The organism is Acinetobacter sp. ACIN00229 (assembly GCF_016106645.1).
Lineage (GTDB): Bacteria > Pseudomonadota > Gammaproteobacteria > Pseudomonadales > Moraxellaceae > Acinetobacter > Acinetobacter oleivorans.
In genome coordinates, this window is sequence record NZ_JADWOM010000019.1 from 1 (window position 1) to 57,671 (window position 57,671).

The 57,671-nt window shown below is 37.0% G+C and carries 45 protein-coding genes and 1 tRNA gene (1 of these 46 running past the window's edge); 12 read left to right on the forward strand and 34 right to left on the reverse strand.

Annotation, left to right across the window (positions count from 1 at the left end):
* Window positions 1-605: 605 nt before the first annotated feature.
* The 8 genes from I7H67_RS16100 to I7H67_RS16135 all read right to left on the reverse strand — a co-directional run bounded on the left by I7H67_RS16100 (window position 606) and on the right by I7H67_RS16135 (window position 5,192).
* Window positions 606-1,655 (reverse strand): DUF932 domain-containing protein, encoded by a 1,050-nt coding sequence (locus I7H67_RS16100; protein ID WP_198308301.1) that lies wholly within the window; start codon window positions 1,653-1,655, stop codon window positions 606-608.
* A gap of 53 nt (window positions 1,656-1,708) precedes the next feature.
* The gene (locus I7H67_RS16105; RefSeq protein WP_198308302.1) at window positions 1,709-2,002 is read right to left on the reverse strand and encodes a hypothetical protein; all 294 of its coding nucleotides are present in this window, start codon (window positions 2,000-2,002) and stop codon (window positions 1,709-1,711) included.
* A gap of 82 nt (window positions 2,003-2,084) precedes the next feature.
* Window positions 2,085-2,498: a hypothetical protein gene (locus I7H67_RS16110; protein ID WP_198308303.1), complete on the reverse strand. Its 414-nt coding sequence runs from the start codon at window positions 2,496-2,498 to the stop codon at window positions 2,085-2,087.
* A 27-nt stretch (window positions 2,499-2,525) separates the two neighbouring features.
* On the reverse strand, window positions 2,526-3,245 hold the full coding sequence (locus I7H67_RS16115) for a hypothetical protein (protein ID WP_392388340.1): 720 nt from the start codon (window positions 3,243-3,245) through the stop codon (window positions 2,526-2,528).
* Between the two features lie 90 nt (window positions 3,246-3,335).
* A complete protein-coding gene (locus tag I7H67_RS16120; RefSeq protein WP_198308304.1) occupies window positions 3,336-3,584 on the reverse strand; it encodes a hypothetical protein in 249 nt (82 codons plus the stop codon).
* 3 nt (window positions 3,585-3,587) lie between these two features.
* Entirely contained in the window at window positions 3,588-4,661 is a 1,074-nt protein-coding gene (locus I7H67_RS16125; protein WP_198308339.1) for a J domain-containing protein, read from the reverse strand.
* A gap of 14 nt (window positions 4,662-4,675) precedes the next feature.
* Window positions 4,676-4,825, reverse strand: a complete 150-nt coding sequence (locus I7H67_RS16130; RefSeq protein ID WP_002017940.1) for a hypothetical protein — start codon at window positions 4,823-4,825, stop codon at window positions 4,676-4,678.
* 106 nt (window positions 4,826-4,931) lie between these two features.
* Window positions 4,932-5,192 (reverse strand): hypothetical protein, encoded by a 261-nt coding sequence (locus I7H67_RS16135; protein ID WP_198308340.1) that lies wholly within the window; start codon window positions 5,190-5,192, stop codon window positions 4,932-4,934.
* Between the two features lie 842 nt (window positions 5,193-6,034).
* On the opposite strand from I7H67_RS16135, the gene I7H67_RS16140 reads away from it, so the two are divergent.
* The 4 genes from I7H67_RS16140 to I7H67_RS16155 all read left to right on the forward strand — a co-directional run bounded on the left by I7H67_RS16140 (window position 6,035) and on the right by I7H67_RS16155 (window position 10,129).
* Window positions 6,035-7,084, forward strand: coding sequence for a hypothetical protein (locus I7H67_RS16140; protein ID WP_198308305.1), 1,050 nt, complete (start codon window positions 6,035-6,037; stop codon window positions 7,082-7,084).
* Between the two features lie 144 nt (window positions 7,085-7,228).
* Window positions 7,229-7,462 carry a helix-turn-helix transcriptional regulator gene (locus I7H67_RS16145; RefSeq protein ID WP_198308306.1) on the forward strand — a complete coding sequence of 78 codons (234 nt, stop codon included), beginning with the start codon at window positions 7,229-7,231 and terminating at the stop codon, window positions 7,460-7,462.
* Between the two features lie 405 nt (window positions 7,463-7,867).
* Window positions 7,868-9,037 carry an inovirus-type Gp2 protein gene (locus I7H67_RS16150; RefSeq protein ID WP_198308307.1) on the forward strand — a complete coding sequence of 390 codons (1,170 nt, stop codon included), beginning with the start codon at window positions 7,868-7,870 and terminating at the stop codon, window positions 9,035-9,037.
* Between the two features lie 39 nt (window positions 9,038-9,076).
* Entirely contained in the window at window positions 9,077-10,129 is a 1,053-nt protein-coding gene (locus I7H67_RS16155; RefSeq protein WP_227602594.1) for a hypothetical protein, read from the forward strand.
* Between the two features lie 136 nt (window positions 10,130-10,265).
* On the opposite strand, the gene I7H67_RS16160 is transcribed toward I7H67_RS16155, so the two are convergent.
* From I7H67_RS16160 to yfcF, 10 genes are read right to left on the reverse strand one after another with little or no spacing between them, the layout of a single operon-like run.
* Window positions 10,266-11,387 carry an NAD(P)/FAD-dependent oxidoreductase gene (locus I7H67_RS16160; RefSeq protein ID WP_174741924.1) on the reverse strand — a complete coding sequence of 374 codons (1,122 nt, stop codon included), beginning with the start codon at window positions 11,385-11,387 and terminating at the stop codon, window positions 10,266-10,268.
* Between the two features lie 46 nt (window positions 11,388-11,433).
* Window positions 11,434-12,291, reverse strand: a complete 858-nt coding sequence (locus I7H67_RS16165) for an N-acyl homoserine lactonase family protein (protein ID WP_227602595.1) — start codon at window positions 12,289-12,291, stop codon at window positions 11,434-11,436.
* Between the two features lie 2 nt (window positions 12,292-12,293).
* Complete coding sequence (locus I7H67_RS16170) at window positions 12,294-13,241, reverse strand: diiron oxygenase (protein WP_198308309.1); 948 nt, start codon at window positions 13,239-13,241, stop codon at window positions 12,294-12,296.
* Window positions 13,241-14,017 (reverse strand): TauD/TfdA family dioxygenase, encoded by a 777-nt coding sequence (locus tag I7H67_RS16175; protein ID WP_198308310.1) that lies wholly within the window; start codon window positions 14,015-14,017, stop codon window positions 13,241-13,243. The genes I7H67_RS16170 and I7H67_RS16175 overlap by 1 nt, the downstream gene beginning before the upstream one ends.
* Window positions 14,010-14,906, reverse strand: a complete 897-nt coding sequence (locus tag I7H67_RS16180; RefSeq protein ID WP_198308311.1) for a branched-chain amino acid aminotransferase — start codon at window positions 14,904-14,906, stop codon at window positions 14,010-14,012. Before I7H67_RS16180 ends, I7H67_RS16175 begins: the two co-directional genes overlap by 8 nt.
* The gene (locus I7H67_RS16185) at window positions 14,903-15,970 is read right to left on the reverse strand and encodes an Ldh family oxidoreductase (RefSeq protein ID WP_198308312.1); all 1,068 of its coding nucleotides are present in this window, start codon (window positions 15,968-15,970) and stop codon (window positions 14,903-14,905) included. The genes I7H67_RS16180 and I7H67_RS16185 overlap by 4 nt, the downstream gene beginning before the upstream one ends.
* Window positions 15,957-17,357, reverse strand: a complete 1,401-nt coding sequence (locus tag I7H67_RS16190; RefSeq protein ID WP_262438627.1) for a KamA family radical SAM protein — start codon at window positions 17,355-17,357, stop codon at window positions 15,957-15,959. The genes I7H67_RS16185 and I7H67_RS16190 overlap by 14 nt, the downstream gene beginning before the upstream one ends.
* 41 nt (window positions 17,358-17,398) lie before the next feature.
* Window positions 17,399-18,562 (reverse strand): MFS transporter, encoded by a 1,164-nt coding sequence (locus I7H67_RS16195; RefSeq protein WP_198308314.1) that lies wholly within the window; start codon window positions 18,560-18,562, stop codon window positions 17,399-17,401.
* A gap of 58 nt (window positions 18,563-18,620) precedes the next feature.
* Window positions 18,621-19,145: a cupin domain-containing protein gene (locus I7H67_RS16200; protein ID WP_198308315.1), complete on the reverse strand. Its 525-nt coding sequence runs from the start codon at window positions 19,143-19,145 to the stop codon at window positions 18,621-18,623.
* A gap of 19 nt (window positions 19,146-19,164) precedes the next feature.
* A complete protein-coding gene (gene yfcF / locus I7H67_RS16205; protein ID WP_198308316.1) occupies window positions 19,165-19,839 on the reverse strand; it encodes a glutathione transferase in 675 nt (224 codons plus the stop codon).
* Window positions 19,840-20,100: 261 nt separating this feature from the next.
* Between yfcF and I7H67_RS16210 the strand changes: the two genes are divergently transcribed.
* On the forward strand, window positions 20,101-21,534 hold the full coding sequence (locus tag I7H67_RS16210; protein ID WP_198308317.1) for a PLP-dependent aminotransferase family protein: 1,434 nt from the start codon (window positions 20,101-20,103) through the stop codon (window positions 21,532-21,534).
* 40 nt (window positions 21,535-21,574) lie between these two features.
* A complete protein-coding gene (locus I7H67_RS16215; RefSeq protein ID WP_198308318.1) occupies window positions 21,575-22,789 on the forward strand; it encodes an aminotransferase class I/II-fold pyridoxal phosphate-dependent enzyme in 1,215 nt (404 codons plus the stop codon).
* Window positions 22,790-23,173: 384 nt separating this feature from the next.
* Here I7H67_RS16215 and I7H67_RS16220 read toward each other — a convergent pair whose 3' ends face one another.
* The 4 genes from I7H67_RS16220 to greB form a co-directional block, all read right to left on the reverse strand.
* A complete protein-coding gene (locus I7H67_RS16220; RefSeq protein WP_198308319.1) occupies window positions 23,174-25,336 on the reverse strand; it encodes a P-loop NTPase fold protein in 2,163 nt (720 codons plus the stop codon).
* A 239-nt stretch (window positions 25,337-25,575) separates the two neighbouring features.
* Window positions 25,576-25,749 carry a hypothetical protein gene (locus tag I7H67_RS16225; RefSeq protein ID WP_174731340.1) on the reverse strand — a complete coding sequence of 58 codons (174 nt, stop codon included), beginning with the start codon at window positions 25,747-25,749 and terminating at the stop codon, window positions 25,576-25,578.
* Between the two features lie 380 nt (window positions 25,750-26,129).
* Window positions 26,130-26,219, reverse strand: a tRNA-Ser gene (locus tag I7H67_RS16230).
* Window positions 26,220-26,308: 89 nt separating this feature from the next.
* A complete protein-coding gene (gene greB / locus I7H67_RS16235; RefSeq protein WP_004790517.1) occupies window positions 26,309-26,803 on the reverse strand; it encodes a transcription elongation factor GreB in 495 nt (164 codons plus the stop codon).
* A gap of 372 nt (window positions 26,804-27,175) precedes the next feature.
* Here greB and I7H67_RS16240 point away from each other — a divergent pair, with 372 nt between their 5' ends.
* Window positions 27,176-28,288: a transglycosylase SLT domain-containing protein gene (locus I7H67_RS16240; RefSeq protein WP_192833995.1), complete on the forward strand. Its 1,113-nt coding sequence runs from the start codon at window positions 27,176-27,178 to the stop codon at window positions 28,286-28,288.
* 90 nt (window positions 28,289-28,378) lie between these two features.
* On the opposite strand, the gene I7H67_RS16245 is transcribed toward I7H67_RS16240, so the two are convergent.
* Both I7H67_RS16245 and ttcA read right to left on the reverse strand, forming a co-directional pair.
* On the reverse strand, window positions 28,379-28,762 hold the full coding sequence (locus I7H67_RS16245; RefSeq protein ID WP_002118641.1) for an SCP2 sterol-binding domain-containing protein: 384 nt from the start codon (window positions 28,760-28,762) through the stop codon (window positions 28,379-28,381).
* Window positions 28,763-28,967: 205 nt separating this feature from the next.
* Window positions 28,968-29,873, reverse strand: a complete 906-nt coding sequence (gene ttcA, locus I7H67_RS16250; protein WP_005307874.1) for a tRNA 2-thiocytidine(32) synthetase TtcA — start codon at window positions 29,871-29,873, stop codon at window positions 28,968-28,970.
* Between the two features lie 505 nt (window positions 29,874-30,378).
* Between ttcA and I7H67_RS16255 the strand changes: the two genes are divergently transcribed.
* Both I7H67_RS16255 and htpX read left to right on the forward strand, forming a co-directional pair.
* Window positions 30,379-31,239 carry a lytic transglycosylase domain-containing protein gene (locus tag I7H67_RS16255; protein WP_198308320.1) on the forward strand — a complete coding sequence of 287 codons (861 nt, stop codon included), beginning with the start codon at window positions 30,379-30,381 and terminating at the stop codon, window positions 31,237-31,239.
* Between the two features lie 246 nt (window positions 31,240-31,485).
* The gene (gene htpX, locus I7H67_RS16260; RefSeq protein ID WP_005307880.1) at window positions 31,486-32,391 is read left to right on the forward strand and encodes a protease HtpX; all 906 of its coding nucleotides are present in this window, start codon (window positions 31,486-31,488) and stop codon (window positions 32,389-32,391) included.
* A gap of 49 nt (window positions 32,392-32,440) precedes the next feature.
* Here htpX and I7H67_RS16265 read toward each other — a convergent pair whose 3' ends face one another.
* Entirely contained in the window at window positions 32,441-33,016 is a 576-nt protein-coding gene (locus tag I7H67_RS16265; protein WP_013197011.1) for a DUF4112 domain-containing protein, read from the reverse strand.
* A gap of 72 nt (window positions 33,017-33,088) precedes the next feature.
* Window positions 33,089-36,184: a multidrug efflux RND transporter permease subunit gene (locus tag I7H67_RS16270; RefSeq protein WP_198308321.1), complete on the reverse strand. Its 3,096-nt coding sequence runs from the start codon at window positions 36,182-36,184 to the stop codon at window positions 33,089-33,091.
* 263 nt (window positions 36,185-36,447) lie between these two features.
* On the opposite strand from I7H67_RS16270, the gene I7H67_RS16275 reads away from it, so the two are divergent.
* Window positions 36,448-37,590, forward strand: coding sequence for a glycerophosphodiester phosphodiesterase (locus I7H67_RS16275; RefSeq protein ID WP_198308322.1), 1,143 nt, complete (start codon window positions 36,448-36,450; stop codon window positions 37,588-37,590).
* Between the two features lie 45 nt (window positions 37,591-37,635).
* Here I7H67_RS16275 and I7H67_RS16280 read toward each other — a convergent pair whose 3' ends face one another.
* Window positions 37,636-38,598 carry an MBL fold metallo-hydrolase gene (locus I7H67_RS16280; RefSeq protein ID WP_198308323.1) on the reverse strand — a complete coding sequence of 321 codons (963 nt, stop codon included), beginning with the start codon at window positions 38,596-38,598 and terminating at the stop codon, window positions 37,636-37,638.
* Window positions 38,599-38,704: 106 nt separating this feature from the next.
* Here I7H67_RS16280 and I7H67_RS16285 point away from each other — a divergent pair, with 106 nt between their 5' ends.
* Window positions 38,705-39,079 carry a diacylglycerol kinase gene (locus I7H67_RS16285; protein ID WP_016137277.1) on the forward strand — a complete coding sequence of 125 codons (375 nt, stop codon included), beginning with the start codon at window positions 38,705-38,707 and terminating at the stop codon, window positions 39,077-39,079.
* A gap of 170 nt (window positions 39,080-39,249) precedes the next feature.
* Here the strand turns inward: I7H67_RS16285 and groL are convergent, their stop codons facing one another.
* The 5 genes from groL to I7H67_RS16310 all read right to left on the reverse strand — a co-directional run bounded on the left by groL (window position 39,250) and on the right by I7H67_RS16310 (window position 53,353).
* Window positions 39,250-40,884 (reverse strand): chaperonin GroEL, encoded by a 1,635-nt coding sequence (gene groL / locus I7H67_RS16290; RefSeq protein ID WP_049837303.1) that lies wholly within the window; start codon window positions 40,882-40,884, stop codon window positions 39,250-39,252.
* 58 nt (window positions 40,885-40,942) lie between these two features.
* A complete protein-coding gene (gene groES, locus I7H67_RS16295; RefSeq protein WP_002120604.1) occupies window positions 40,943-41,233 on the reverse strand; it encodes a co-chaperone GroES in 291 nt (96 codons plus the stop codon).
* A gap of 240 nt (window positions 41,234-41,473) precedes the next feature.
* The gene (gene blp1 / locus I7H67_RS16300) at window positions 41,474-51,373 is read right to left on the reverse strand and encodes a biofilm-associated Ig-like repeat protein Blp1 (protein WP_198308324.1); all 9,900 of its coding nucleotides are present in this window, start codon (window positions 51,371-51,373) and stop codon (window positions 41,474-41,476) included.
* A gap of 302 nt (window positions 51,374-51,675) precedes the next feature.
* Window positions 51,676-52,434, reverse strand: a complete 759-nt coding sequence (locus I7H67_RS16305; RefSeq protein WP_198308325.1) for a metallophosphoesterase family protein — start codon at window positions 52,432-52,434, stop codon at window positions 51,676-51,678.
* The gene (locus I7H67_RS16310) at window positions 52,415-53,353 is read right to left on the reverse strand and encodes a diacylglycerol/lipid kinase family protein (RefSeq protein ID WP_198308326.1); all 939 of its coding nucleotides are present in this window, start codon (window positions 53,351-53,353) and stop codon (window positions 52,415-52,417) included. The genes I7H67_RS16305 and I7H67_RS16310 overlap by 20 nt, the downstream gene beginning before the upstream one ends.
* 389 nt (window positions 53,354-53,742) lie before the next feature.
* Between I7H67_RS16310 and I7H67_RS16315 the strand changes: the two genes are divergently transcribed.
* Window positions 53,743-55,575, forward strand: a complete 1,833-nt coding sequence (locus I7H67_RS16315; protein ID WP_005307903.1) for a phosphoenolpyruvate carboxykinase (GTP) — start codon at window positions 53,743-53,745, stop codon at window positions 55,573-55,575.
* A 41-nt stretch (window positions 55,576-55,616) separates the two neighbouring features.
* Here the strand turns inward: I7H67_RS16315 and glpD are convergent, their stop codons facing one another.
* Together glpD and glpK are read right to left on the reverse strand one after the other, a co-directional pair.
* Window positions 55,617-57,134, reverse strand: a complete 1,518-nt coding sequence (gene glpD / locus I7H67_RS16320) for a glycerol-3-phosphate dehydrogenase (RefSeq protein ID WP_198308327.1) — start codon at window positions 57,132-57,134, stop codon at window positions 55,617-55,619.
* A gap of 153 nt (window positions 57,135-57,287) precedes the next feature.
* A protein-coding gene (gene glpK / locus I7H67_RS16325) for a glycerol kinase GlpK (protein ID WP_198308328.1) crosses the window boundary here: on the reverse strand, window positions 57,288-57,671 show its end. 1,125 nt of this gene lie beyond the right edge of the window; only the last 384 of its 1,509 coding nucleotides appear in the window; its start codon lies off the right edge, out of view; the stop codon is at window positions 57,288-57,290.

Below are 57,671 nucleotides of genomic sequence, written 5' to 3' on the forward strand. Positions count from 1 at the left end.
ATTTAAAAATAACTATGACTCATATATTAAAATCACTCAAGATGTTTTTAATTCCATTAAAATAAAAACCATGTTAAAAACATTAAAATACTTATTATTTACTTTGAAATTTATTATACCGCCTATAAGAGACAGTTTTCGTACCAACTTTAATAATTTGCTTTTAAAATTAATATGTTGAATTTAGATAGTAAAATTTATTAATATTTCACTCATTCATCAAAACAAGCTAGAAATTAAAATTTCTGATCAGTTTGATTCAGTTTCAGTAACCAAGAAAGCTCATATACACTTCAATGACGCTTCGTGTTAGCCGTATAATCACTTTGACGGAAGCAAAAAAATAATAGTTGTCATTCTTCCAATAGAGCATGTTCTTTGTTTCAAGACACACTCTATCAGAACGGATTGAAATTATTTTTGGTGAATATAAGGTTTAGGCTGGGAATAATTCAGATATGCGAACTTATTATTCAGGTGAGTCCTTCTCGACTTCGGCAAATAATCAATTTAGAATAATTTTAAATTTTACAAGTTATAAAGGTGTAGAAGAGCTTAGGTTTAGCTGTACCTTAAAAGATACAGCTTAGGCTGATTAATCAAATCTACCCAACCATTCTTAATGCCTGTTCCAACCCACGTTGTTTAATGTTGGCTCCCGCACCAAACCATGCCGAATCCATTCGGTGATCCGTTGAAATAGCTCTTCGCTCGTGATCAATAAATTCCGTGATACTACAAAGCAGTCCATAAGCGGTATCTTTAGCTGAAGAGAGGCTTGCTCCACGCCCCTGTCCGTTAAACATGGTCATCACCTTAGACATAGCACGTCCATTCGGTTCAGTTTTATTGTCGGCTTTGGATGAATGAGTGCGTTGAGGTTTTGCTACATTACGATAGAACTGAATGATACTTTCATCCTGTTCGGCAATGCTCAGATTAGTGTTATTAAACACAGTATCAAAGTAGGCTGCTGCTTCCTGTTGGGTGACTTTACGCTGACTAATTTGCTTCATCTCATACATGTGTTCATCCCATGCACGCACTGAAATACCCAATTGCTGCTTAATCTTTTCTGCATCGAACTTGGTACTGTGTGGAACTTTCACCACACCAGCACTATTATTCTGTCCACGTAAGGCAATTGCCAGAGTGTTATTACACACCACGCGAATACTAGTAAACTGTGCCGTGGTTGCCAATGTACCATCACATGCGGTTACTAATAAAATGTAGCCGTTACTCACATCTTTGCCTTTCAGTGCTGTCGATTGACCTGTTCTTGCCAATGCCCAGAACTTGCGTCCACCTTTGAGTACACCCGCCGTTTCCAGTTCAAAACCTGATTGCTCGGTAAGGTCACGGTAAAATTCTAAAATCTCTTTGGGCTGAACTTCTTGATAACGCTGACTTACCACCGATAACGGTGCATGAGTATCTGAACGATAAAGCACTCGCTGTTCCTCATAAGGCAGAATGATATTTTGCCCTCGTTCATTCTTTGCCATATAACTGACATTGGATGACTCAATTCGCCAGTCCATACCTGCCTGCTGTGCCCAGATTTCTATCGGCTGATTTTGAGGGAGTTGGTTACCTAGACCATGCCAAGGGGTTTGACCAACAAAAGCCATTGTTTCTATTTGATGTGCCATGATTGATTTCCTTTAAGTGATTTAAATAATTTGAATGCTGTAAACGATGAGAATTATGAGAAGCCTGATTGCTGGATTTCAAAATGCTCCAGACATTGCTCACACTGGTAATGCAGGGTCACCATATTGTCTTGATGCTGGACGTAGAGCAGAAACATGCCACCGATCACCAAGCCAACAAAACCGCCTACCAAAGGATGCATAGGACTTCGTTTTGACAACTGCATACAGGCTGCTGCCAGAGACATCGGCGAGAATGATGAAAGCTTTGCGAATACACCCGAAGTTGGCTCAGTCTGGCGGAGTAATGTGATGTGTAATGAATGACAGTAAGGACACTTGTGCATGGTCTTCTTCCTTAAATAAAAGGCATAAAAAAAAGAGCCTGCGAAGTCGCAGGCTCTTTATGTCTTGGTTAGATTTTCTTATTTAATGAGCGCGCTGTTTATTTTTACAGTCAGCAACAGCTTGTGGAATAGAACGTAAACTCGGGTGACAAGGATCACTTCGCCCAGGGATATAAATACCTCCAAATTTTCGAGGTTTTACCCCAATAAATCGGACAAAAGTTCGATGACTACTATATGGAATCCTTGCCTCACTCATTGCATTATGGACAGTAGCATTACTGAGTGCCAAAACCTGTTCACACTCATTGAACATAGATACTTTAAAGGTTCTTTGGACTCCACTTTTTAGAACACCACGATACGTACAGTTCACTTGCCCAGAATAGCCTTGTTGTTGAATTAAATAGGCGGGTACTTCATGTGACTGTAAATCTAATGCATAACTTGAAATGCTTATAGCTGCAAGCCCAATACCTAGAAATAGTTTTTTCATTTCAATTTCTCTTTATTGAATAGGTCATTAAATTTCTTTTTGATTTGGTTGATAGCAAGGGATAAATTCTTCATAGATTCCCTTACCTGTTTTCTTATTAATTACAACCTGATACCAACTACATTGATATCGTGCAGAAGTCACAACGGCACGATATAAATATCCATTCTGACCAAGGTCCATCCAGCCCTCCATTGCAACCACAACATCTGAGACACTTGGTCGGGCAAAAACTTCATTGGCAAAGGCAGGCAGATTGGCTTGGATAAAAGCAGACATTTTCTTGACAGTTGCAGGTGCTTGATCAACTCCTTGTAAACCATAGGCCGTAGGATCATCTGTCATCTCTAAGCCTTCGTGATACTCAGCATCAATTTGTGCAAGAAGTTGAGCATTATTGAGTTTCTTATAACCAGGTGCGCTAAAGTCAGGAAAACCTAGTTCAGGATAGACTTCTCCAGTTCCACTACTTTGCAAAATATTTCCATTGAGCTGACTAGAAATATGTTTGACTTTAATCGGCTCACTTTTTGTTTCTGGTGCTGCCACAACTTCAGCTTCACTCACTTCATTTACAGGTTCAGATACTGGGGTTTTCTCAACAATTTGTGTTGGAACGTTCACTTTTGATTTAGGTTTAAGTAACTTGTCATAGCCGACCCATCCTCCAAGCACCACAACAAGTGCAGATAAAACGCCAATAATAAAAGTCTGGATATGAGTATTCTTAGATTGTATTGTCATCATGTGTCCCCCCTTTCGGTTTCATGAAATTGCTTTATGAATGAGAGCAATTCATCAGCTCTCTCATGTGGGTAATATGTATTTAAAATTTCTTTATTTATGTTTTTCCTGATTGAGGGCAGCTTGATCAAAAGCGGGGGCTTCCTGTTCAATCTGAATACTGGTTACGGCGGTATCATCAGAACTGACTGATTGACTTTTAATATCCTCTAACATCTGTTCTGTTGATTGATCCTGAGCACGGTCATAGGCATAAAACAACGCAAACGACAGGCTAAAAATCACAACATAAGCCATATACCATCTCCAGCGCCGTTTGAGCCGTTGTGTGTTGATCTTCACTGGCTACACTCCTAGATAGGCTTTTAATACAGCTCTGGCCTGATTGAGTTGCTGGGCTTTTTGCTCAATAAGTTGGCGCACTGATTCTGGTAAGGTCTGGTATTTATCGGGGTGGAAATCTGCCACCTTTTTTCGGTAAGCAGCTTGCAGGGTTTGCTCACTCAATACTTCGGGTTGAATCTCAAGGAGTTGGCATGCCTGTCGTTGCTCATCATTCAAATCAGGGGGTCTTTTCTTATTTTGTTCTTCCGCTAAACATTGATAGATAATTTTGACGAGGTCAGGAAAGACTGCCCTTGACACGTTAGTTACACGGCATAAATGGGTCATGAAGAGATCAGCCTGATTGTGCTCAACTTCACCGAGTGCCATGGCATAGACCAGTTGCTCAATCATCTCCCTACGGAAGTTATAGGCAAGCTTATCCTTCATATCTGCCAGACGATGCAACAGGTCTTCATAATCAAAGCTCATCTGCTCACTCAGTAGTTTTTCGACATACTGATGCACGGTCTGATCATCCAACTTGGTAAAATGATCGGATACAACTTCTTTTGATCGGGCATTCCATTGGCCTGTACTAAAGGTAATAAAATAGGCAAACAGATCAATCATGATCTGCATCTCGGGATCAATTTTTACACTCTTCTGGTGAGTGCTTTGTCGACCATGTAGCCCCTGACAACATTCCTTTAGGAAGGCAACTAGGGTTCTCACAACACCTTTATCCAGCTGAGTAAAGTTCAGTTCATCCTGACCGTTGATCAGAATGGAACTGGTGATCATTCCAATATCAGCCTCTACCTGCTGTATGTGTTCAAACAGATAGGCTTGTCCATCCTCAAAGCTGGCTTTGTAAAATATCCCCTTTGCCGTGAGACACATGCCAGCCTTAGCACTGCCAAATACCGTGTCATCAATTAACATCAGTACATCGTTGGGATTTACACCATGAGGAAGATAGCTCATGGCACCTTGTAACTTCTTATTAGGAATGACTGGCACAAAATAGATATTGTCGCTACTTCGTAATAAGGGCATCCACTGACTTTGCTGGATTCGATCCGATATGCTCATCACCATAAATCCCCCTAAAAGAACCAACGTATAAATATAAAAGGCCAGACCAGCGCACGACCAAGTAAATAAGCACCAGAGTAATGACCCGGATATTCCCAAATGCAATACAGCCAGTAACCAATGACAATCGTAAAATAGAAGGTAAAAAATGGATGTTTCATGATCAACATTCCTAAATTGAGTTGCATAACCCCTTCCCGTTGCCCGAACAGGCAACAGGAAATGAGTGATTCAATAATTTGCTTAAGGCTTTTTAAATATCTGGTATTAGAGTTTGTCCATGCATTGTTGACCTGACTGATACATCACACGGTCTAGGTCATTGGGTAGATAGCTCATACGTTCAATCTGGCGCATCATCTTGCGACCATAGTGTTCTTCGAGCTTGTCATAGACACACGAGCAGTAGCTGCGGCTGCCACCCATGTTGTAACAGCCATGTTTGACGCCCTTTTCAAAATCGGAAGAACAGCCATTTAAAATCAGAACACTGACACCCACCACACCCATCAAAATTTTATTTTTCATCGTTATATCCAGTGACAAGGTCATGGAGGTTTGGCATTTTTAGGCAATACAAAGCCCTGCCACGGTGTATCTCACATGACATATTTATTAAGTTAAATTTTTAGACGAAAAAAACTAAAGCTTGAAGAACTAAAAGCTCATCAAATCCTATTCAAACTAATTGGGGGGTATAAAAAGAATATGCATAGCCAACTCCTTTATCTTGGGAGTTCTGCCAAAGCATTAGAGAATTATGGTGGCAGAACGAAAGAGGGGTTGACGGACTGGTCTCAGAGGCCAGCACACCCAAAGGGTGTCCCCCCTCCCGTTCCACCTTAGAAGGGGGGCACGAGGGGCTAAACACTAAAAGAAAGATCTTTTAATGCTCTGAGATACGGTCCGTCAAAACCGACTGGCAATGTAGGCCAGCATGCAAAGGATAATGTGCAAAATTTAAGGTGTCAATAATCTATAACGATGATAAGCACTAGATCATTATAGTTTTCATTCAGATAATAAAACTACGGATGTAAATTAAGTATAAAAAGAAGTAGAATTTCTTAATTATAGAGACATATCTTTTAGCAATTGAAAGTTTATTTTTATTTAAATAAAACTTTAATTATGAAATCCTTTTCCCTGAATCTAAGCAAAAATAAGTATTTAATTAATTGTTATAAATAGCCCTCTGAACACAGGTGTAAGAGAGCTACATAAGCCACTAAAAAATATATCTTTAATAGTCAAGAATGCACCCCAAAACCACTGTACATTTTTAGCAAAAAATTGACTTTTTTCTGATTTGTTTCTATATATATTTTTTAAGTTTAATATATTTTTTTATTTATATTGAGAATACAAAAATGATAAAAGCATACTCCCTTGCTAAAGAAACTAAAGAGATCAAAATTCTCGAACATTTTGTTATTGATAATATACGAAATCCAGAACTTAATATTCAATATCCATGGTATTTCGTGAATGTAAAAAATGAAGCGGATGAACTATTCGTTCTCAATACTTTGCTGGATAATGGTGAGTTTTCTATTTCTGAGCACCAAAAAAAACTTCTTGAACAGGGCCTAGAACAACATTACTTTGATGAAAATAAATTTTATAAACTGCCTATAGAACACCAACTTTATAGACATTACGATGATGTCTTGATTCCCATCCGAGAATTTAAAAAATTTATTGCTTCTGATGATTATCGAAATTTATTAGAAAATAAAATATTAGGAGAAGTTGAACTCACAAGCATACAAAAGAGCTTTAAAGAAGCTAAAGCTAACTACCAAAAAGCTTTCCAGTTTTATGCATTACATATAAATTGTAGATCAATAGAGCCGCCCAAAGAAATTTTAATAAAAATTAAAAATATTCAGGCTCAGGCTTATAAAGACAGAGAAATTAAAGAGATGATCAACAATTATTTAAAACCCAAATACATAAAACTTGTTGAAAAATATCTATTGGAAACCGTAAAAAAAGATATAGATGTAGATGTCTTTTTTGATTCTAAAATTGATGTTGAATACGAAGCGATAGTTATACCTACAATTACTGGACTCTACCTTCTAAAGAAAGCAGCACTTCTCAATAGACGAGAAAGATATAAAAGAGCTCAGAATCTGGGTAGTTTTTCTTATACCTATATGCCCCGAAAAAATGATTTTAAAAAGGCATTCATTAAAACTGGCATAAAAGCTCCCCTTCATATTAAGCGTTTAGATGACAGGATCAATAGCTGTAATGAGACTTTAAAGAAACTAGTCTCAGATGAAGCTATTTCCTTTATCCGTAAAAACATTCTTCATAATTTTGATCAATGGAAATACGAAACTCCAGACCCTACGATGCCATCTCTCTATAGCAAAGTTCAAGAACACTATACTCCTTCTAAGAGAACATAAGCCCTCTGAGTTATTTTTGAAAGAGATTATGGGTCTAATTAAAAATCTCTCGGCGCACTAATAATGACGCCCTATTTCTCAAAAGATAAAGTATTCCTATGTTGTACAGCATGTTCTTAATTATTTGAAAATGAGGAATACTTTATGGCTCAGGCTACCGATCCCTTCAAGATGATCAAGCGCATCGATTTAGAAGAGCTTACCGGCTTATCTAGGTCGACTATCTATGATCGTATTAATTCTAAATCATCTCGTTACGACCCTACCTTTCCCAAACCGGTGAAGTTTGGTCACTTAAGTCGATGGAGATTAAGTGAAGTTCAGTTATGGATTCAGTCCAGAATTGAAGCACGTAATCAGCAACAAATGACGGCTTAAGTATGTATATCTCACTGAACCATACCTTCACGTAAATACGATATGAATTTGTGTAAAGCTCATTTGTTTGCTATGGGTTTGAATAAAGGTATTAAACCATTTAGTTAAATACATATTAAATAACTAATATATTTAATTAAACAGAATGATGATTATATGTAGTGAATATCTACTGAAACTAACTGTATTGAATATATCTCACTCATGTCAGATGTAATCGTTGTGACTCTGACTGCTTAGAGCAAGTCAGATCACAAGTAATGTTAGGTTCTAAATCTTAGATAATCGAATACCTTTAATCATCTTATTCCCTTTCAAATCCCATTAGATCTAGACACTGTCTCACTCAGTGTCTACAGACAGCTATTGCCCAAATTTCTTGATCACTCACTTTTCGAGAAATATATGAATAAATCCCAGTTACTCCACACCGCAGGTACATTCACATTAGAGGAGCAACTTGCTCTTCTTCGATCAGATTTAGGCGCAACTGATATCACAGCGCCTGACGGATCATCACGGAGGTTTCTACATGCAATAGATCATGAAGCAGAGATGTGTCTGGATATTGTCGCAGCAATTGATAAATGCAAGAAAACTAACTTACCTGTAGCTAAGCTCAAGCAAGAGAAAATCCTTTCTTCAGCTAACCGTTATGGGGTTCACTTTCCTGCAAGATGGAAATCACTGGAAGAAAAATTGCGTTCAACATTTCACCATGAATTCTCTAAGAATTATTTTTATAGTGAAGAAGTAAAAGCTTGGATGCATATCCAATCTCAGTTTACCTCTGAGGAACTAGCCATACTTGCTCATCTTCCCCCAGTCAATAAAAGAAGCAAAGAGAGCGTACAAACATATGTTGAGCTATTTAATCATTTTACTGAAAAGCTCAAGGAGTACGTTCATAGTGCTGAATACAAGAAGAAAATCAGAGACAGAGATGCAAACAAAAATGCAAATAAAAAGGCTTGTATTGAGCTGTTTAATCATCTCATCGCTAAGTTTGCCCGGGTTCTGGTAGTCAGAATAGATTTTTCATTGAAACGGGATATGAAGACGATTCTTAAACATGCTTCAGCAATGGAATTTCCTTATTCACGTAATGACCTTGTCTATCTCAAAAAGTGCATGAAGAAGTTTAAGAACAACTGGCGTAGCAACAAGCTCTTAAATGATATTCAGGGCTATATCTTTCAATATGAATACTCTCATGCTACTGGATTTCATATTCACGCTTATTTTTTCTTTGATGGTGATAAGCATTGGGAAGACATCACTATTGCTAAATATATCTCTGATTACTGGAAAACCATTACCAAGAATCAAGGAAGCACTTTTATCTGCAATATGAACAAGGAGAACTACAAATACTGTGCAATCGGTATGATTCATTATACCAATAAAGAAAAACAAGCCTTCTTATTTCAAACCTTTGAATATATCTGCAAGGCTGATCAATTTTTTATTTTCTCTGAGCTGAAAAATACCAAAAGATTTCAACGGAGTGAATTACCTGAGCCCAAAGCCAGTTCAGGCCGTAGTCGTCAAGAACCACGAATAGAAACAAATTAACTCACTCAGGGAATCTATAATATGAACTTATTGAGCACCATGCAAAAAGTTGAAGGCCTCAACTATCTCAATCTTGTGACTAAAGCCTATTTTAACCAGTTATACACACAACCGTATTCCATACCTTTATATGCCTATATAGATCTTATTGAGCAGATAAAAAAAAGGAAAAGTTTTAGGATATTTACCAATAATCCAACAGCTTACCCCCATCCTTCTGTTCCTAATTTATATGTGACTAATCTAGGAAACTTAGTCCTTCAGGTTGTTAAAGATAATGTCATAAACCCATACACAAATGGAGTTTTTCAAAATGCCTTAATTCACCCTGAGATTAATTTATTAAGTCAGTTAATGAGCAAACATAACATCAATAGTATCTTTATAGGTGAATACCAACTTCTAGAACATTTCTGCGAAACCTGTTTTGCAGACTTTAAGGTACATATTCAAACTCGTGCATTTATAAGCCAAAATCGACGTTGGAGTTATAAATATTCGTGTAGTGTGGCTTCTTACAATCGCTTTCTAGAATTCATTTTAGGGGAAACAGAACGATTTGAAGTACATTCAATAGTGGTACAACGCAAATTACGAGATGGGCGTGAGTCGGCGTTTGGAGATTTAGACTTTAGAGATATGTCAGCGTATGAAATCGCACAGGAAAAAAGTAATCAAATTATCCAAAGCGTTTGGCGTAACCGTCGTAAAAACAATGTGATAGGTATATTGTCTCGGGAAGAGGTCGATATAGACCAGACGTGTATGGTCAGACTTTTGTTCTTTGTTCGGAAAAAGTTTTCTGACTTAGTTCCGTTTAAAGATACCCCTCTTTACAACGCCATTGAACCCTTCTTTAAAGATCTAAATCTTGATCGAGTAGCTTTAGGAGAGGTTTACACGATGAATTCAGGTATAGCTCCTCTTTATCAGGAACAAGAGCAGAATTACTATGATATTAATCAGGTACATGTGGGCAATAGGTTAAATATATTAAAAACTCAACTCACCGTTCCCGATTACTGGTTTAGGATTCGAGATCAAGAGACGAGTCTTAAGATAGAACGGGGCCAAGCTCATTTTGAACGTTAGATAGTAATTTTATATCGAACAGCATGATTTGCTCATGCTGTTCTTTGATTGTCTATACACTCAATTAAATCTAGCTTTTATTTTAATTACACAAAATTTTATTTTCACTATATGTTCTATAAAAAGAAAATTTAAATTAATAAGCAATTAATGATTTCACAGATTCACTCCCCCTAAGTAGAGTACTGACATGTTTAGCGATCGACAATGCAGATGTCAAACCAGGAGAATCTATACCGAAAAGATTAATTAACCCATGTACACCATGTATTTTTTCATCATCTATTTGAAAATCATTCATATTTCCTAATTTAGGTCGAATCCCTGCATATGCTGGATATAGCGAGCCATCTGGCAAACTAGGCCAATACCTTCTAATTTGTGAATAAAATGAATCTATTCTAGTACTATCTACATCGTAATTTTCATCTAATACCCATTCAACATCAGGCCCAAATCTACAAGTTCCTGCCATATCAAATGTCAAATGTACTCCTAATCCTGAACTCTCAGGAACTGGATAAATTAAATGTGAAAAATTGGATAAACCTTTATAAGCAAAATAATTACCTTTACCATAAAATAATTTAGGAATAAATTGAGATGGAAAGCCAACTAAAGATTTTGCGACCTTGGTTGCGTTGAGACCTGCAGCATTAATTAAATGATTGGCAATAATAGTCTCATTCTCACAACCTTTAATATGCAACTGAAATCCATTAGATAAAATTTCTGCTGATATTAACGGAGACTTAAATACGAATACAGCCCCAGCCTTCTCAGCATCCCATTTAAAGGATTGCATTAAAGCATGACTATCAACTATACCTGTCCTTGGCGATAATAACGCAGCATGACAAAATACTTCAGGTTCAATGTGATTTACTCTTTCAGCTGAAAGCCAATGTAAATTTTCGACACCACATTGTTCTGCATTTTGTTTAATCCTTTCTAATGCTGTAGTTTGCTTTTCATCAGTCGCAACAATAAGCTTGCCACATTGTCTATAAGGAATGTTATGGGTTAAACAATATGTATATATTTCTGCCCCCCCTTCTAAGCAAAATTTTGCTTTTAATGAATTAGGTGGATAGTAAAGACCAGCATGTACAACCTCACTATTGCGAGAACTGATTCCCTCACCAAAATTATTAGCGGATTCCAGTACAACCACGTCAAGCCCTTTAAGCGCAAGTTCTCGCGCAATTGCCAGACCAATAATACCAGCGCCTATGACAACGTAATCAATTCTCTGCATAGTGAGTCCTTTCACAAATTTAAGTTAAAGTTAGTCTAGACTACCATTAGAGCCATGGAGCAATTTTCGCATCAGTCATTTTGGGTGTTTCATGCAAACACACGATATGGGGATCTTCATTCCATCGCAGAAATCTTTGTGTTACTAGGGGATCATGTCCTGGAATGATATGATCTGGACCATCCGACAACTCCTCAATCGTTTGATATGCTTCAAGTGTTTTTGACAGATTATCAAGAATTGGAAATGGGCTGCGTAACCGAATATTCGCCCATAAATGTGCGGAATCTGATGCAAGAACAATCCATCCACGTTTAGTTAAAACACGGACTACCTGACTACCCGGTGTATGTCCCCCTACTGGATAAATCTGAATATTGGGAAATAGCTCAGCAATACCAGAATGTAAGCAAAGCCGTCCTTTATACAAATGCTTGATGGCAGTTAAGACATCATCCACTTCGTAAGTTTTATTAATCGCGTGATGGGCCATATCAGGACCTGTACAGAATTTTAATTCTTCCGCTTGTAAATGTACTCTTGCATTAGGAAATAACGGTAAGTTACCTGCATGATCCCAATGTAAATGAGTGATGATGACATCAGTAACATCTTCAGGATTAATACCCATTAAATGTAAAGATTCCTGCGGATGTCTAAACATTTCGCGATTTCGTTTAGATGCTGTCTCTGGTTGGAAACAAGTATCAACCACCACAACAAAATCATCTTTTTTTATAACCCAAAAACAGTAATCTAAGGGCATTGAAGCATTTGGGTCACCACAACAGGCATCATACATAAAGCTTTCACGTACAGTACGATTCCCATTTGCCCCAACACGTAAGGCATATACTTCATATATATTGGTTTTGTCTTTTGATTCTATATTCATTTGTGACATATTTATATCTCTTTATGACTTGAGTAACCGTCAAAATTAAACTTGATTTCATCAAGTACATTTAAAGCTGAAGCAAACTTTTTTAGGCCACTATAATCACGCATAATTACACTATTTTCTGAATTACGACGTGTATCAGCTATAATGAGATCTACATCTGGGATATTGAAATACTGAAGAATAACTTTCCACATTGAATAATCCTGAGCAATATATGCATTTAAGGCCTCAGGTAACATAGATATGAAAAATGATTTATGTTCTTCTGGCATATTTCCATACATTTTTTTTACGATCTCGGCTATCGTTTTACTATGGGCATATTCATCCCGATTATGTAATTCAGCAACTTGCCGATTTTGTGGTTGAATATCTTGATTATCTGCCAATATATCTAGATAAGCATTAACACTTATTTCAGCAACTACTGCAAAAGCTATTGCCGCTAAATCTTTTTGCCACTGATGAGAAAGTGAGTCTTGCAGTTTTTTGAGTGATAAATAGGTAACGGATTCTGGTAAATCAATGTCATAATTTATCTCTCTTTGATTTTTTGTCCTATTAACCGCTTCTAAATGCATTAATGTGTGATAATGCTCGTCAATAAGGACATGTTGTAATGCCTCACGGCATAAAAAATCATCTTTAGCCAAGTATCTATCAGCAATAATTGAAAGAGCAGGATTAACAACTTTTTCTTCAGCCGTAATAGTTCTTAGATTGTAGCCAATCCATCCCCATGTAATAACTTTACTCTTAACTTCATCAGATAAGCTTGAAAATTTTGGATGGTTTATGAATGGAACCATCTCTAATGGATAATCAGGTCGATCTGCTTCATAGACAGTATCAACTTGGAACTTATTAATTGAGCATACGGTGGCTCGTTTAGGCCAGTTTCGATTCAAACTACTTACTAACTGATAATTTATATTAATGAGGTTTTCCATTAGTTAGCCTCCAGAACTTCATTACTGCTACAACTTAACCAGTATCTTGTTAAATGTCTGGATGTATCTGTATAACGAACTCGAGCATGCATTAGTCGTTGATTATCCCAAATTAAAATGCTTTTCTCAGGGATCAAAATTGAGATTGAGTTATCATTAAAGAAAGTTTCCCCTAATTTTGCTATGCGTCTTAAACATGCTTCATCATTTGTTTTCGGGATTACTGTAGTAGTACAATCTGAAGGATTAACATCGCCATAATAGAATTGATTGTAACTAAATCTAAAAATAGGCTTTTTTTCAACATTACTTATAATACAAGTACTATGTTCTAACTTCCCTGAATATCCCGGTTGCGCTGTAGCACTAAAAGAAATAGATTTTTCACACGCTATCTTTTTTAGCTCTTCATCTAATGAATTATAAAATTCAAAACCATCAGCTAGTTGCGTCTGTCCACCCCCACATTTGGCTTGAACATGACAATGAAGTGCTAAAAAACGAGGTGGTGGATCATATACTGGGGCTTCTGTATGAGGGCCTATACCATTCTTACTCTGCGAATATGGTAAATTATCAAAACCAGGCCTATACTGAACTTCAAAAGTTTTTTTGCCATTAAATTGTAAAAGTGTTTGCCCAAAACCAGATAAAGCACGTTCTGGGTCATCTTTTACAAACTCTGGGGACAAAATAACCCATCCCTGTTTTTCAAGAAGTAATTTATAACCATCCAAATCAAGCGTTTTTTCTGTTTCGATTAACGTATCAGTCATTTTTATTTTCCATATTTTGTGTCAATGATTGATAAGAAATAAGCATGTCCTGACATATCTTATCTGGGGTAAATTCATAGTTATTAATACTGCGGACTGGCGTAATTTCAGCTGCTGTACCTGTTAAAAAGCATTCTTCAAATTTATCTAACTCTTCAGGTAAAATAACGCGTTCTACAACGTCATATCCTTTCGATTGCGCAAGTGCGATAATAGTTTGTCTTGTAATACCATTCAGAAAACAGTCAGGAATAGGTGTATGTAAGGTATTGCCTTGCGTAAAAAATATGTTAGCACTTGTTGCTTCAGCAACTTGTCCCCGCCAATCCAACATTAACGCATCATGAAACCCATTGTTCTCAGCTTGGTGCTTTGATAGCGTAGCAATCATATAGTGACCCGAGGATTTTGCTTCAAAGGGGCTACTTGAAGGCGGTGGTCTGCGCCAATCTGCAATAGTTAATTTTATGCCCTTACTTGCTGAAGAATCAAAATACTTCCCCCAATGCCAGCAGGCGATTGCCATATGTATCTTACTATTTCTAGCGGATGTAGACATTTGTTCGGGACCTCGCCATACAACAGGTCTAACATATCCATCTACTAATCCATTTTTTAGGAGTAACTCCTTCGTCGCTGCTTCAATTTCAGCAATAGAAAATGGGATTTTAAAATCCATTATTGCAGCAGAGCGATAAAGTCTTTCAGTATGTTCACGTAGTTTAAAAACTTTTCCAGAATAAGCTCGCTGACCTTCATACACACAACTACCATAATGCAGCCCGTGGGTAAGAACATGAATTTTGGCGTCTTTCCAGTCCACGAACTGACCATCTAACCAGATAAATCCATCTCTACAGTCAAAAGGGATTAATTTATTTTCGCTCATAGTGGAGACTCGCTAATTGATAGTGACTCAGATGGCATATCTATTCCTAGTTTTTGTCCTTCTTTCAGAAGTTCGTTAAATTCTTCTTCATTTAAAGGAATACCTTCTTTCAATCTTTTTATGCGCGAAATCTCTTGTAAATCTCCAGCAACAAAGATTTGTTGACCAGATCGAGCAGGACTATTTTTCACAACTTTCATTAACTCACTTACAGCATTCTGAAATTGATCTAGATCTGTAAATGCTGAAATATCAATTGCTATTAAAAAATGACCAATGTTTCTTCCGTTGACAAAGCTACCCGTGTCAAAATGTTCGAGCTCATGATCTAGCGGCATTGTTGATAACAAACAACTTAATATTTGGACCATCATGGCAAGGCCTTGCCCTTTATATCCACCAAGTGGGGCTAAAGAAACAACTTGTGCAGGATCAGACGTAAATTCCCCACTAGCACTTAATGCCCAACCAGATGGTAACGGCTTATTATTTTTACGATAATATTTAATTTGAGAATATGATATCTGGCTTGTAGCCATATCAAGTAAGTAGTGATTGCCATTAGTACCAGGTGCAGCAAAACAAATAGGGTTCGTCCCAAACATTGCAGCCAGACCATTAAAAGGTGCCATGCGTGCTGCTGCACTTGTAGTTACTAAGCCTAACATTCCTTTGTTAGCGATCACCTTTCCATAACTTGATGCCGCTCCAAAATGGTTTGAATTCCGTACAGATACTGCACCGATACCATATTCAGATGCTAAATCACATGCTAAGTGAGCGGCATATGTACCTGCCACAGTCCCTAATGCTGAATCAGCATCCAATGCAACTGCTCCACCCTTTTGTTCAATAATTTTAAAGGATGGCAAGGGATTGCTTCGGCCTTCATCTAACTCTCGTAAATAGGTTGTAAGCAAACGGATACCATGAGTATCTATTCCCATTAAAGAGGTCTCGACTAGAGCATGTGCGAACCATTCCGCTTGTTCTACGGGGACACCTCGACGAATTGCAGCTAACTTACATATATTTTTAGCAACAGTTGAATTAACGAGTTTCATGTAACATATCCTTAGCCATTGAACCATCTACAGAAACATTAAAATCAGAGGGAATTGACATCACTGATATAAGTTTGGAGGTAATTTCTATTTGATTATCTTCAGTTTCAAAAAAGAACTTTTTTTCGCCAAATGCTGGTTTTAAATCATCTAGCCAAACTGCATTTGGATCGAATTTTGCAAAAAATGGTCTTCGTACCCAATCAGGATTTCGCGCTTGTAAGAATTGCAGAACAAATACTTCTTCTCCAGCTATATTGACCACACCATCAATCAAGACTTTCCCCATAAGCGTACTCATGACCGGCCCACGAACTGTTCGTGCAAGGCCAGAAACTTCTTTATATGCCGCACGGAAGATTTCATAAGCTTTAACTAAAGGGATATGAAAATAACTACTAGGTCCCGTATCACGTTCAACAAACATGTAATATGGAATAGCACCAAGCTGAACTGCTAGAGTCCATAACTTAGACCAGTCTTTTGGATTTTCATTGATATGTCGAATTAACGGCGCCTGAATACGCAATGTTGCACCTGATGCAATAATTCTTTTTACAGCTTGTTGTGCTATTTCATTATTGAGCTCAGTTGGGTGGTTATAGTGCCCCATGATAGATAAGCTTTTACCAACTCCAACTATTTTTTCAAAAAGTTGAATAAGGTCATCTGCATCTTTATCTGATACGAAACGTTGAGGCCAATAAGAAACAGATTTAGTACCAATACGAATATTTTTAATGTGTGATAGTTCAGGAGCTAGTAAGGGTTCTATATATGCGGCAAGCGACTTAGTATTCATAATCAAAGGATCACCACCCGTAATGAGTATGTCCGTCACTTCATTATGTTGTTTTAAATATTCAACTAATTCACTACTTTCGCGAGCATTAAATTTTAGTTCCTCTAACCCAATAAACTGAGCCCATCGAAAGCAGAAGGAACAATATGCGTGACATGTTTGACCTGAGCTAGGAAAAAATAATACTGTCTCTTTATACTTATGCTGAATACCCTTGACTGGTTTACCATCTAACAATGGTACATTATGTGATAATTGGCCAGCAGGATGAGGGTTCATCCTATTTCTTATATCATTAACATATCCATCAACTTGAAAGGAGTCATTCTTTTCGATAGCTTCTTTAAGTTGCGAATATTCTTCAGTTGACAACATGTCCTTATGAGGAAATGTCATTCTAAAAATTGGGTCATCAGGAATATTATTCCAATCAATGAGTTCTCTTAACACATATTCATTTACTCGAAATGGTAATACGTGTGAGACCACAATAATTGCTTCCTGTATATCAGATGGAATCTTGTCCCAATACACAGTTTCACGAATACTTTTAGCATTGTAAGCTTTAAATTTTTCTTCTTGCATCTGGATTTCCAATCGTTATAAATCATTATAAGTAATAAAAATTATTGCTGATTTGTTGTATTTCTACTTAGTCTGAATGCGCTTAAAAGAAGTAAAACAATGATCAATCCCCAAGCCATCCCATACCCCCACATATCAACAATAAAGCCAAAAATAGGAGGCAAAGCACATATCGCAATTAGATTGAGTGTCATTGCAAAACTTACTGTTGATGCGATTGCAGTCTTAGGCGCCATCTCTGCCACTTGCAATAGCCATAGTGGATACCAACCAATACCGAATAGACCAAGGAAAACAAAAAGTGTAATGATGATCCAAATAGGCGGATGAACCGGAAGTAACAGAAGAGCACAAATCAAGCCACTACATGCAATCATTAACCAAACGAGAGAACGCATTCTTTTGCCGGGCCAAAGCTTGTCACTTACTCCTGCAAGTGAAATACGACCGGCTATACCAACACCTTGTGCTATAGCAAAAAAGAAAGCAGCAGTAACAAGAGGAATTTCCAATTGTTTAGAAAGGAAAAGTAATATATGTGTAGCAAATGTATACTGGAATGCAGCCATTGTGATACCGGCAAATAAGACGGCAAGACAAGTTGGCTGTTTCAGAAGAAGTTTGACTAACTCACTTATTGATGTTTTTACTTTATTATTACTATTCAGCTGTCCTATGTCATCTCTATGAAAAACACCAAACAAGATTCCTCCCAAGATTCCGATAACACCTTGTACATATAAAGCAATCTTCCAATCATAGGCTACTGCAAGCCATGGTAATGCAACCGCGGCCATAGCTGTTCCTAAGGGAAGCCCAGCCTGACGTACACCCGTTGCAACACCTCTTAAATGTGGGGGAAACCACCGCATGATGGCCTGAGTCCCTCCTGGTTGTACAGAGGCATACCATACGCCAATCATGACCAAGAAGAACATTAATGAATAATAACTAGTACTAAATGTTGCGGCCAAGATAGCTGTTAACCCCATTGCTATCATGGTAATTGTTACAACCCCCCTTTCACCATAACGATCCATTGCAATGCCCAATAGCACCATTGACAGTATCTGTCCTCCATTCATGGCAGTGATGGTCAATCCAGCCTGCGCCTGAGTCAGGTTAAAAGCAGACTTAAAGAACGGTACTAATGTATACATACCTTGAGAAACAACAGATGCAAGTGTCTGAGCTGTGACCGCCACACCTAATACAATCCATCGATATGATTCTGAATATTTTTGACTTTCTTCTATTGATATATTATTGGGAGATACTGACATGATGACCTCCAAATTCTTGATTTATTTCAATAGTTGATTCACTTTCAAATAAACAACCCAATGCACTTTGCTGTGGTAAATTGGTTAGACTCATCAAGATAAGATTCTCTTCAGATGAATCATTTACAATCTGATGCAGGCACCAAGCTGGAACAAGTAGAACATCTTGTTGTTTAATTAAGAGTGTATTATTGCCATCTAAAATCATGCTCCCTTTTCCTTGCTGAACAATAAATAAATGCCACCAAGAATGTTTATGAGGATTTGTTCGGCAAAGTGGTTTTACAACCTGTATGGAAATAGCTGAGCCTGGTAATATTTCACATCCCTCTTCATTATTTAATGTCGAGAATGTTAAAGAACCTCTCTGGGAATGATGTCTTTGAAATTCTTCCAATTGCCACAATAAATTTTTCCATGACCAATGGATAGGTGTTAACTTTTTAGGCTTGAATTTTTCTCTATATGACAAATATGGCACAAGAGATCCAGATACTATTGACATGGTGATGATCTCTTATACTTTATTCACATTGAGTTAGTTGATGTTGACTAATTTTTGATTGTGTATAGTTCAGTTCAACCCATTTTTGTACGCTAGGGCGTTTCCATTGCTTGTGAACATATTCAATTAAATTTAGAGGAACGTCATCACCATTGCATATCAGCCTATTTAACATAATTGCCAGATCTGTATCTGCTATACACCACTCTCCAAATAGATTTTCTGACCCACCGTCCAAAAGCCTATCGGCAAAATAGAATAATCTACCTACAGCATCTGTAGCAGCTTGCGTGAGCGGAGGGTTTCTTTTATTTGAATAAATTAAATCTGCTGGTCGTTCCTGACGAATGATTAATAAATCGCTTCGTAACCAAGCCTGTAACTGTCGAGCACGGGCAAGATCATTAATATCTTTTGGGTAAATATTTTTATAATTTGGTGAAGGAAAACTACTCTCAATATATTCAGCAATAGCAGATGACTCTGAGAGTGCAAAATCATTGTGTACTAAAGTCGGAACTTTACAAGTCAGTGAGATATTTCTATATTGGGGTAAATAGTTCTTTTTGTTTTTAAGATCTATCAGTTCAAGATCAAAATTCAGTTCCTTTTCCTTTAATGCAACAAATGCTGACATTGCAAATGCACTAACAAAATCAGAACCTACATAAAGCGTTAAATTCGATTCATTCATTACAAATATCCTACTTTACTACCAAGACCATTAGCTTCTAAAGAACCACTTCTTTTATTAGAGGTACTTCATACTTGTCATTTATAGTCAGCTAGAACAGAATGAAAAAAAATGAACAGATCTTCCCTTTTTAATAGAACACAGAGTAAAAAAAAATTATCTGTACTGGTGCGTAAATATAAAATCTGTTTATACACTTGCAGAATGTAATATCACTATGGTAATTAAGAGCACATTAATAAAAATATTAAAAGGAATATTATGTCTGAAGGGCCTTTATATATTCAGTGGGCAAATTATTATTTAAAGCTCATCGAAAAAGGATCCATTAAAACTGGTGAGCGAATGCCATCTATTCGTACACTAGTCAAACAGCATAATATCAGTGTAACCACAGCTCTTCAGGTTTACCGACATTTAGAAGACTTAGGATGGTTACAAACTAAAAATCGCTCGGGCTATTTTTTGCAGACTCCTCCCGAGCAAATTATGAATCTCATTGAAGAACCAGATATTGTAGTTCCTGATCCCGCTCAATATATCGGGATTCATAAACGTGTATCGGAATTTATTGCCAAGACAAATCAGCATCCAGTTAAAGTCAACTTATCTGGCGCACATGCGGCACCCTCACTTTATCTCGCACAAGAGATGAAAATTAATGGCAGTAAAGCATTACGTGATCAACCAGATTTATTAGTTAAGCCACCGAGTTTCATCGGGAATCCACATTTTAGAAAAATACTTGCAAGACGAGCAATTTCATCTGGATTGGCAATTAATGCTGATGAAATATTAATTACTCAGGGCGGTACACAAGCATTAAATCTTGCACTAAAAGCTGTTACTCAACCTGGCGATACCGTTGCTATTGAATCCCCAACTTTCTATGGATTACTTCAAATATTAGAAAGCCTTGATTTACGCGCAGTAGAAATACCGACCAATACAAATACCGGCATCTCATTAGAAGCCTTTGAACTTGCATCACAGGTTTATAAAATTAAAGCCGTGGTTGTCATGCCAAATCTTCAGAATCCGCTCGGCAGTATCATGCCTGAAGTGAATAAGCGTAAATTGGCCTTTTTTTGTCAAGAACAAGGGATAGCAATTATAGAGGATGATACATTTGGATCGCTGATGGATAATGAAACTCCAATCAATGCACTAAAAGCATGGGATCATTCAGGTAATGTTATCTACTGTGCATCTCTTACAAAAACACTCGCTCCTGGTCTTCGTATTGGCTGGATGAGTGCTGGACGTTGGCATGCCCGTGTACAAATGCTGAGATTTACTCAGACTAGAAGTAATGAGGAATGGCCTCAAGTGATTGCAGCAGAGGTTATGGGAGCTTCAAAATATAATCGTCATCTACAGGCACTCAGAAAAAAAATTAAAAATCAGAAAAATAGAATTAAGTTAGCCGTTGCTACATATTTTCCGCTAGGAACGCGTTTAGCCTCTTCAGATGGCGGAATGACTTTATGGATAGAGTTACCTGAAAAAATATCGGCAGATATGATTCTTGAAATTGCTTTACAAGAGGGAATTTTATTCGCCCCAGGTTCTCTATTCTCAAATTCAAATCGTTTTAACCATTGCCTCCGGATTAATTGCGGTTACCCATACACAGATGAAATTGATAATGCTCTTAAACAATTGGGTTTAATCATTAAAACAGCAATGAAATAGAAATATATTCTTCATCAGACAATCTAAAAGGATAATATTAATGGATACATCAGTTGTAAAAGCAGAGTATAAAATTTTTAAAGAGTTGGGTTTAAAACTGGATATGTCTCGTGGAAAACCGTCTTCAGAGCAGTTAGAACTCTCCAATGCGATTCATAACCAATTAAGCACATTCAAATCTAAAGAAGGCATTGATATCCGAAATTACGGTGGTGCTCATGGTCTATTAGAAGCAAGATTACTATTTGAAAGCTTATTGGATATTCCATATTCACAAATTATCGTAGATAACAATTCCAGCCTAGCTTTAATGCATGATGCTATTGTTTTTGCGTTGATTTATGGTTTCCCTGATGGAGCACCATGGATCCGGAAACCAATATCAATTTTATGCCCAGTTCCTGGATATGACAGGCATTTTGCTATTTGTGAAGCATTAGGGATAAACATGATTAATATTAATATGCATGAAGATGGCCCTGATATTGAAGAAATAAAAAATATCGTTAAAGATAACCCCGACATTAAAGGAATATGGTGTGTACCAAAATACAGTAACCCTACTGGTGCTGTATATTCAGATGAAGTAGTCCATAGTTTAGCAACAATGGATACCGCAGCAAGCGATTTTAAAATATTTTGGGATGATGCTTATCGCTTTCATCACCTTACTGATGAAAAAATTTCAACCGCTAATATTCTCGAGCAATGTACCAAAGCTGGTTACCCAAATAGACCTATTATTTTTTCATCAACCTCTAAAATCACTTTAGCGGGTGCAGGCATTTCAGCTCTTGCTGCATCTTCAAGTAATATTGCATGGTGGGAAAAGTGCACTGCTGTTCGAAGTATTGGACCAGATAAAGTAAATCAATTTCGTCACGTACAGTTCCTGAAAGATCGAGTTAACGTTGAACACCTTATGGAGCAACATAGCCGAATCCTCAAACCTAAATTTGATGCAGTCATTCAACAATTTGAATATTATCTAAAAGATAATCCAAATATTTCATGGACAAATCCTAAAGGAGGCTATTTCATTGATCTAAAAGTTCCACAGGGTTTTGCAAAAAGAACTATCGAATTAGCCAAAGATTTAGGAATTACATTAACACCTGCTGGTGCTGCTTTTCCTTATAAAATTGATCCAATGGATAGTCATATTCGTATTGCACCGAGTTATCCTTCACTTTCAGAAATTACACAGGCTGCTAAGGGTGTCGCACTATCCTTACTTCTTGCACTAAATGAGTGACCCACTCAAAAGGAACAGCGATTCAACTTATGAGTCTTTAATGTCACCAATGAGAATATCCAGCATATAGTCACTAGTGATAATAGATAGATGACAAGCCTATTCTCAGATATTTAGTTACTCTTTTTCCAAATGCTGTCATTGATTTGGTGACAGCTTAATTTGATCGGATAGATAAATTAAACATATAAGATGCTTGAGAATCTGATTTCATCCAATCTAGATAAAATTGAAAATGGACTAAGAAAGGTCATGGTATTGCTGATGTCATAACACGACTAGGAACTATAACTCATAGTTTATATGTATGAATTAAATGATAAAGAGCCTCTTTATTTTGCGTACCTCCTTATCACCTCCTCTTAGTTAAATTGAATTTCAGGATTAAGAATCATCTTTTAAATCCTTTTGATTATTTCGATTTTTATATAACCAATATAATTGTTTGATAAATATAAGGTCATTATCTTCCAAGTTATCATATTGCTCAGGAAAACTCTCAGAAAATATACTGTCTAGTTCAATGTTCTGCTCAATAACATCTATTAATATATTAATATTTATTTGTTTTGTAATTTGTTTATATTGTTCAAATTTCAAGTCACTTCTATGAGGTCCAGAACGACTCCCCCCTTCCGCTATTCCTAAATATGGCTTAATAATAGAGATTAAAAGCTCTGGTTTAGTAGGTAATATTTCTATGAGAAGTTCATTTACAAAATTAGGTTGTATATACTCATTAAGTAATCTGAATAAAAGAGGTAAATTTCTTGGAACAGTTTCAATAATATTGATATTAGAGGAGAGATCTTTTTTTATTCGACCCACTACATATTTACTTAACTCATCCATATCTAAGCTTGAAAAAACCTCAGTTTCTTCAGGTTTCTCTTCATCATATTTTTTCACCCATGATAAAAGATCAAATATAAAATCCAAATTAGTAATGTGATCTATAATTACTTGAACAACAGGTAACCGCTCTTCCTGTTTTATATTTTGAACTAAATCAGAAATTAACATCGCTCCTTGTATAACAGGCGTAAACCAATCAAAAAGCTTTAATGTATATGGAAGTTGATTGCTTTTTTGGGCTATTGCTATACTCAATGAGAAAGATATTTTCTCTGATAAATTAACTGCTCTTGTTCTTAATTTTGATATTAATCTTTCTGCATTTTCATTATTTAAAAATTTATTTAAAGGATTTTTATCAAGATCGAAATTTTCTTGCCAGAGCTCACATTGATTAAGAATTTCTTTTATTGTGATATCAGAGATATCATCTTCTGTTATAGAATAAGTAAAATACCTTGAATAATAATTTGGGGCACAAACTTTTTGTTTTTCATCCCAGATTGTATACCATTCAGAACCATAATACATATTTTGATAACAAGAATTGATTTTAGGAAATAAATCTCTTAATAAGCTAATAATTTTTTCTTTATCTACATTTATACATAAATTTATTGCCCTATCTAATAATTGCTTAATTTTCTCTTTATCAGACTCATTATTCGTAAATCTACTTTGAGAAAATGTTCCAGAAAACATATCTTTGTTTATTCGCAACAAATCATAAATTGGTTGATAAAAGACTCTGATTGCTTCAATCAACATAAGCTCTACGACATCAACTTCACCTTTTAAAATAGGTAGAGAGAATAATAAGATATTTCCATAAAGCTTTGCTTTTCTAGGAGTCGTTACAGCAGAACCAAAATATCTTGTAAATTTACTCGCATAATCATTTGCTTCATTTTGAGAAAGCTCTATACCTGCAACTTTGAGTGCTTCATCCACCCCTTGAAAGCAAAATTTAATTAATACAGATTGATCAATAAGTGGTAAATGTAAAGGAACTTGTATAATTTTCTCTAAAAAAGCCTCGCCAGCATTATTAGAAGAATTGGCGTAACGATCCTGTAATGAAGAAGAGACTATATCCTTATCAAAAGATAAAATATATGCGGTATGCTTAAAGTCAGCAGTAAGCTTTACGAGCCTAAAAAGAGCATGTATTTCGGATTTTTCTAATCTATCCACATCATCAATTAAAATTAAAACTCTCTTCTGCGCTTTCTCTAATTCAGATTCAATTCGCTCTTTCAGCTTTTGTAACTCTAGACTTGGTATAAAACTACTGATTGCCTGCCCCACCTCAGCAGCTCCAAATATACTTGTAATTGCAGGTGCTAAAGATTTGACAGCATCTTTGGCTTTATCCGTTTTCGTGATAAGTTCGACTTCAATAGCATGAGCAATGTCTAAGAAAAAAGCCTTTAGCAACTCTTCTTCTGTTCCAAAACGCCACGGATTAAATTTTATACATAGAACTTCTTGATTATCAGTTAAAGACTCTTCAATGAAGTTTAAAACAGATGTTTTACCATTTCCCCAAGCTCCATATAGCCCTATTACTATACTAGAGGAGTCATTTCTATTTGCTATAACGTCCGCTATTCTCTTAGAAAATAGCCAACGATTAAATTTATCATCCTTATGTTTAAATACAGGAGAGTCAGATGTGTAATTATCGGCCATAAAGTGCTCTCATTTATTTTTAAAATGTATTATTAACAAGAAACTCCCATCTATACAAAGTTTTGTTCTCTTGAAACCTCACATAAATGTTTATATCTCCCCCTAATCCATGAAATGAAGAAAGGGGGTGATAAACTGCCCCATATGGAGCAATCAACTGAGAAGAACTAAAAATGCTATTAAGAAAAAACTTTTGTATAGAGCAGCATGATTCCCTTCATGCTATTTTTATATTCAACTCAATAATACCAAACTTCAGCATTCCAAATAACACATCTAGTTCTTTGATTTAAGGGCAAAACATTGCCCTCTAAGTCAAAAATTCTCATAATTTCATTGTTTGTGTCACGTTGACAATGTAAGACAATCTCCTTGCCTTCATTTTGTATTAAATACACTACATCTTTATTCATATGACTAACCTCCTTCAATTAGGATTTTAATCAACCTCAGTACAAATAAAAGATAAGTACGTCATCAAATGTCGTCTTAATACGTGTAAAGAACTCAAGTGTTTATTTTAGAGTCATCTATAGACACTAAAGATCGTAAACTAGAATTGATATACTTCACCGATTAAGAAAACTGCACGTTAAGTGCTTCTATATAGCTTTTGAAAAAATTAATAAATGAAGTTAGAAAATGCTTAAAGAAATTTAAACCTCAATCTTAAGCCATCTGAATTATTCTTATTTTGACTATTCCAATCCAAGTTTTGATGTGGGGTAGGTTAAGGGGTAAAACAACAAACAAAAAATAAGCCCTTGTAAAAACAAGGGCTTATTTAGAATTTTGGCGGAAGCGGTGAGATTCGAACTCACGGAGGACTCACACCCTCGTCGGTTTTCAAGACCGGTGCATTAAACCGCTCTGCCACGCTTCCAACGAGCGCTATAATATAAATAAAAACTCAAGTTGGCAAACCTTTTATTTAACTTTTAATTCAAACGCTCAAAATAAATACAAATTAATTTAGTTTTCTGGATTTTCGTTCTTTTCATAGCGAATTGTATTGATATACCAAAGCTTTTTTCCAGATGGCGTGTGTACTTCAATCTCATCATCGACTTCTTTGCCGAGCAGTGCGCGAGCCATCGGCGATTCAATTGAGATATGCTGCGGGTGATGATCATAAATTTCATCGATCCCTACAATACGTAAAGTTTTTTGCTCACCTTCTTCGTTTTCAATCTCTACCCAAGCGCCGAAGTAAACCTTACCGTCTTGCTCAGGTGCGTAATCAATGATTTTTAATTCTTCTAAACGTTTTCCTAAATAACGTACTCGTCGATCAATTTTTCTAAGTAGCTGCTTATTGTATTGATAATCGGCATTTTCACTGCGGTCACCTAAGCTTGCAGCCCAATTCACTTTCTTTGTGATTTCCGGTCGCTCTTCATGCCAAAGTTGTTTTAATTCAGCAACTAATTTGTCATGTCCAGATCGAGTGATTAAGTTAGATTTCATGATTAAAAACCACTGTTCAACAACATATCGCTTACAAGATGTAGCATTTTATACCCTATTTTCTCATATCAGAAGTGTATAAATTTTCTTCCTTAAGAAATTCATGTGTTTATGATGATATATCGAATATTTAATTGTACGAAATTTGACAATACTTTTTTTCAATACTATGATGCGCGCAGATTAAATGTTGAGCAATTTTTAACCTTCTAGAAAACTATGTAGATTTTCTACACAGTTTGTTTTTTTCATTTCATGTCATTTTGAATGACGTCATGACTGCCCACCCCTTATTGAATTTATCAACTTTTAGAAGTTATGGCAGCTTTTTGTCTGACTTTTGGGGCATAAATTACCTGTAGCGGAGACAACATGCACAGTAATTCAAGTTCAGGGTCGAGGCTTTGCCTTAACTCTTTATTTTCTTCTCTCCCGTTAAAAGCACTTGCACTCAGTACTATGCTTTTTCCATTTCATAGTATTAATGCAGGAAAAACCCTACAGTACAATACTGTAGTAAATACAAACACTTTAACTGTTGTTGCGGTAGAAAGCCCGACAACCGTTTTCAAAGAAGATCAGTTTTTACATGGTTTTGGTTACGACTTAGCTCGTAACTATGCACAAAGCCTTAATGTAAAGCTGGACTTTAAAATCGTGGCAGACAATGCCACTGCACTTAGATGGGTTCAGCAAGGTAAAGCAAACTTTGCGATGACAACCGCTGGTTTAAGTACCATCGAGAACAAAGGTTTGATGTCTTTTTCTGCAAGTTGTGGTGACACAGTCGATTTGCAAAAAAATGGTTTAAATCCTGAGTTAAGCTGGGTGTTTAAACAAGCTGATGACCCCCTCACCCAGACCGCTAGTGGCTTTGTATGCCAAAGTAAGCAAAATGGTGTGACTCAGCAGCTCGCTTCTTTCTATAATCGTAATGTGGTGAAACCAGAAGCTTGGTCAACCATTCAACGTGACTTAACGACGCGTTTACCGATTTATAAAGCGAGCTTTAAACAAAGTGCAGCTAAATACGATCTCGACTGGCATTTACTTGCCGCAATTGGTTATCAAGAATCATATTTAAAGCCAGAATCTGTTTCTCCCACAGGTGTTCGTGGCTTAATGATGCTGACCAATAGCACTGCTCGAGCAATGGGTGTGAGCAATCGTAGTGATCCAGCTCAAAGCATTCAAGGTGGCGCGAAGTATTACGACCAGATGTTAAGTGAATATGATGATATTCCTTTCCCTGATCGGAACTGGTATGCGCTGGTGGCCTATAATATGGGACCAGGTGCGGTAAACCAGATTCAGAAGCGCTTGCAAGCACAAGGGAAAGATCCGAACCAATGGGTTAATCTCTACGATTATTTGCAAAGTAATAAAACGCGTAATGGTCGATATAAGCAAGCTGTTCAATATGTCACTCGTATTCGTGCTTATCTTGAACATATCAAAACAGCGCAAACACGAATCAATATCTAATTTTATTATTTAAAAGTTGATAAATTCTTTGTTTGTGTGAATAAAAAGCTTACCTCTTGGGGTAAGCTTTTTATATGAATTCTTTTAGATTTAAGCTGTATGCTCTAATACTTTCTTAAACAAATCTTTTTGTTCTTGGCTTGGCTTAGCTGTTTGTAAAGCCATTAATTGAGACATATCGCCTTGAACTTTAATTTTACCAGTCATGAATGCCTGCATAGCAGCAGCCATATCAAACTCTAAGAATACTTTACGTAAAGTTTCAGCATCCATATTTAAAGTTGTTTTGGCATTTGAAGACAAACCTTTTTGGATTTTACCCCCATCTAAAGCTAATTCGGTATTTCCAGAAGCATCTGTAACTACTAAATTAATTGCCAAATTCGCAAGAGCAGGTGGCAAATTAAGATCCCCTGCTTCAGCAGTTAATTTTTCGACAGTAGCAAACCAATCTTCAGTTAAAAATGCAGGCATGATTCTTCCTCAAATTTATTTGTTCAATTTCTCTAGTTGTCTATCCAGACAACATCATGTGAAGCAATTCTGCTTGAGCGTTGTTATAGCATGTAATTTAAATTTTGGGCTATGACTTTTTGTACGGAACATTCATTTTTTAGTATTTTGATACATTAAAGGCACTTGTTTATAAAGTGCCTTTAACATTGTCTATGTCTAGCGTTTATTCAGCAGCAAAGCTTAAGTTCACGACATCTAAACGGTTTTTAAGCTCTTCCGGATCTTTAAAATCTAACTCGCGCTGAGAATCTAAAGCTTCGAAATCGAACAATTCACGGTCCGCTAACTGGGACGGCGATACGTTTTGTAACGCACCGAAAATACTGTGTAAGCGTTTCGGATATTGTTTATCCCAGTCACGTAGCATTTCATTAAGCATGGCACGCTGTAAGTTTTCCTGCGAACCACAAAGGTTACATGGAATGATTGGGAACTGACGTAACTCTGCATATTTGATGATGTCTTTTTCTTCAACATATGCCAATGGGCGAATCAAAATATTCTTTTTGTCCGATGATAAAAGCTTTGGAGGCATCGCCTTTAAACTTCCGCCATGAAACAAGTTTAAGAAGAACGTTGCAAGAATATCATCACGGTGATGTCCTAAAGCAACTTTAGTCGCACCAATTTCTTGTGCAAAGCCATATAAAGAACCACGGCGTAAACGTGAACATACTGCACAGTAGGTTTTACCTTCCGGTGTTAAACGTTTAGTAATGGTATAGGTGTCTTTTTCTAAAATGTAATATGGAATGTTATTTTCTTCCATATAACGAGGTAAGACATCTTCAGGAAAGCCGGGTTGCTTTTGGTCAAGGTTAACCGCAACAACATCAAAATTGATTGGTGCAATACGTTTAAACTGCAACATGATATCGAGCAAGGTATAACTGTCTTTACCACCAGACACACACACCATGACCTTATCGCCCTCTTCAATCATATTGAAGTCACGAATAGCATGCCCAACTTGACGGCGAAGCTTCTTGAGCAAACGGTAATAGGCCGAGCTTGTTGGAAGTTCAGGCTTAAAATTAAATCCCTGATTGGACTCAACTGGCGCGTACATAGACGAGATATACCCATAAATAAAAATACCGCGCAATTTTATATGATTCAGAAGAGAATCGCATCAAAAGAATAGTTTCAATTCTTGAAGTCGTCACATTGCTCATGCATGATGCAAAAGTGATGCTCTATTTTTGACTGAAGCGTTCAAAAAATGTGCAAAATGCTTACTTTTTGGACTTTTCCACAGTTTTCCACAAAACCTGTGGATAAAATTGTGGATTTCTTCGTACTTGACAAACTGTTTTGACCTTCTGTTAAGGGTTTTATTTAAATTGATCATTTTTTAACCAATGTTTTTTACCTTTTAATATCAACATGTTATTCAAGTCAATAGAATCATTTTAAAAATAATTTTTAATTTTTTTTGATGAGCATTCGAACAAAACAGCTTGATTTTTTGAAAGAGTCGAAATAAAAAAAATTACACAAAACTTCTTTAAGTAATATTTTTTGATAAACTCTTTGGCAAGTTTTAAATACCTTAAAATTGTGAATAACATAAAATGAAAAATTCGGTTCAATTTCTGATTTCTTGTTTGCTGGGGATGACCACTTTTACGGTCGGCATGACTTCGAGTTCAGCAGGCCAAATGTATATTTACCAAGATAAAAATGGTAGTACATTGCTCACCAACCGAAAAAGTTATGATCAATCACTTAAAAAAGTAAAAGTGACTTACTACCCTGATAGTAATATTCATAGTTATACGAACTGGGGCACATCAGAAGCTTCTGTTCTGCCAAGCTACAATAAAAATAAAAATGCTTTTGATCATATTATTAAACAAGCTGCTCTACAGCATGGTGTATCTGAAGGCTTAATTAAGGCTGTCATGCATACCGAGTCAGGATTTAACGTCAATGCCCGCTCTCCAGTAGGCGCGCAAGGTCTTATGCAACTCATGCCTGCGACTGCACGTCGATTTAACGTAACCAATGCCTTTGATGCTCAGCAAAATATTTTTGCAGGTGCAAAATATCTAAGCTGGTTACTCAAGCGTTTTGGTGGCAATACTCAAATGGCGCTTGCTGCTTATAATGCTGGTGAAGGAAACGTTGATAAATACGGCGGTATTCCCCCTTTTCGTGAAACACAAGACTATGTACGCCGTGTAACGAGCCGATATCAAAACTTATATTCGTCTGGTTCTGGTTTCTCATCTTTTTCTAATACTTCAGCACAAGTCACTTCTCAATCTTCTAATTTAGTGGAAAACACAACAGCTCAAATAGCAGCACCAGCTCCTAAACATTCCAATTCTCGTCAAATTGTGACTTTATCTAATGGAACATTTACTGATGCGCCTACAGGTACTTATGTCACAAACAATGCCACAGCAATTGCACATATTCGAATAGAGTAAGAACGTTTACTGACGGTTTATTCCGTCAAGTTTATGTGCTTTAAATTGTAATGATCTATTACCTGATCCTTACCATTTAGGCGAATTTAGCCAATTATTCTTTAAATTTAGGTACATTCTGTTAAATGAAAGAATGTATCAATTCCTTATTTTTTTCTTGAATTTTTCCCCTAAGCCCCGCATATTAGCTGCATGATTTAGAATTTGTAAATCAGATAACATTTTATTTATAAGAGGATTTTCTCAATGATGCGGATTGGTTTGTTTTTGCTTACCAACCTCGCGGTACTGGTTGTAGCTGGCATTATTTTGTCACTCTTCGGTGTCGGTAGTTACCATGGCGCGGGTGGCTTGAATCTAGGCAACCTTTTAGTGATCTGTTTTGTGTTTGGTATGGTGGGATCGTTAATCTCGTTATTCATGTCAAAATGGATGGCTAAGAAAACGACCGGTACAGAACTGATCGACCCGAATGCTCCTCGTAACCAAGCTGAAAGCTGGTTATTGCAAACAGTCGCTGAACTTTCTCAACGTTCTGGTATTAACATGCCAGAGGTTGGTATTTTTCCATCATATCAATCCAATGCCTTTGCAACAGGCTGGAATAAGAATGATGCCTTAGTTGCCGTTTCATCTGGTCTACTTGAACGTATGAACAAAGATGAGCTACGTGCTGTGCTTGCGCACGAAATTGGTCACGTTGCGAATGGTGACATGGTTACCCTAGCACTCATCCAAGGTGTCGTGAACGCCTTTGTTATGTTCTTTGCTCGCGTAGTCGGTGATTTTATCGACCGTAATGTTTTTGGTCGTCAAGATGATCAAGCCCCAGGTATGGGTTATTTCCTCATTACCATGGTATTAGATATCGTCTTTGGTATTCTCGCTTCTGCCATTGTGATGTGGTTCTCTCGTTATCGTGAATACCGTGCTGATGAAGCAGGTGCACGTTTAGCAGGTAAACAAGCGATGATTTCTGCATTATTACGTCTCCAAGCTGAGACAGAATTGCCAGATCAAATGCCAAAAGAAATGAAAGCTTTCGCGATTGCGGAAGGTAAAGAACAAGGCTTTAGCTTAGCTGCTTTGTTCCAAACCCACCCAACAATTGAACAACGTGTGGCAGCTTTACATCAATTAGATTGCCCATAAAACGTTTAACGTGAAAAAATAAAGCCTCCAACTGGAGGCTTTATTTTTATTACATGGTTTGATAGAGACCCCACAAATAACTTGCACCCCACCAAACAGCAAAGCCAATTAAAAGTAGTACAAACGCGCCTAATAAATCGGGTATATGCAACCATAACCAGCTCACCACAGGATTACGCCAGAAAGCTGAGTGCTGCTGCTTCTTTTCGAGTTTTTCATGCAAATATGGATGAACAACATGAATATCGCTCTGAATCGCATATTCTTCACGTATGTGCGTATGAACCACATCTAATGCTTTTCTACTAGGGCGTATAAAAATATCAAAAATAGTCCCTGCCACTGGAACAAAACCCACGACAGCATCTACAACTGCCAATTTGATAACTGGAGTTAACTTGTGTTGTGGTACACCAATCTGTTTAGCTTTATAAATCGCATAACACGTCAGCACAAAACCTGCGACATCACCAGCAATCGGAATCGTGCTCAATGCAGCATCGGCACCAATGCCCTGCTTTGTAAAAGGAATGCGCACCGCGCTGTCCATCATGGTAGCAAACTTGGCAAGGTCTCGTTCTAGTGCGATGACCTGTTGCTCTGTTAATTTTTTTTCTTGAGGCATCTAAATCAAATATATGAAGAGAAGTTAAACTTAATATACTTGATTTAATGCCTTTTTTTAAATTGTTTACTTTTAACTAGATGCTTTCGATCTAAAAAGTGAACGCAATAACACATACATAACTGGAATAAAGAATAAAACCAGCACCGTACCAAACATCACACCACCTAAAATACTAATACCGATTTCTTGACGGCTCACAGCCCCAGCACCTTGAGCAAATACAAGAGGAATCACACCTGCACCAAAAGCTAAAGATGTCATTAAAATCGGTCTTAGACGCAAGCTAGCGCCCTCTAAAGCCGCCTGAATGGCATTCTTACCCTTTTCTTGAGCCAAAGCTGCAAACTCAACAATTAAAATTGCGTTTTTACATGACAGACCAATTGTGGTTAACAGTGCAATCTGGAAATACACATCATTTGGTAATCCGAAAATATAAGAGAAAATGACACTTCCTCCAACACCTAGCGGAATAGAGGTCATCACAGCGGCTGGAATGCTTAAGCTTTCATATAAAGCTGCTAAACATAAGAAAATAAAGCCTGCCGAAATTAAATATAACCAGACAGCCTGATTTGTCGACTTCTGTTCTTCAAAAGATAAACCTGTCCAAGCTAAACCGACATCTTTTTGCTGATTCACAAGTTGTTCAACATCTTTCATTGCCTGACCTGAACTGCTACCACTCGCAACATCTGCTTGTAACTGCAAAGCACTATAACCCATATAGCGTTTTACGATTTCAGGAGCACCACCCCAGCTAAAGTTAGCAAATGAACTAAAAGGCACCATTTCATTTTGGTTGTTACGCACAGACCAGTTATATAAATCTTCAGGCTTCGATCTGAACTCGGCATCACCTTGAATCATGACACGCTTAATACGACCACGGTCAATAAAGTCATTCACATATGTTCCGCCCCACGCACTCGACAAAGTGTTGTTAATCGCGGGTAGTTCTAAACCATTTGCTAATGCTTGTTTCTGATCAATTTTGATATTGAGATTTGCTTTACTATTGGTTGATTGCTTATCAAAGTTTTCAAAAGTTGAATAATTTTTACTTTGAGTTTGTAATTGACGGAAGGTACTATCTAGAAAATCTTGCCCTTGCCCATTTAAATCTTGAATCCATAAATCCATACCATCGGTTTGACCTAAACCATTTACCGAAGGCGGCAAAGTCACATTAATTTGAGCATTATTTAATTGACTAAAATATTTCATTGCCCGCTTTTGTATAGCATCCGCTGAGTTTTCTTTTCCGGTACGCACATCCCACGGTTTTAAAGCAATGAACCCTTGTGCTAAATTTTGCCCTGTACCCGAATTGTTTCGACCATAGCGGATTAAGACTAAATCCACATTTTTATCTTCTTGAGTTAAGAAATATTGACGAACTTGTTCACCAATTTTCTGACTTTGAGAAATCGGGGCGCTATCAACAAGTTTAATTTGAACACTTAAAATCCCTTGATCTTCTTTAGGAATAAATCCACTTTTTAAACCGCTATAGAACAGCATGAATACAGCAATTAAAGCCACAAAAATCACAACAACCGACTTACTGTAACGAATGCTTGTTTGGACGATCTTGATATATTGATTTTTAAGTTGATCAATCTTTTGGTTAAACCAAACTGCCCAACGCATAGGCTGAGGGCTAGGCTTTAAAATTAAGGCACACAATGCAGGTGTTAGAACTAATGCAACAACGAGCGATAATGCCATAGCAGCAACTAAGGTAATTGAAAACTGGCGGTAAATCACCCCAATTGAGCCACCTAAAAAAGACATTGGAATAAAAACAGCAGTTAATACCAATGTAATCCCAATTAAAGCACCACTAATTTCGCCCATTGACTCAATAGCTGCTTCTTTCGGAGTTAAGTGCTGTTCATGCATAAGCCGTTCAACGTTTTCCACGACTACAATCGCGTCATCCACTAACAAGCCAATGGCGAGTACCAGTGCAAATAAGGTTAAGGTATTAATGCTAAAACCGAGCACATATAAAACAGCAAAAGTTCCTAAAATAACAACCGGAACGGTAATACTCGGAATGAGTGTCGCGCGCCAGCTTTGCAAGAACAAAAACATTACCAGAATAACTAAAATAATCGCTTCAATAAGCGTCTTTACGACTTCCTTAATCGACTCTTGAACAAACGGCGTGTTATCACGTGGATAAACAATTTTATAACCCGCAGGTAGTTTAGTTGTAAGCTGATCTAGAGTTTGATGGATGAGTTTAGAGGTCTGAATGGCATTTGCACCCGAAGATAGTGAAATACCTAAACCTGCGGCAGGATAACCATTAATGGTGTTAAAAGACTGATAGTTTTCTGCACCCAACTCAACTCTAGCTATATCTTTTAAATAGACATAGCTCGCTGTTTGGTTTGATTTCACTACAATATTTTTAAAATCTTCGACTGTTTTTAGTCGAGAACCAGCTGTAACTTTAGTATTTAAATATTGCCCATCAATAACAGGTAAATCACCAATTGCACCCGCAGCCACTTGGGTATTTTGAGCGGTAATTGCACTGGCAACATCACTTGGCATTAAATTATATTGTTTTAATTTATCAGGGTTTAACCAGATTCGCATTGCATATTGCGAACCAAAGACATCAGACTCACCCACCCCTTCAATACGGTTCAGGTTATCTACCACGTGTGTCGTTAAATAGTCTGATAGCTCAATATTCCCCGCTTTACCAGTCGAGTCATATAAACCTACTACCATGAAAGTATCGCCCAGAGACTTACTTACCGTCACCCCTTGGCGTTGTACTTCATCTGGTAAACGTCTTATCACGCCACTAATACTATTTTGTACTTGTACCTGTGCCGTATCTGGATTTGTTCCATTATCAAAACTGATCGTAATTCGGCTACGTCCCGACGAGTCACTGGTAGAACTAAAATAAAGTAAGTGATCAATACCTTGTATTTGCTGTTCTAAAATCTGAGTAACACTTTGCTCAACCGTTTGTGCATCTGCCCCACTATAACTTGCCGATACTGTAATTTTTGGAGGTGCAATATCGGGGTAGCGTTCTACTGGCAAATTCAGAACCGAGAAAATACCAAATGCCATAACAATAATTGCAAGTACACTGGCAAAAATAGGGCGCTGAATAAAAAATTTAGATAGCATGGCTGCTCAGAATTAAGTCGTCAATTAACGGGTGGCAATACCGAATTCGGCATCTTGATCATCAACGAGCGATATATAAAAGACAAGTAGAATTAACACAATAAATGCAATTAGGACAAAAACAAAGCAGGAATAGGCATTTCCTACAAACCCATAAAGAAGGTTTTAACAAGTGTCACTGAAAATTCATGAATTCTTCATGATCACGTCAAACTCAATAAGCAGACTAGAGCCGTTTCAACTAAAACAATATGAGTAGAATTATGTTTAAAAGAGCAATTTTATGCTTAAGTTTAATTAGCTTGGTTGGTTGTAATGACGATGATAAAACTGAAAACACGCCAACTACACCAGAGTATCAACTTCCTAAGATTTTAGTGATTGGGCACCGTGGCGCTAGCGCTTTACGCCCTGAACACACTTTAGCTTCGTATCAAAAAGCCATTGATGATGGTGCAGATTTTATTGAACCGGATTTAGTATCTACAAAAGACGGCGTGTTAGTTACTCGCCATGAAAATGAGATTGGTGGAACAACCAATGTAAGCACTTTAACTCAGTTTGCAGACCGTAAAACAACAAAAAATATTGATGGTAAAGACTTAACAGGTTGGTTTACAGAAGACTTCACTTTAAGTGAATTAAACCAACTTAAAGCGCGTGAACGTATTCCAGAGTTCCGACCTGCAAACACAGTTTATAATGATCTCTACCCTGTCCCGACTCTAGAACAAGTGATTGAGCTGGCAGAAGCAAATTATAAAAAAACAGGAAAAATTATTGGTTTATATATTGAAACCAAACATCCGACTTACTTTAAAAATCATAATCTGGCAATGGAAGATACTCTTCTTAAAACACTAGCCAAATATGAATATACACGTGATATTGCACCTGTCTATTTACAGTCTTTTGAAGTGAGTAATTTAAAATATTTAAAAGATCAGCTCGACCTTCATAAAACCATTAAACATGCACAAATTATTCAACTTTATGACTCTAAAACTTCGCAACCAGCCGACTTCGTTGAATCTGGTGAAACTAAAACTTATGCTGATTTAGCCACAGCACAAAGCTTAAAAGACGTAGCTAAATATGCAAACGGTGTAGGACCAAGTAAAGGTTATATTCTAAACTTTAATGACAATGGCTCAGTTCAAACGACTTCGTTTATTTCTGATGCGCATAAAGCTGGCTTAAAAGTACATCCTTATACTTTCCGTCCAGAAAATAATTTCTTACCAAAGCCTTTAAAATGCAGTCAAGATAAACCAGCTGAGCGCTGCCCAACTGGTGCTTTAAAAGAGTTTGAAGCCTACTTCAAAGCGGGTGTTGATGGAATCTTTACAGATGACCCAGCACTTGGCCGTGAAGCCGTTATTAATTATGAAAAAGCCGCAAAATAATTAAAGCTTTTAATAAAAAACAGGGCAATAAATGCCCTGTTTTTTTTATTTCTCTACGACATTATCAAAATAAAGTGGGATCCACTGATATTGCTCGGCGTTTACCTTATAAACATGGCCAATGCCTGGGAATGGTAAATGTGGTGCTGCAACCCATTGCTGCTTATTTGAAATTTCAGCGAACATTTTTAAACGGGTATTAATCGCCTGCTCAGAATTCACATCAAAATCCACACCAGTTTTTGGAGCATCAAACTGCAAAGAATGCGAGTGAACAATATCTCCAACAAAAATGATTTGCTGATCATTACTCTTTAAGCGAAAGCTATGATGCCCAGGTGTATGACCGCGCGTATCTATCACTTCAAAACCTTGAATAACATCGCCATCTTTAAATGTCTTGAATGCTTTTTTTGCTTGATATGGAGCAAGAGCAGTTTTTATGTTTTTCACAGTACCTAAATAGTTTTGCTTTTTATCTGCTGGTACTGTTTTTTCAGAAGCAGGATTTAGCCAGTAATCAGCTTCGCGTTCATGTGCATAAACGGTTGCATTTGGAAATACAGCTTTCCCATTTTGAGCAATGCCGCATACATGGTCTGGGTGTAAATGTGTGAGCAATACTGTTTTTACATTAGCAAGTTGATAACCTGCCAATTCAATATTTTTTGCAATCGAACCCAGTTGTGGGCCAAAACAACTTGCTGCACCACTATCGACAAGCGTTAAATTCTTACCATCATCTACTAAAAATGCATTGACCGAAGTTTGAATACCCTTCTCATTCACAGCTGCATATTTAGTTAATATTTTAGTTTTCTGAGTCTGATTTAAATTTTTAAACAAGTTAGGATTTAGATAAATCGTGCCATCAAGTAAAGACGTTACACGGTATTTTCCGAATTGATGCTTATAATATCCAGGTACTTGTTGAGTAGGAGTTTGCTCGGCATACGCAGCATGCATGCTACAAAATGCAAAACCCAAAGCTACACATAATTTTTTCATCTCTTCTTCTCTATTCAGTTATAAAGTCAAAATCTTTAAAAAAGATTTAATAATTTTTTAAGACCCAAATTATATAATGCATGAAATGTGTCAGAAATATAAGTAAATGAATAGCTATTCTCCTTACAAAGGTAAAACAGGCCTTAAGCGTATATTAAATGCAACCGGCTACTCGATTTCCGGATTTAAAGCAGCATATAAAAATGAAGCAGCTTTCCGCCAAATTGTTTTGATTAATCTTATTTTAATTCCAGTTAGTTTCTTTCTTGACGTAACCCGCAGTGAACACGTCTTACTCATTATCGTATGTCTATTTGCAATGATCGTTGAACTGTTCAATTCGGCTATTGAAGCAGTTGTTGACCGAGTGTCTCTTGAAAAACATCAGCTTTCTAAAAATGCAAAAGATATGGGAAGTGCGGCTCAATTTGTTGCGCTTTCTATTATTGCTATTACATGGTTGTTCATTTTATTAGGATAAAAAAAACCATGCTTATAAGTAAATAAGCATGGCTGTAACAAAGAGGAACTTCTAGCTGCTGTTCCTGTTTTTTAATATAAGTTATTGAACTTAACTATTTCTTAAAATCACGTAAAATAAAAAATCCCTGTATAAACAGGGATTTTTTTAGTTCAAGCGTTGATGCGTTATTACATCATTCCGCCCATACCACCCATACCGCCCATATCTGGAACAGCTGGTTTATCTTCTGGAATGTCAGTAATCATACATTCTGTAGTTAACATTAAACCAGCTACAGAAGCAGCGTGTTCAAGTGCAGAACGAGTTACTTTAGCTGGGTCAAGAATACCCATTTCTAACATATCGCCATATTCGCCAGTTGCAGCGTTATAACCAAAGTTACCTTCACCGCCTTTAACTGCATTGATAACTACAGATGGCTCATCACCAGCGTTCGCAACAATTTGACGAAGTGGAGCTTCGATCGCGCGGCGTAAAATATTGATACCCGCTGTTTGATCTTCGTTAGCACCTTTTAGGTTGTCTAATACGTTTACAGCACGTACTAGCGCAACACCACCACCAGCAACCACACCTTCTTCAACTGCTGCACGAGTTGCATGAAGTGCGTCGTCTACTCGGTCTTTCTTCTCTTTCATTTCAACTTCAGTTGCCGCACCGATTTTAATTACAGCAACACCGCCTGCTAATTTAGCAACGCGTTCTTGTAATTTTTCACGGTCGTATTCTGAAGAAGATTCTTCAATTTGAGCACGGATTTGCTGAACACGCTCAGCAATAGCAGCTGCATCACCAGCACCATCAACAATTACAGTGTTTTCTTTAGAAACAGTGATCTTGTGTGCAGTACCTAAATCTTGAAGAGTTGCTTGTTCTAAAGACATACCAACTTCTTCAGAAATAACAGTTGCGCCAGTCAAGATTGCGATGTCTTGAAGCATTGCTTTACGACGGTCACCGAAACCAGGAGCTTTAACAGCACATACTTTGATAATACCGCGCATGTTGTTTACAACAAGTGTAGCAAGCGCTTCGCCTTCAACATCTTCAGCGATGATAAGAAGTGGTTTACCAGTTTTCGCAACTGCTTCTAAAACAGAAATCAATTCACGAATATTACCGATTTTTTTGTCAACAAGAAGAATGAACGGGTTTTCAAGCTCTGCTGTTAAAGTATCTTGCTTGTTTGCAAAGTACGGAGAGATATAACCACGGTCAAACTGCATACCTTCTACAACGTCTAAAGCGTCTTCGAAGCCAGAACCTTCTTCTACAGTGATTACACCTTCTTTACCTACTTTTTCCATCGCTTGAGCGATAAGTTTACCAACAGTAGTATCAGAGTTAGCAGAGATAGAACCAACTTGTTCGATCGCTTTAAAATCATCAGCAGGTTTTGCATTTGAACGGATATTTTCAACTACAGTTTTTACTGCGATATCGATACCACGTTTTAAATCCATTGGGTTCATGCCTGCAGTTACAGATTTGATCCCTTCATTTAAAATTGCTTGAGCAAGTACAGTTGCAGTTGTAGTACCGTCACCAGCGATGTCATTAGTTTTGCTAGAAACTTCACGAACAAGTTGAGCACCCATGTTTTCAAACTTGTCTTTTAATGAAATTTCTTTAGCAACAGTTACACCGTCTTTAGTGATGTGTGGAGCACCGAAAGAACGGTCAATCACTACGTTACGACCTTTAGGGCCTAAAGTCACTTTAACAGCATCTGCAAGTACGTTTACGCCTGCAATCATTTTTGAGCGAGCTGAATCACCAAATTTTACGTCTTTAGCTGACATATTAAACTCCAAATCTTTTTAAATACTGAATCTGATAATGAATTGAGTTATGGATTGATTAGCCTTCCAACACAGCTAAAATGTCTGACTCTTTCATGATTAAGAGTTCTTCACCACTTACTTTCACTGTTGTACCTGCATAAGTACCAAACAATACTTTGTCACCAACTTTAACATCCAAAGCACGTACGCCATTCTCAGTGATTTGACCATTACCTACTGCAATTACTTCACCTTGAGATGGTTTTTCAGCAGCAGAACCTGGAAGTAAAATACCACCAGCAGTTTTGGTTTCTTCTTCTACGCGACGAATTACAACGCGATCATGTAATGGACGAATGTTGCTCATAATTAACTCCATCAGACTAAGTCTTTTTGATTAATCGTTATTGCTTTAATCCAGAGCAATAACAAAATATTTAGATGTCACTTTTGTGGGGATGAAAAAAAAGGCTTCAAGGGGGAAATGAAAAAAAACTTATCTTTTTTGGTCATTTTTTAACAGGTTGTGAAGAGTTTTTATTAAATTTAAAGCACAAAATAAAAGAGGCTATTTTCATAGCCTCTTTTATAAAGATAAATTTTAATGTTAAACAAAGAGTTGCTGATTATTCAACAATTCATCTAATGTTGTATTTACCTGATTTAAAGTTATCAATGACACACTACTAAACATTGTACCTTCGCCATCTCGGTCAAGACTAATAGTCGTGTTTCCAGCATCTTGCTCTACAGTAATAAATTTCGCTAATGTGCTTACATCTTTAGAATAGTCAATTAATAGTTCACTTAAATCAATTTTGTCAGCTTGGAGGTCAGTTCTTACATCACCTAAAGTAAAATCTAACACCGTGTCATGTCCATTCCCGCCAGTCGCATCTTGGCTATTTAGCAATTGGAACAAAATGGTATCAGCACCGTCATTAGTCATATAGGTATCATTACCTTCACGCCCATTCAAAACGTTATTCCCAGAGTTACCTGTTAAAAGATTATCTAAAGCATTGCCTGTTGCATTTAGATGAGCAGAGCCAACTAACTCCAAGTCTTCAACATAACGACCACTTTCTATATTTGTCGACCAATCAGAATATCCAACCAGACTATAACTCACAGAACTAATTATTTTATCGTGTCCACCAAAATCCGTATCTTTAAGTTCAGACCCAACTATTTGTGTTTCCGAATAACCACTTTGAACCCAAACACTTTCGTAATGACTCGTATCTACCCAAACCTCTTCATTATGACCATCAAACACATATTGTTGCTCATAATAACCTTGTTCAATCCATTGAGATTCATAGTGTCCATCTTGAACGAGTTGTTGTTCAAGATGTCCAACCTCTAGAGTATTAGGACCTGATAGTTCATATCCTGACTGCCATTGATTTAAATTATAATCATAGTACGTATTCACATATTGATTATACGAACCATCATCTGAATAGTAATTTATGCCATTTGAGTCCATGTAGACGTCTATTACGCCATCAACGACCCATGTATCTTGATAATAGCTTGTATCAATCCAAATATCTTGGGAGTAACTTGTGTCAATCCAAACATTTTCAAAATGGCTTGTATCTACCCATATATTATCAGTATAACCAGAAGCTACCCATTGCTCCTCATAATGACTTGTATCTATCCAGACATCCTGAAATACATTAACAGTAGCAACGCCATACTCTTGAACAAAATCACTTATATGATCAACTATATAAATATTATCTGTAGCATCCCCTATAAACTGATCAACAGTGATTGTAGTTAAATCATTAACTGTTTTGCTGATAGTTTCACTACGATTTCCTGCACGATCAATAACAGTAATATCAAATGATGTCACATTCTCATACATATAAGTAGAGAAAGTTCCATCTGCCATGACCATAGTATTTGTTACAAAAGGTTCTTGATCAGCAAAATGATATGTAACTTCAAGAGTAGCCTTACTTTCTGCATGTCCCGTGAGCTCGCTCCATCCATTCATGGCAAGCTGTGTGGCTATTTTCGGTGCTGTTGTATCATTTATAGCTACAACAGTTGTACCCCCACTCTCATTTTGATTGCCATCAACTACTTTTACCGTCAATGTTTCTCCATGCCAATATTGGGACCATAAGTGTATTGTGAAGGTTCCATCACTTCCGACAGTGGTTTGGCCAACCTGATTATTATTAGCATCAAAAATATTAACAGTTGAATATGCTTCCGCCTGCCCTGAAAGTACATTTCCATCTTCTAAGACAAGCTGAGTTGCTGCATTTGGTGCGACAGTGTCTATAGGTGCCTTAATTTCTGTATAAACGCTTTGATAGCCATTTTGCTCCACAACAACGCGTAAAGTTTGTCCATTCGCCTGAGGTGAGTATAACTGGATATTAAAATGCCCTGTTTCATCTACAGAACCGCCACCAATATAATTACTATACACATCAAAAATGCGCACCTCACTATTTAGTGAAGCAGTTCCCTCAACAAAGAAACCATTTTCAGATACCACAACATGATTTGCTGATGGAGGTGCATTAATATCTGCATTAAAAGTAATATTAAATGGAGAACTTATATTTTTAGCTAAATCTGTTGCCGTGATAAATAACTGCTCTCCACGTAATATAGGTGGATAAATACTAGCATTGAAATATCCAGCTTCATCCGATTGAAATTCTGCTCTAAAATCTCCATCCGCATCCATTACTTTAATGATTACTTTTGAATCAGTTTGCCCAGTAATGCCATAACCGTCATTACTAATCACCACATCATTAATTACTGGAGCAATATTGTCTAAAGGCGCACTAATTTCAGAGATTAGGCTATATTGATTCGTATTCAGGTCATAAACTCGAACTTGTAATATCTGTTCTTGTAGATAATAGTCATTTAACGGAATAGCAAAACTACCATCTTCATTCACAGTATTATTCCACCCTCCATTAATGATCTGACCACCAGTAGATGTAACAACAATCGTCATTCCGGCTGTTGCCTTCCCTGTCAGAATATGGCCATCAACATCCAATTTTAGCTCTGTTGCAGCAATTGGTGAGTTGGTAAATACAGGTACTAACTGATGAGCAACTTCACTTCGGTTGCCAGCAATATCTTTAACAACGATACTTAAATTTTGTGTCTGGTATTGACTCAGCTTAATCCATTGATTAAATGTGCCATCGTACCAAACATAAGTTGTTGTGATAACAGCGCCATATTGATCAATAATTTCAACAGTTGAGTTTGGCTCGGCTTCACCCAAAAGCAATCCGTCTGACGTTAACGTAATATTTGAAGCAGCTGACGGTGCAACATCATCAATTAAAGCATTTTGTTTAACCTCAATACTTCGGTTACTTGCTTGATCAATTACAATAAAAGTAAGCTCTTCTCCATGTAAATAGACTTGATTAAAAGAACCTGACACATTTCCAGTACCATCTACATAACCAGAACCTATCACCTCACCCGCAGCATTTTTGACTTCAATCCGAGTATTTGCTTCTGCTTGCGCCGTAAAGTTTTGACCGTTTGAGTCGAGTACAATATTTTCAATTGGATTTGGTGCAACATCATCAATTAAGGCATTCTGCTTGACCTCTATACTGCGGTTACCTGCTCGGTCAACGACAACAAAAGTAAGCTCTTCTCCATGTAAATAGACTTGATTAAAAGAACCTGACACATTACCTGTACTATCTACATAACTAGAACCTATCACCTCACCCGCAGTATTTTTAACTTCGATTCGACTATCTGCTTCCGCTTGAGCTGTAAAGTTCTGACCATTGATATCTAATACAATATTTTCAATCGGATTTGGTGCAATATCATCAGTTAAAGCATTTTGCTTAAATTCAATACTTTGATTACCTGCTCTATCTATAACAATAAAAGTGAGTTCCTCACCTTTTAAATAAACCTGATTGAAGTAGCCTGTCACATTACCAGTGCTATCGACATAACCATAACCAACAAACTCACCCGCAGCATTTTTGACACTAATAAAACTATTTACTTCTGCTTGTGCTGTAAAGCTTTGACCGTTTTCATTAAAGGTAATATTTTCAATTGGATTCGGCCCAATCGTATCCACCAAAGCATTTAACTTAAGTTCGACACTTTGATTGCCCATTCGATCTATGACAACGAAAGTTAATTCTTCTCCATGTAAATAGACTTGATAGAAGTAACCTGTCACATTACCTTCGTTATCTGCAGAACCAAGCCCTATTAACACACCCTCAGCATTTCTGACTTCTATATTACTATTTGCTTCTGCCTGCGCTATAAAGTTTTGACCGTTCGGATCAAGTACAATATTTTTAATCGGATTTGGCGCAATATCATCAAATGGAGCCTTAACTGAAACAACATCACTCACATTTCCAGCTCGATCTTTAACAATAACTGTGAATTCTTCACCATGTAAATTAGAGCTACCCAAGAAAATAGTGAATGTACCATCAGCATTTACACTCTGACTCCACGTATTCACCTGTTGACCATTCTGATCAAAAATCTGAATCGTAGCATTTGGCTCAGCTACACCAGAAAGGGATGAACCATCTTCACTAAACGTGAGATTACTTGCAGCCACAGGAGCAATATCATCTAGCGGTGCTTTTACAGTAACCCCACCACTCAAATTACCAGCCCGATCTACTACAACTACCTTTAACTCTTCGCCATGCAAGTAGTTACTGTATAAAGAGATGTTAAATGTTCCATCCCAATTAACATTATTATTCCACTGATTTACCAATTGACCATTCTGATCAAATATCTGAATCGTAGCATTTGGCTCAGCCATACCAGTTAGATATGAACCATCTTCGCTAAATACTAAATTAGTAGCATTTTCTGGTGCAGTATTATCAAGAAAGGCTGTTTGTTTTACTTCAACGCTACGATTACCAGCTTGATCAATCACAACAAAAGTAAGTTCCTCACCTTTTAAGTAAATTTGATTCAAGTAACCTGAGACATTACCAGCACTATCTACATAACCTGAACCTACAAGCTCACCTGCAGCATTTTTAACTTCAACTTGGCTATTCGCTTCAGCTTGCGCTGTAAAGTTTTGACCATTTTCATTGAAAATGATGTTTTCAATCGCATTCGGAGCAATGTCATCATTTAAAGCATTTTGTTTAACCTCTGTACTGCGGTTACCCGCTCGGTCAATTACAACAAAAGTAATTTCTTCTCCATGTAAATGAACCTGATATAAGTAACCTGAAACATTGCCCATGCTATCGGTTGAACCATATCCTATGACTTCACCAGCAGCATTTTTGATTTCAATCTGAGCGTTTGCTTCTGCCTGAGCTGTAAAGTTCTGTCCGTTCGCATCAAGTACAATATTTTCAATCGGATTCGGTGCAATATCATCAATCAAAGCATTCTGCTTAACTTCTGTACTACGGTTACCCGCTCGGTCAACGACAACAAAAGTGAGTTCTTCTCCATGTAAATAGACTTGATATAAATAACCTGACACATTACCAGCACCATCTACATAACCTGAACCGATGACCTCACCTGCAGCATTTCTAACTTCAACTTGAGTATTTGCTTCTGCTTGTGCCGTAAAGTTTTGACCGTTTGAGTCAAGTACAATATTTTCAATCGGATTTGGTGCAATATCATCAATCAAAGCATTCTGCTTAACTTCTGTACTACGGTTACCCGCTCGGTCAACGACAACAAAAGTAAGCTCTTCGCCATGTAAATAGACCTGATACAAGTAACCAGAAACATTGCCTGTGCTATCTGCTGATCCATAACCAATAATGTCACCATTGGTATTTTTAATTTCAATCTGGCTATTTGCTTCAGCCTGAGCTGTAAAGCTCTGTCCATTGATATCTAATACAATATTTTCAATGGGATTTGGCGCGGCATCGTCATTCAAAGCACTCTGCTTGATCTCTGCACTGCGGTTACCCGCTCGATCTACTACAACAAAAGTGAGTTCCTCACCATGTAAGTAAACTTGCTGAAAATAACCAGATACATTACCTGAGCTATCGGTATACCCAAAACCAATCTTATTTCCAGCCTGATCTAATACATCAATAGAACTTCCAGCTTCTGCCTGAGCTATAAAGCTTTGGCCATTTTCGTTGAAAATGATATTTTCAATCGGATTTGGTGCAATGGTATCAATTAAAGCATTTTGCTTAAATTCGACACTGCGGTTACCAACTCGATCTATGACAACAAAAGTGAGTTCCTCACCATGTAAATAGGTTTGATTGAAAAAGCCTGAGACATTACCAGCACTATCTGTAGAGCCCCAACCCGTCTGATTACCCAATGAATCAAAAACTTCAATCTGACTATTTGCTTCCGCTTGTGCTGTAAAGTTTTGACCGTTTGCATCAAGTAAAATATTTTTAATTGGATTTGGTGCGATATCATCAAGTGGAGCTTTAATTGAAACAACTTCACTCACATTTCCAGCTTGGTCTTTAACAGTGACCGTGAATGCCTCTCCATGTAAATTATTGCTACCTAAGAAAACAGTAAATGTACCGTCCGAGTTGACGGTATTATTCCATATATTCAATGGCTGACCATTATGATCAAAAACCTGAATCGTAGTATTCAGTTCTGCTACCCCCGTAAGATATGAACCATCTTCTGAGAAAACTAAATTACTGGCTGGTGTAGGAGGAACTGTATCAGCGGTAATTACAGTATCGGTGCTTATTTGTCCACGAGCATCCTTAATTGATAAGAAGAACTGCTCACCATCAACAAGAGGGCGATCAAGTTGGAGTTTAAAATAACTTGATCCATTCCAGCCGTTATCTTCACCGACTTTAATTTCAGCTACGACTTCACCTTTGGCATCTTTAACAATGAGAGTACTATTATTTTCAGCTTGCCCACTTATCACTCCGTCCGAAGTAAAGCTATCCACATATGGGGCAAAAGCATAGTTAGGCGCCTGTATCTGAGCAGCTAAACTTACATTTCCATTTACATCTGTAGCCGTAACATAAACTGTCTCAGCATTGGTTAAAAACATACCTAATTCTATCGAGAAACTTCCACTCTCGTCGGTCCAGTTATTCCAAAACCATTTATTAAGAATGTTTCCTTGTCCATCTTTAACGAAAATTTCAGAGAAAGGTTCTGCATGACCATAAACTAGATCACCAACATCATTGAAATTTAAATCTGTTGGAACAGGTGGAGGAGTCAGATCTACAACAATATTCTGATCAGGGCTCATCAGACCTTTATTATCAATAATTTGAACGGAAATTTGCTCTCCATCAATTAAAGGACGGTTTACACTCAAGCTAAAATGACTAAATTCATTCCAACTATTGTCATCACCTAATGTAACCTTCCCTAATTCATTACCGTCAGCATCACGCACAATTACCGTACTATTATCTTCAGCGAACCCAGAAATTAAGCCTTCTTGTGTAATACGTTCAACATGTGGAATATAAGCAAAGTTTGGAACTTCGATTAGAGCTTCACTTGTATTTTGATTTTTATCTACTACCTGTACGGTAACCGATTCGCCTTCTTTTAAAAATTGGAGTACAGATAAGCTTGCAAAACCTTGCTCATCTGTAACACCGTTAGCAATTAGATTTCCTGTTCCGGAAAACACAAGAATAAGGCTGTTAGGTTCATTGACATGTACTGATAAGGTTTCACCACTGATATCAAATTGTGGAGTTTCTAAAAATACTGCGGGCGTATAGTCTGCGGTAATATATTGTGGATGGCCTGAAACATTATCTTTATCGGTAGAGATAATAATTTGAGTACCTTCCTTCAAAGGTTGGTCGAGGGACAAAGTAAATGGTCTGACTTCACCTAATGCTATTACACTAAAAGGCGTAATACCTGAGCCCTCAAATGCAATAGATTTAAACTCTTGTAGAATATTTCCATTCTGATCTTTTACAATAAAATGACTGCCTTCGGTCGCATAACCAGTGATCACACCTTCTGGACTAATTCGTAAAATACTAAGAGCTGGAACTTCAGTAACTAGTCCAATTGATGATTTTTCGCTGCTGTATCCATTATAAGTAGCAACTGCATAAACCTCATCATTTGAGCTAATTGAAAGATTTTGTAAGGTAAATTTACCCTCTTCATTGGCTATTGTACTTGTAAGCCAATCTCCATTTTTATTGTAGATATCGACTTTACTTCCTTTATATGCGTTCCCCGAAATGATAGCTCCATCTATATTATTAAAAGTTAGTGAATCTAGTGTTGGTGAATTCGGAGTATGATCTACATTATAATTTTGAATCTGTTTAATAATCGCTGTATTGCCAGCTTGATCAGTAAGGCTAATATCAATTGATATATTGGTTTGCGATTCTTCTGACCACAGAAACTCTGCTGGAATTTCAGTAACCCATTCTTGGGTTAGCTCATCAAAATGAAAGTTATAAATAACATCATTTAATATCGTATTTATTGAAGTCAGTGAGCTATTTAAATCTGTTGGTAGATTATCTACGTCCAGTCTTATAGAAATAACTTGATCTTTTTCAACTAGACTTATTGTATTGTCTTCAGTAATCGGCTTTACAGTTACTGTAGTTGATTCAATATTTAAAGAATTATCTACAATCACTTTTTGTACAGCGGTTTCTGAGATATTGCCAGCAAGATCCGTTACTACGGCTTTATAGAGATAAATATCATCAGCTAAATCTTTTTGATCATCTGTTGTCTCCTGCCAAGTTTTTCCTTCATCGGTAGAGACTTCATAGTGGTCTAATAAAGCAGCTTGCTCTCCAATCACAATTGGTTGAGTTAGCTTCAAATTAAAATTATTATCTTGCGTAATCCAATCCGTTGCTGATATACCCGTATCAGTCAAATCAGATAAAGTTAATTCACCTGCTTGCGGCGCTGTTGTATCGACAACGACTTTTTGTATAGCGGTTTCTGAGGTATTGCCTGCAACGTCTGTAACTATAGCTTTATATTGGTAAACACCATCGGTTAAATCTTTTTGAGCTACTGTGATTTCCTGCCATGTCTTTCCTTCATCTTTCGATATCCAGTAAGTAATTTGGCTATTTACTTCTTGTCCGTTAATCTTTAAATCAAAAGTTTGATCTTGCGTAATCTGATCAGTTGCTGAAACACCTGTATCGCTCAAATCAGATAAAGTTAGTTCACCTGCTTGCGGTGCTGTGCTATCCACAACCACTTTTTGCATAGCAGTTTCTGAGGTATTACCTGCAACGTCTGTTACTACAGCTTTATAGAGATAACTTCCATCAGCTAAATCTTTTTGAGTTACTGTTGTTTCCTGCCACGTCTTACCATCATCGGTAGAGACCAAATACGTTACTCGACTTCCACTTTCCTGTCCCTCAATCTTTAAAGTGAAGTTTTTATCTTGAGTGATCTGATCAGTTGCTGAAACACCTGTATCGCTCAAATCAGATAAAGTTAGTTCACCTGCTTGCGGTGCTGTGCTATCCACAACGACTTTTTGTATAGCAGTTTCCGAAGCATTTCCAGCTCGGTCTGTTACTACAGCTTTGTAAAGATAACTTCCATCTACTAAATCTTTTTGAGTTACGGTTGTTTCCTGCCACGTCTTACCATCATCTTTCGACATCCAGTAAGTAATTTGGCTATTTACTTCTTGTCCGCCAATCTTTAAATCAAAAGTTCGATCTTGCGTAATCTGATCAGTTGCTGAGACGCCTGTATCGCTCAAATCAGATAAAGTTAGTTCACCTGCTTGCGGTGCTGTGGTATCCACAACCACTTTTTGTATAGCAGTTTCCGATGCATTTCCAGCTCGGTCTGTTACTACAGCTTTGTAAAGATAATTTCCATCCACTAAATCTTTTTGAGTTGCGGTTGTTTCTTGCCACGTCTTACCATCATCGGTAGAGACCAAATACGTTACTCGACTTCCACTTTCCTGTCCCTCAATCTTTAAAGTGAAGTTTTTATCTTGAGTGATCTGGTCGGTTGTTGAGGCGCCTGAGTCTAAAAGATTTTTGAGAATCAAATTACCTGGCTCAGGAGGGGTCGTGTCTTTAGGATCTTTCCGTGACAGTAAAGCAATTGTTCCTGCGCCTGCTAAAGCACTGACCACCCCAGTCCAGAGAGGTACAGAAGATGAAGAGTCTATAAGTTTTGGTGCATCTTTTACTTCTAAATAATTAACAGTAGTCTGTCCAGTAGCATCTTCACCTAAACTGGCAGTCCAATAACTCTGCCCATCATTTAAAAGAATTTGCGGATTTTCGCTAATAAAATAGTTTTCTAAAATAATTTCAGTTCCATCTTTTAGATGAATAATTGCATTATTTCCTTCTCTTGTTATTGAGGCAATTTTTTCTGGGCTTATATCGATCTTTGCGATTTCTTTAGGATCTACTACAATAGTTTTTGTCTGGCCTACATCAATATCAACTGTATTATTTTTTGAAGCATTATTTGCCATTAATGATACTTGTACCATTTATCCACCATGAAATTTTAAATATTATTAAGTTTTTCTAAAATATTGAGTCAATAGATACTCATTTTACAAAATATTATTAAATTTCACAAAATACTAAAACCCTTATTATAGCTAGTTAAAAACATGGCTTTTTATATAGTTAAAAATTTTTATGTATCCATTAATATTATTTTTAAAATGATAAAACATTAAGAATGTTTTCCTATTCCCCATATATAGAATTTAAAGCTTAGGCATTGTAATGGATAAAATTTTATCAATCTACTCTTAAGTTAAATGTCTTATAGAATTTTTATAAATTAAATTAATTGAAAAATCTTTAAATCATAATTAAACCAATAATGATTAATTCTTCCTTCATTTGAAATGACATTAAAACTATTTGGAACATGATAATGCAAACGACTAGATGTCGCTGTTCCTGCATGAATATCATAAATAGGATGATCTATTTCTAATTGATAAATTTGCGTTAAATCATATACGGCTGTTTTATGAAGATGCCCATGTAACATACCAAATAGCCCTGTCTTACTCCATTTTTCGAGAGCCATTTTCCCTAATACGGGACAATCTTTAATACCATGCTCATCATCAGGCGGGGTATAAAAAGGCTGATGAAAAACCACTAATTTGATTTTATTCTCTGGCCCCTGCTGTAATCGCTCATATGTAGTTTGAATTTGCTCAATCGAAATATGTCCACGAGTATGATAACGGCGGCGTATACTGTTTACGCCAACAATATAGAAATGTTCAGTTTCTAAAGTTGGTTCAAGCTGGCCAAAAAAATATTGATAGCGAGTAAATGGTGAGAAAAAACGGTTCCAGACATGGTACAACGGAATATCGTGATTACCAGGCACAACAAGATAAGGAATATTAAGACTATCTAAAAACTGACGACAATTATAAAACTGTTGATATCTGGCTCGCTGAGTGATATCTCCACTCACAACAATAACTTCAGGTTTATGCTCGGTACAAAAAAGCCGAATTGCATCTAAACAGGCCTCAATTTCTGTTCCAAAATGCAAATCAGACAGATGTAATAACATTGGGCACCATAATATTTAAAGCATTCTTTTCTACAGTGAAATTTAATGGTGTTTTCATCTCTAATATTTCACCATCTAAAGCTACAGTAAGTTTTGATTTTTTTGCACATTCAACAATGACATGATCAGCACAAAAACTATAAACATCTTTTGTCTCTTCAACCTTTCCTTGAATCCATTGCCAAAGCATATGTAATAAACTAAGCCTATCACTTTTTGTAATGACTACTCCAGCGACTCTCCCCTGTGCAGCACAATCAGCAATTCTTAATTTCATATCACATAGTTGAAGTTGATTATTACCAAAGAAAATTAGAGGGGTTTTGACAGGATATTTTTTTCCATCAACCGTGACGGAGAGCTTCATAGATTTATTCTCTCTTAATAAAACATCCAAAGCTGAGGTATACGCATGTAAAGGCAAACGTCCTAAGTATTTATTGTAGAGCTCACGTTTTTTTATAAACAATGGATAAAGACCTAGGCTCGCATTATTCAAATAAACATGGTCATTAATAGTCGCAATATGTACAGAACGCGGTGTACCTGTAGCAATGACTTCAGCCGCCTCTAACAAATCTAAAGGAATATCTAAAACTTTAGCGACGTAGTTAAAAGTCCCCAAAGGTAAAATTCCCATAGGAATATTGGTATGACGAAGTTTTGATGCTACTGCATTTAACGTCCCGTCTCCACCCGCTGCCACAACAACACCTAAATTTTCGTTTTGACTATGCCGATGAATCACTTGATTCATTAAATCATCAAATGAAACATCTTCCGATAATTCAAAAACTTGTATTTCAAAACCAAATTCGGTGAGTACAGTCATTAATTGTTCATACATATCTTCATGTTTTGAAGCATGAAAACCCGACTTCTGGTTATAGATGATAGAGAGAGGTTTTAAAGTCCGCATTTTTATTATCTTAAAGAGGATTTACCTTGTATTTTGTATAGAAAATCGCCTAATAAAAGTCTCTTTATGTAAATTTCGAATGATGATCATTTGTTTAATCAATAATAATTCTCAAGAAAAATTTAAACATCAAGTTATTGATTTTAAAAAAAATAAATAATATAAATAACACACATACAACATAAAAATGTAAAGAATAAAATACACCAAAAAACAATAAATATATGATTTAAATTAAAAAAAATAAAAAATCAAAATATCTATTTCTTATTCTTTAGTCTTATTTTTTTTATGATTTTGTGCTTTAATACAGCCACTTTTTTATTTGATCTTTCATTGTACCTCAATGAATGACTTGTACGTTGTACATATTTTGAATAGGCCTCACCATGACCACAGTGAACGCACCAGAATTCGTTCGTCATCCTAAGCTTATCGCATGGGTTGAAGAAATTGCAAACTTAACCAAACCAGCAAAAATCGAATGGTGTGACGGAAGCGAAGAAGAGTATCAACGTCTAATCGACTTGATGATCGCTAACGGCACCATGCAGAAATTAAACCAAGAAAAACATCCTGGTTCTTATCTTGCAAATTCTGACCCATCTGATGTTGCGCGTGTTGAAGATCGTACTTACATTTGCTCTCAAAAGAAAGAAGATGCTGGTGCGACAAACAACTGGGAAGAACCAGCTGTTATGCGTGAAAAGTTAAATGGTTTGTTCGAAGGATCAATGGAAGGTCGTACAATGTATGTTGTACCTTTCTCTATGGGTCCACTTGGAAGCCATATTGCTCATATCGGTATCGAGTTAACCGACTCTCCTTACGTTGCTGTTAGCATGCGTAAAATGGCACGTATGGGTAAAGCAGTTTATGACGTGTTAGGTACAGACGGCGAATTCATTCCTTGTATTCATACCGTAGGTGCTCCACTTGCTGAAGGGCAAAAAGACGTTGCATGGCCTTGTAACCCTGAAAAATACATCGTTCATTACCCAGAAACTCGTGAAATCTGGTCTTACGGTTCTGGTTATGGCGGTAACGCATTACTTGGTAAAAAATGTTTAGCACTTCGTATCGCTTCTGTTATGGGTCGCGAACAAGGTTGGTTAGCTGAACATATGCTTATTCTTGGTGTGACTAACCCACAAGGTGAAAAACACTATATCGCTGCAGCATTCCCATCTGCATGTGGTAAAACAAACTTCGCAATGTTAATTCCACCAGCAGGCTATGAAGGCTGGAAAATTGAGACTGTAGGTGACGATATTGCTTGGATCAAACCAGGTGAAGATGGTCGTCTATACGCCATCAATCCAGAAGCTGGTTTCTTTGGTGTTGCTCCTGGTACAAATACCAAGACTAACCCTAACTGTATGGCAACTCTTCACAAAGATGTTATCTATACAAACGTTGCGGTAACTAACGACGGTCAAGTATGGTGGGAAGGTCTTTCTAAAGAAATTCCAACTAACTTAACTAACTGGAAAGGTCAACCTCACGTAAATGGTGAAAAAGCTGCTCATCCAAATGCGCGCTTCACTGTTGCTGCTGGTCAATGCCCTTCTATCGATGCTGACTGGGAAAATCCAGCAGGTGTTCCAATTTCTGCATTTATCTTCGGTGGTCGCCGTGCAGATACGGTTCCTTTAGTTTCTGAAGCTTTTGATTGGGTTGATGGCGTTTATAAAGCTGCAACTATGGGTTCTGAAACTACTGCTGCTGCTGTTGGTCAACAAGGTATCGTTCGTCGTGACCCATTCGCGATGCTTCCGTTTGCTGGCTACAACATGGCTGACTACTTCGATCACTGGTTAAGCCTTGGTCAAGAAGTAAGTACAAAAGCTGAAGCTGCTGGTAATAAATTACCAAAAATCTTCAATGTAAACTGGTTCCGTCGTGATGCTGAAGGCAACTTCGTATGGCCTGGTTTCGGTCAAAACATGCGTGTTCTTGAGTGGATCATTGACCGTTGTGAAGGTCGTGCAAACGCTGTTGAAACACCAATTGGTCTTGTTCCAACTTACGATGACTTGAACTGGGAAGGTACTGAATTCTCTAAAGAAGAATTTGACCTTATCACAGCTCAAGATAAAGATCAGTGGGTTACTGAAATTGAAAGCCACACTGAGTTATTCAATAAACTTGGTGAGCGCTTACCAAAAGCATTAAAAGAACGTCAAGCAGCTTTACTTGAAGCTGTAAAAACTGGCTTCTAATTGCTAAATATAAAAAAGGTCGCCTTGTGCGGCCTTTTTTATTATGCGGCATCATCTTTTTGTCGACGTCCCGTCAAATAGCTTTCCAAATTTTTTACTTGTTTTTCATCAAATGCCAAACCTAACTTAGTTCTACGCCACAATATATCTTCTGCCGTATTTGCCCATTCATTTTCACATAAATACTGAACTTCAGATTCAAATAAACCGTGCCCAAAATGTTGCCCTAACTGCTCAAGAGCTTTTCGCTCATGCAAAATACCCCAAACCCTAGAGCCATAGGCATTTGCCCAACGAGTAGCGAGCTGCTCGGTTACCCCTGCAACTTGGTTTTGAATCTTTATAACTAAATCTTCAAGTGTGGTCCAATTCTCCGCCCCAGGTAATACTTCATTTGCAGTCCACTCCTCTCCCATATCTGTAAAAAACGGGCCAAGTTGCTCCAGAGCCGATTCAGCTAATTTCCGATAAGTTGTAATCTTTCCACCAAATACGGACAGCAAGGGAGTTGTTTTATCTTCAACTTGCAATGCCAAAGTATAGTCACGTGTAACTGCAGAAGGATTATCTGACTCATCATCACATAAAGCTCGGACTCCAGAAAACTGACTGATGATATCAGTACGGGTGAGCTGCTTTTTAAAATGTGAATTTGTGACTGTTAAAAGATAATCTATTTCTACATCGGTAATCTCGACCTTTTGTGGATCATCCAAATATTCCTGATCTGTCGTACCTATTAATGTGTATTGTTCTAAATAAGGAATGGCAAATACGATGCGTCTGTCTTCATTTTGCATGATAAAAGCTTTATGACAATCATAGAGTTTAGGCACAACAATATGACTTCCTTGTATCAGCCGAATTTGATATGGCGATTTTAATTGTAGGTTTTCACTAATAATTTCTTCGACCCAAGGGCCTGCTGCATTCACTAAGGCTTTTGCTCGTATTTGATAAGACTCAGCCCCGCTTTGTAGTTCCAAATGCCACAATTCTTGTTGTCTATAAGCCTTAACACATCTTGTCCGTGTTACAACTTTGGTACCCTTCTCTTTAGCTTGTAGCGCATTCAATACAACAAGACGTGCATCATCTACAGTACAGTCAGAATATTCAAAGCCACGAGTTATAGCTGGTTTTAGGGGACTATCTTCTTTGAAATAAATAAGATTTGACCCTAATAATTTTTCTCGTTTTCCTAAATGATCATAAAAAAATAGACCTGCCCGAATTAACCACGCAGGACGCAAATGTGGCCGATGAGGCATAATAAAACGCATTGGTTTAATAATATGAGGTGCTTTAGCCAACAAGACTTCACGCTCTGCTAAAGCTTCTCTAACCAACCGAAATTCTTTATGTTCTAAATAGCGTAAACCGCCGTGAATTAATTTACTGCTCGCAGATGAGGTGTGACTAGCTAAATCATCTTTTTCACATAAAAATACCGATAAGCCACGACCTGCCGCATCATTAGCAATACCGACGCCATTAATACCGCCACCAATCACGGCAATGTCATATATTTTTGAATAATCATTAGGCTGTACTGTCATTTCTCATTTTCTTTTTATTGTTGATCTTATAAAAATTAAAACATCAAATTGATGAAACAACAATCAAAAAAGTAGAATAATCAATTTTAAATAACCGAGTATTTACCGTTAATTGATTACCCTACTATTGAATTTAACCAGTTAAAGAACGAATTAATCCTCAGCCCAACTTTGACTACGCTTAACTGCCTTCAGCCAACCTTTATAAATAACTTCAGATTGCTCAGAAGACATTTTGGGTTCAAATACTTTTTCTATCGCAGACTTATTTCTTAACTCATTAAGATCTTGCCAGAAACCCGTTGCCAATCCTGCAAGAAAAGCTGCACCCAAAGCAGTAGTTTCTTTCATTATTGGGCGTTCTACTGGGGTTGATAAAATATCGGCTTGAAATTGCATCAAGAAATTATTTTCCGTTACCCCACCATCGACTCTAAGTGTACGAAGTTCTTCTTCTGCATCTTGCTGCATCGCATCAAGTACATCTCTTGTCTGATAAGCAATTGACTCTAAAGTTGCACGAATAATATGTTCTAT

Bases quoted from the DNA above. Each gene is read 5' to 3' on its own strand.
- I7H67_RS16100 (WP_198308301.1), bottom strand. From the start codon at position 1,655: ATGGCACATCAAATAGAAACAATGGCTTTTGTTGGTCAAACCCCTTGG.
- I7H67_RS16105 (WP_198308302.1), bottom strand. From the start codon at position 2,002: ATGCACAAGTGTCCTTACTGTCATTCATTACACATCACATTACTCCGC.
- I7H67_RS16110 (WP_198308303.1), bottom strand. From the start codon at position 2,498: ATGAAAAAACTATTTCTAGGTATTGGGCTTGCAGCTATAAGCATTTCA.
- I7H67_RS16115 (WP_392388340.1), bottom strand. From the start codon at position 3,245: ATGATGACAATACAATCTAAGAATACTCATATCCAGACTTTTATTATT.
- I7H67_RS16125 (WP_198308339.1), bottom strand. From the start codon at position 4,661: ATGAGCATATCGGATCGAATCCAGCAAAGTCAGTGGATGCCCTTATTA.
- I7H67_RS16130 (WP_002017940.1), bottom strand. From the start codon at position 4,825: ATGAAACATCCATTTTTTACCTTCTATTTTACGATTGTCATTGGTTAC.
- I7H67_RS16135 (WP_198308340.1), bottom strand. From the start codon at position 5,192: ATGAAAAATAAAATTTTGATGGGTGTGGTGGGTGTCAGTGTTCTGATT.
- I7H67_RS16140 (WP_198308305.1), top strand. From the start codon at position 6,035: ATGATAAAAGCATACTCCCTTGCTAAAGAAACTAAAGAGATCAAAATT.
- I7H67_RS16145 (WP_198308306.1), top strand. From the start codon at position 7,229: ATGGCTCAGGCTACCGATCCCTTCAAGATGATCAAGCGCATCGATTTA.
- I7H67_RS16150 (WP_198308307.1), top strand. From the start codon at position 7,868: ATGAATAAATCCCAGTTACTCCACACCGCAGGTACATTCACATTAGAG.
- I7H67_RS16155 (WP_227602594.1), top strand. From the start codon at position 9,077: ATGCAAAAAGTTGAAGGCCTCAACTATCTCAATCTTGTGACTAAAGCC.
- I7H67_RS16160 (WP_174741924.1), bottom strand. From the start codon at position 11,387: ATGCAGAGAATTGATTACGTTGTCATAGGCGCTGGTATTATTGGTCTG.
- I7H67_RS16165 (WP_227602595.1), bottom strand. From the start codon at position 12,291: ATGTCACAAATGAATATAGAATCAAAAGACAAAACCAATATATATGAA.
- I7H67_RS16170 (WP_198308309.1), bottom strand. From the start codon at position 13,241: ATGGAAAACCTCATTAATATAAATTATCAGTTAGTAAGTAGTTTGAAT.
- I7H67_RS16175 (WP_198308310.1), bottom strand. From the start codon at position 14,017: ATGACTGATACGTTAATCGAAACAGAAAAAACGCTTGATTTGGATGGT.
- I7H67_RS16180 (WP_198308311.1), bottom strand. From the start codon at position 14,906: ATGAGCGAAAATAAATTAATCCCTTTTGACTGTAGAGATGGATTTATC.
- I7H67_RS16185 (WP_198308312.1), bottom strand. From the start codon at position 15,970: ATGAAACTCGTTAATTCAACTGTTGCTAAAAATATATGTAAGTTAGCT.
- I7H67_RS16190 (WP_262438627.1), bottom strand. From the start codon at position 17,357: ATGCAAGAAGAAAAATTTAAAGCTTACAATGCTAAAAGTATTCGTGAA.
- I7H67_RS16200 (WP_198308315.1), bottom strand. From the start codon at position 19,145: ATGTCAATAGTATCTGGATCTCTTGTGCCATATTTGTCATATAGAGAA.
- yfcF (WP_198308316.1), bottom strand. From the start codon at position 19,839: ATGAATGAATCGAATTTAACGCTTTATGTAGGTTCTGATTTTGTTAGT.
- I7H67_RS16210 (WP_198308317.1), top strand. From the start codon at position 20,101: ATGTCTGAAGGGCCTTTATATATTCAGTGGGCAAATTATTATTTAAAG.
- I7H67_RS16215 (WP_198308318.1), top strand. From the start codon at position 21,575: ATGGATACATCAGTTGTAAAAGCAGAGTATAAAATTTTTAAAGAGTTG.
- I7H67_RS16220 (WP_198308319.1), bottom strand. From the start codon at position 25,336: ATGGCCGATAATTACACATCTGACTCTCCTGTATTTAAACATAAGGAT.
- I7H67_RS16225 (WP_174731340.1), bottom strand. From the start codon at position 25,749: ATGAATAAAGATGTAGTGTATTTAATACAAAATGAAGGCAAGGAGATT.
- greB (WP_004790517.1), bottom strand. From the start codon at position 26,803: ATGAAATCTAACTTAATCACTCGATCTGGACATGACAAATTAGTTGCT.
- I7H67_RS16240 (WP_192833995.1), top strand. From the start codon at position 27,176: ATGCACAGTAATTCAAGTTCAGGGTCGAGGCTTTGCCTTAACTCTTTA.
- I7H67_RS16245 (WP_002118641.1), bottom strand. From the start codon at position 28,762: ATGCCTGCATTTTTAACTGAAGATTGGTTTGCTACTGTCGAAAAATTA.
- ttcA (WP_005307874.1), bottom strand. From the start codon at position 29,873: ATGTACGCGCCAGTTGAGTCCAATCAGGGATTTAATTTTAAGCCTGAA.
- I7H67_RS16255 (WP_198308320.1), top strand. From the start codon at position 30,379: ATGAAAAATTCGGTTCAATTTCTGATTTCTTGTTTGCTGGGGATGACC.
- htpX (WP_005307880.1), top strand. From the start codon at position 31,486: ATGATGCGGATTGGTTTGTTTTTGCTTACCAACCTCGCGGTACTGGTT.
- I7H67_RS16265 (WP_013197011.1), bottom strand. From the start codon at position 33,016: ATGCCTCAAGAAAAAAAATTAACAGAGCAACAGGTCATCGCACTAGAA.
- I7H67_RS16270 (WP_198308321.1), bottom strand. From the start codon at position 36,184: ATGCTATCTAAATTTTTTATTCAGCGCCCTATTTTTGCCAGTGTACTT.
- I7H67_RS16275 (WP_198308322.1), top strand. From the start codon at position 36,448: ATGTTTAAAAGAGCAATTTTATGCTTAAGTTTAATTAGCTTGGTTGGT.
- I7H67_RS16280 (WP_198308323.1), bottom strand. From the start codon at position 38,598: ATGAAAAAATTATGTGTAGCTTTGGGTTTTGCATTTTGTAGCATGCAT.
- I7H67_RS16285 (WP_016137277.1), top strand. From the start codon at position 38,705: ATGAATAGCTATTCTCCTTACAAAGGTAAAACAGGCCTTAAGCGTATA.
- groL (WP_049837303.1), bottom strand. From the start codon at position 40,884: ATGTCAGCTAAAGACGTAAAATTTGGTGATTCAGCTCGCTCAAAAATG.
- groES (WP_002120604.1), bottom strand. From the start codon at position 41,233: ATGAGCAACATTCGTCCATTACATGATCGCGTTGTAATTCGTCGCGTA.
- blp1 (WP_198308324.1), bottom strand. From the start codon at position 51,373: ATGGTACAAGTATCATTAATGGCAAATAATGCTTCAAAAAATAATACA.
- I7H67_RS16305 (WP_198308325.1), bottom strand. From the start codon at position 52,434: ATGTTATTACATCTGTCTGATTTGCATTTTGGAACAGAAATTGAGGCC.
- I7H67_RS16310 (WP_198308326.1), bottom strand. From the start codon at position 53,353: ATGCGGACTTTAAAACCTCTCTCTATCATCTATAACCAGAAGTCGGGT.
- I7H67_RS16315 (WP_005307903.1), top strand. From the start codon at position 53,743: ATGACCACAGTGAACGCACCAGAATTCGTTCGTCATCCTAAGCTTATC.
- glpD (WP_198308327.1), bottom strand. From the start codon at position 57,134: ATGACAGTACAGCCTAATGATTATTCAAAAATATATGACATTGCCGTG.